We start from the raw sequence: 47,482 nt of genomic DNA, 5'->3' as shown, positions 1-47,482 counted from the left end.
GGGCTTATAGAACTATCCCCTTTTCTAAGTCAACAGCGCTTTTTGAAAAAAATGATATTTCTTTCATCCTATTGTTTTCGCTGAGAAATTTTGAGGGGCGCGAAAATCGGGCCGTTTTCCGGATTCCGAACGGCCCGCTATGGCAGGAAAAATGATCGTCTTTCGACTTTTCGCGGGAAAGAACGCTCTTTCATCTTCCGCGCCCCGACATCATCACAATCTGCTGGTCTTAAGAGACACACGATTCACACAGGCAAAGGCGCGCAAACTGCCCTTCTCTGCGTGATTTGACTTCCATGCCTAAAATATGCACATCTTTCGCCCCAGCCAGGACGGCCAAGAAATGCTCCCAGAGACGTCGAATGTAAGGACGCGGACCCGACTGCCATGATGACGGAGAAAATGATGATCCGCTCGTTGGGCAACGAGCCTCCGCTTCTGGCCGACGGCAGGCGAGCCCCGGACCGTCGCGAGGTTTCCCTGCGGTGGCTCTCGGGCACGTTCCTCACCGGCATCACATCTTCCGTCCTGATGGGTGTCGCGCTTTTTGCCGCCCTCGACGGCCGCCAGCAGCTGGCGATCCCAGCCGAAGCCTATGCGAGTGCGGCCGCGGACGCGCATGTCGATACGACGGTGGTGCGCGGCGGCCGGCTGATCGCGCCTGCCATCGCCGCCAAACCTTCCGACCGCGCCATCATGGAAGTTTCGACCGTCGTCCACGAGGGCGAGAAAGAGGTCGTGCGCCGCCAGCCCTTCGCGCATGTGAAGATGACGCTGGCCGCCAACCACGTGGCGACCGAAGATTATCCGGATTTCGACCCCCTGGCGATTTTTTCCGCCGACGAGCCGCAGCCCGCGCCGCAAAGCCGGACCGGAGCGATTTACGGCTCCGACGTCGAGTCCGAAGTCAGCCTGAAGACCATTCCCTTCCCGACCGGCAAGACCGAAATGAAGATGGCTGCCGGCCTGTCGCTGGAAGAGGTCGAGGAGAACGTGCGCTCCAACGGCTCGGTCCTGACCGACGGCAACACGCAGCTTGCGGCGCTTTATTACGTCGATCCGCGCCGCTTCTCCAACGAGGATGCCGATGTCGATCTGACCGCAGGTCTTTCCGCCCGCGTGCTCGAGCAGAACATGACCGTCTCCGCACCGGAATCGATCACACCGGAGACCGAAGAATTCGCCGACGACGTCCTGCCCGTGCGCGCGGACACGACGATCTCCAAAGCGCTGATGGACTCAGGCTATCCGCAGCAATATGCCGATGGCATTGCCGGCTATATCGCGCAGCAGCTGGGTTCCAACGAACTCGAGAACGGCGACGTGCTGCGTATCGGCATCATTCAGAAGGGCGAGCAGGCCAAGATCATCCGGGCCAGCGTCTACCGCGGCACCCGCCACCTCACAACCGTAGCCCTCGACGACAAGGGCAAATACGTGGAGGGCACCGCGCCGCCGATGCTCGATGCCATCGCCACGGCCTTCGAAGACAATTCCTTCGCGCCGCCGCCCGGCCAGAACCTGCCGCGCGTCTATGACGGCATCTACCGCGCCGCCCTTTCCTACGGCATGACCAAGGATATGACGGCGCTGATCATCAAGCTTCTTGCCAGCAACGTCGATTTCCAGGCGCAGTTGAGGCCGAGCGATACGCTGGAGGCCTTCTTCTCCGTCGCCGACAGCGCCGGCAAGGCGACCGAGGATTCCGAACTGCTCTACGTCAACGCCCGTTTCGGCGACACGCAGACGCGCTTCTACCGCTTCCAGGATCCCGAAGACGGCACGGTCGATTATTTCGACGAGAACGGTAAGAGCATCCGTCAGTTCCTGCTGCGCAACCCCGTTCCGAACGGCATTTTCAAATCGGGCTTCGGCATGCGCCGTCACCCGATCCTGGGTTTTGCCCGCATGCACACCGGCGTCGATTGGGCGGCACCCCGCGGCACGGCGATCATCGCCGCCGGCAACGGCACCGTCGAAAAAGCCGGCTGGGATTCCGGCGGCTATGGCAACCAGACGATCATCCGTCATGCCAACGGCTATGAATCCTCCTACAATCATCAGAGCGCCATCGCCAAGGGCGTCGTCCCCGGCGCCAAGATCCGCCAGGGCCAGGTGATCGGTTGGGTCGGCACGACAGGCGAATCCACCGGCCCGCACCTGCATTACGAGCTGATCGTCAACGGCACCAAGGTCGATCCGCTGCGCATCCGCCTGCCGGGCGGCAAGTCGCTGCAGGGCGAGGCGCTCGCGAAATTCGAAGACGAGCGCAAGCGCATCGATACGCTGCTGAACAACCAGACGCCGGATCAGGTGGCGAGCAAGTAAGCTCCCGCCAGCAAAAATGGCGGCCGAAGCCGCCATCTCTCATTCATCCTGCAAACCGGTTCACGCCGCCTCGCTTACCGTCTGCCGCGTCTTGAACTGCAGCCGGTCCGAACCGCTCGTCACCTTCACCGTCGACCCGTCCGGCACCTGGCCGGAGAGGATCTGCTCGGCCAGCGGATCCTGCACGAACTTCTGGATCACCCGCTTCAGCGGCCTTGCGCCGTAGACCGGATCGTAACCCTTGTTCGCCAGCCAGTGGCGGGCGTCCTCATCGAGATCGATGACGATCTTGCGCTCGGACAAGAGCGCCACCAGCCGCTTCAGCTGGATATCGACGATCGCACCCATCTCTTCGCGCTTCAGGCGATGGAAGAGGATGATCTCATCGATGCGGTTCAGGAATTCCGGCCGGAAATGCCCGCGCACGACCTCCATCACCTGCTCGCGAACCGTATCGCTGTCATCGCCGTCCCTCAGCTGCGTCAGATACTCGGCGCCGAGGTTCGAGGTCATGATGATCATCGTGTTGCGGAAATCCACCGTCCGGCCCTGGCCGTCCGTCAGGCGTCCGTCATCCAGCACCTGCAGCAGGATGTTGAAGACGTCGGGATGCGCCTTTTCGATCTCGTCGAACAGCACGACCTGATAGGGCCTGCGGCGCACGGCTTCCGTCAACGCCCCGCCCTCATCGTAACCGACATAGCCGGGAGGTGCGCCGATCAGCCGGGCAACGGAGTGTTTCTCCATGTATTCCGACATGTCCATGCGCACCATCGCCGTCTCGTCGTCGAAGAGGAAGCGGGCGAGCGCCTTGGTGAGCTCCGTCTTGCCGACGCCGGTCGGGCCGAGGAAGATGAACGAGCCGATCGGCCGGTTCGGATCCTGCAGTCCGGCGCGCGCACGCCGTACCGCCCGCGACACGGCCTGCACCGCGTCGCCCTGGCCGATCACCGATTTCGCCAGCTCGTCTTCCATCCGAAGCAGCTTGTCGCGTTCGCCCTCGAGCATCTTGTCGACGGGAATGCCGGTCCAGCGGGAAACGACATGCGCGATATTGTCGGGAGTGACCACTTCCTGCACCATCGCACCGCGTTCGCCATCCTGCTTCTCGGCTTCGACGAGCTGCTTTTCGAGATCCGGAATGACGCCGTAGGTCAGCTCGCCGGCGCGCTGGAATTCACCCTTGCGCTGGGCGATCGCCAGTTCGTTACGGGCGTCGTCGAGTTGCTTCTTGAGATCGGCGGCAAGGCCGAGCTTCTGCTTTTCCGACTGCCAGCGGGCCGTCAGCGCATCGGCCTCCTCTTCGAAAGCAGCAAGTTCGGTCTCCAGCCGCTTCAGCCGGTCGGCGGAGGCGACGTCGGTCTCTTTCTTCAGCGCCTCGCGCTCGATCTTCAGCTGAATGATGCGGCGGTCGAGCTCGTCCAACTCTTCCGGCTTGGAATCCACCTGCATGCGAAGCCGCGCAGCCGCCTCGTCCATCAGGTCGATCGCCTTGTCGGGCAGGAAGCGGTCGGTGATGTAGCGGTTCGAAAGTGTCGCCGCCGCCACCAGCGCCGCATCGGCGATGCGCACCTTGTGATGCTGCTCGTATTTTTCCTTCAGGCCGCGCAGGATCGAGATCGTGTCCTCGACCGTCGGCTCCTCGACGACCACGGGCTGGAATCGGCGGGCAAGCGCCGGATCCTTCTCCACATGTTTGCGATATTCGTCGAGCGTGGTCGCACCGACGCAATGCAGCTCACCGCGGGCAAGAGCAGGCTTCAGCAGGTTGGAGGCGTCCATCGCCCCATCCGCCTTGCCGGCGCCGACCAGCGTGTGCATTTCGTCGATGAACAGGATGATCTCGCCGTTCTCCGCCTGCACCTCGTTGAGTACGGACTTCAGCCGCTCCTCGAATTCACCGCGGTATTTTGCACCGGCGATCAACGCGCCCATATCGAGCGCCATCAGCTTCTTGTCCTTGAGCGATTCCGGCACGTCGCCGTTGACGATGCGCAGCGCCAGGCCCTCGACGATCGCGGTCTTGCCGACGCCGGGTTCACCGATCAGCACCGGATTGTTCTTGGTACGGCGCGACAGCACCTGGATGGTGCGGCGGATCTCGTCGTCGCGGCCGATCACCGGATCGAGCTTGCCCTCGCGGGCTTCGCCGGTCAGATCGCGCGCGAACTTCTTCAGCGAATCGAAGCCCTGCTCGGCATTGGAGGAATCTGCGGTTCGCCCCTTGCGGATATCGTTGATGACCTGGTTGAGGCCCTGGGCCGTCACGCCGGCATTCTTCAGCGTCGAAAAGGTCGAAGCCGAAGATTCGATCGCCAGCGCCTGCAGCAGGCGTTCGACGGTGACGAAGCTGTCACCGGCCTTCTTCGCCGCTTCTTCGGCGGTCGAAAACACCTTTGCGAGCGGCTGCGCCAGATAGATGTTGCCGTTGCCGCCGGAGATTTTCGGCAATTTCGCAAGGGCCGCGTCATTGGCAAGGCGGGCGGCCTTGGCATCGCCGCCGGCGCGCTCGATCAGCGATGCGGCCATGCCCTGATCGTCGTCGAGCAGGACTTTCAGCACATGCTCGGGCGAAAATTGCTGATGACCCTGCGCCAGCGCATAGGTCTGGGCCGACTGGACGAAGCCGCGCACCCGCTCCGAATATTTCTCGATATTCATATTCCACCTCCATGGATCGCCCTGCCCTCGTGGAGGCGCAGACCGATGATTGAGATCGACCCCCTGAAAAGGCGGGCCGCGCTTGGCCCGTCTGGGATTTGGGCGAAGCAGTCGAGGAGAATATGGTAGCCTGTTCCAGCAGTTTAAAGAGCCCGGAAAATGAAAATCCCCGGCGCCGGGCCGGGGATTTTCCAAGGAAATTCGCGTGGATCACGTGAGCGTCCGGCTCTCGTGACGAGGAGAGGGGAAACCCCTCACTCCGATGTGGCGTCCGCCAAGACAGGCGCCTCGGCGGCAGCACCCTCGCCTTCCGAGCCGGCATCGCCTTCTGCGCCACGGCGCGGGCGACGCGGACGGTTGCCGGCGCTGCGGCGGCGGGGCTGACGTTCGCGCGACTGGCCGGCGGAACCTTCCTCATCCATGGCGACCTCGGCGGGAATGCCTTCGATCTCCGGCTGCGGGCCGGTTCCATCCATGACTTCGGGCTGAGGTGCCGGGGCGGGCGCTGCAACGGGCGCCGGCTTCGGCTGTGCCTGCGGCTGGTGCTGCCTGTTCTGCGGCGGCTGGACAACAACGACATCGTCGCCGTCATTGTCGTTCGTATCGATGTCGTCGCCCTCACGCTCGGCGGCTTCGCGATCATTGTATTCGCCGCGGTCGTCGCGCTGGAAGCGTTCCTGCATCTGCGCCTGGGCGCTTGCGATGATACGATTGTAATGTTCGGCGTGCTGCAGATAGTTCTCGGCGATGACGCGGTCGCCGGAACTCTGGGCGTCGCGGGCGAGCTGCGCGTATTTTTCTGCGATATGCTGGGCAGTGCCGCGGATTTTCACATCGGGGCCGGAGCTGTCATAGGTCCGGGTCAGCGGGTTGCCGCCCTTGCGGTTGAAATTGTTGTTATTGTTATTTCCACCGCCGCCATTGTTATTGTTGTTGTTACCACGCCCGCGACCGCGCTTGTTCTGCTGTCCTGGCCTCATAGATCGTTCACCTGAATTCTCTGTTTGTGATGGATACATGGCACCAACCGCCATGACCGGAAAACCGGGTCAGGACCTTTGTGCCGCGAGCATACTGCGCCTTTGCGCCGACCTGCCGCTTGGTTCTCAAGTCAGTTTGACTGATTCACGCATTGGGTCGTGTTCAACCGTTGAAACTCTCGTTTAAAAGAGCGGACCCCCGAGGCAAACCAAGTACCGAACGAATCTCGTTCATTCCTATCTGCCCAACACGTGTCCGCAACCTATATTGCTTCCCCCGGAAATCCAAGCCTTTTCTTCGCAATAGCAATAATGTTCTGTTCAATGCCGGCAATTATCGCCCGTCACGCGAGCGCGAACACGAGCACCCTGTCGTTCTGACCGTAATCTTTAACGGATTTGAGGCACTTGAAGCCTTCCGCTTCGAAGATTGCCGTCACATCGTTTCGCTGATCGTAGCCGATTTCCAGTCCCACGACCCCATCAGGCCTCATGAACCTTGCCGCATCCTTGGCTATGGCTTTGTAGGCGTCAAGCCCATCCGGGCCGCCATCCAGCGCTGCAACCGGATCAAATTTCGTCACTTCGGGAGCGAGATCGTGAATGACCTTGGAGGCAATATAGGGCGGATTTGAGACAATCGCGTGAAACGAGCCCTGGATGTTCTCGAACCATCTCGACTGCACGGCTTGAAAGCGATCCTGCAACCCGTTTCTTTCTGCGTTTGACTTTGCCGTCCCAAGTGCATCCGACGATATGTCGCTGCCGATACCTGACGCATCGGGACATTCGCTCAAAAGCGCGAGGCATATCGCCCCGGTCCCGGTTCCTATATCAAGGATATGGAGATTGCCCTCAGCCTTTGCAAGGTCCCTGAGATAGGGAAGCACCGTGTCGACGAGGATTTCCGTATCCGGGCGCGGTTCCAGCGTTTCCGCCGAAAGCCGAAGCGCCAGGCCGTAGAATTCCCGTTCGCCGAGGATGCGGTGCACCGGCTCGTGGGCGAGCCGCCGTTCCAGCGCCTTGAAAATCACCTCCGCCTGCTCGGGAGAAAGCCCCTCAGCCGATCGTGTCAGAAGCTCGGTCGACGACAGTTTCAGAAGACCTGCGACCAGCAGCCGCGCATCGGTCGCCGGGTCGGCGATACCGCCCTTGGTAAAGCGGCGCCGCGCCTCGGCCAGCATATCGGCGACCGTCGGGCTCACGGCTGTTCGCCGAGCTGCGCCAGCTGGCTTGCCTGATAGTCGGCCATCAGCGCGTCGACGACTTCCTCGATCTCGCCTTCCATCATCCGATCGAGCTTGTAGAGCGTTAGGTTGATGCGGTGGTCGGTCACCCGCCCCTGCGGGAAATTATAGGTGCGGATGCGCTCGGAGCGGTCGCCGGAACCGACCTGGCTCTTGCGGTCGGCCGAGCGCTCGCTGTCGGCGCGCTGCCGTTCGGCATCGTAAAGCCTGGAGCGCAGCACCTGCATCGCCTTGGCGCGGTTCTGATGCTGCGATTTTTCCGAGCTGGTGACGACGATGCCGGTCGGCAGGTGAGTGATGCGCACCGCCGAGTCGGTCGTATTGACGTGCTGGCCGCCGGCGCCCGAAGAGCGCATCGTGTCGATGCGGATGTCTTCCGGCCGGATCTCGATATCGATCTCCTCGGCTTCCGGCAGCACCGCCACCGTCGCGGCCGACGTGTGAATGCGCCCGCCCGCCTCGGTCTCCGGCACGCGCTGTACGCGGTGCACGCCGGATTCGAATTTCAGCTTGGCGAAGACGCCCCTCCCCGTGATCGTCGCAATGATTTCCTTATAGCCGCCGGCTTCGCCCTCGCTCGCCGAGAGCACCTCGACTTTCCAGCCCTTCTCGGAGGCGAAACGCTCATACATGCGAAAGAGATCGCCGGCGAAAAGCGCCGCTTCCGAGCCGCCGGTGCCGGCGCGGATTTCGAGGATCGCGCTTTTTTCGTCCGCCGCATCCTTCGGCAGCAGCAGGATCTGCATCTCCTGCTCCAGCGCCTCGATCCGCTCCTTCACCTCGGGCAGTTCGAGTTCGGCGAGGTCGCGCATCTCGCGATCGACCGATTTGTCCTCCAGCAGCGCGTCGAGATCGGCAAGCTCGGCGACCGCCTTCTCATAGGCGCGGATCTTCGTGACGACAGGTTGCAGCTCGGAATATTCGGACGCAAGCTTCACATAGACGTCGGCGGCAGGGCCGGCCGACATGCGCGCTTCGATCTCGCCGAAACGGCGTTCCAGCTCGCGCATCTTTTCAACGGGAAGCTTCGCCACCCTTCGCTCCGATTCTTCTTATATATGCCTAAAGGGGAATATTGTGGCTCTCGGCGAAGCGGGCAAGCACCTCGCGCATCGGCACGGTGGCGCTGTTGTCGTCCAGCACCTCATCCATCGCCTTCGTCAGCGCGCCGACATCAAGGCCGAGCAGCATCGCTTTCACCGGCCCGATCGAGGCCGGCGACATCGAAATCGAGCGGAAACCGATGCCGAGCAGCGCCATTGCCGAGAGCGGCTTGCCGGCAAGTTCGCCGCAAAGCGTCACCGGCGTCTTGTTTCGGTCCGCCCCGCGCACGATGTCGCGCAGGATGCGCAAGAACGGCTTGCCGAGCGGATCGAAGCGGTCCGACACCCGTGCATTGCCGCGATCGACGGCCATCGAGAACTGGAAGAGGTCGTTCGAACCGACCGAAACGAAATCAACCGCCTCCATCAGCTCGTCGAGCTGCCAGAGCAGTGCCGGCACCTCAAGCATCGCACCGAATTGCAGCTTGCGCGGCAGCCCATGGCCGAAACGCGAGAGATGCTGCACTTCCTTCTGCAGGAGCTCACGCACCGTCCTCAGCTCGGACACCTCGGTCACCATCGGCACCATCAGCTTCAGCTCGGTGTCCGCCGACGCTTTCAGCAGGGCGCGCAACTGGGTGCGCAGCAATCCCGGCCGGTCGAGCGACAGCCGGATGGCGCGCCAGCCGAGCGCGGGGTTTTCCTCCTCGTGGCCGCGGAAATAGGGCACGACCTTGTCGCCACCGATATCGAGCGTGCGGAAGGTCACGACGCGGCCTGCCGCCTGTTTGATCACATTGCGGTAGAACTGCTCCTGCTCGTCCGCCTTCGGCATGGTGGAGGCGATCATGAATTGCAGCTCGGTACGGAAGAGACCGATGCCCTCTGCACCCGATTCAGAAAGCTGCGGCAGATCGACCAACAGGCCGGCATTCATCATCAGCGAGATCCGCTGGCCGTCCTTGGTGACCGGCTCGATGGCGCGCAGCGCCCGGAACTGTTCCTGCCGCCTGGCGCGGAAGCGAACCTTTTCTTCGTAGGAACGGCGATGATCGGCCATTGGCCTGAGATGCACATGCCCCTCGTCGGCGTCGATGATCACGGCATCGCCGTTTTCGGCCAGCGCCACCACCCCGGCCGCCTGGCCGATGACCGGAATGCCCATGGCGCGGGCGACGATCACCACATGGCTGGTCACCGCCCCTTCTTCCAGCACCAGCCCGCGGACATTGGAGCGCGGATAATCGAGCAGTTCGGCCGCACCCATGGCGCGGGCCAGAATGATCGCATCATTCGGGAAGCCTTCGGCGGTCGTCCGGCCGGTATAGCCGGTCAGCTGCCTGAGCAGCCGGTTCGCCAGATCCTCGAAATCATGCATGCGTTCGCGCAGATACGGGTCGGTCAACCGCATCATCCGCGCCTTGGTGTCGCTCTGCACCTTCTCGACCGCCGCTTCGGCCGTCAGACCGTTGCGGATCGCTTCCTCGAGCTTGCGCACCCAGCCCTGGTCATGGGCGAACATGCGATAGGTTTCAAGCACTTCGCGATGCTCGCCCTCCATCGATACGTCGCGGCGCGACAGCATGTCGTCGATCGAGATCCTCAGCGACCCCATGGCCTCCGCCAGCCGCCGGATCTCCTTCTCCGCATCCTCGTTGAGCAGGTTGGTGACGACGATGCGCGGTTCGTGCAGCACGACGTAGCCGAGGCCGATGCCGTCATTATAGGTATCGCCGTCGATCGTCACCGAGCGCGTCAGGTCGAGTTCGAGGCCCGGCTTGGTGATCTTCTTGAGCTCGCCGGTGGCGATCATCTCGGCAAGCACCATCGCCGTCGTTTCGAGCGCCTCGACCTCTTCGTCGCGATAATTGCGGCTCGCCTTGTTCTGCACGACGAGAACACCGAGCGAGCGTCCGGTTCTCAAGATCGGCACGCCGAGGAAGGAATGATAGATTTCTTCGCCCGTCTCGGGCAGGTAGCGGAAGGCCGGATGCGACTGTGCGTCGGAAAGGTTGAGCGGCTGCGCCGAAGCCGCGATCGTGCCGACGAGGCCCTGGCCCATCTTCAGCTGCGCCAGGTGCACGGCTTCGCGGTTGAGACCTTCGGTCGCATAGAGTTCGAGCACGCCGTCGGCGCGCAGCACATAGACGGAGCAGACTTCCGCCACCATGTTGCCGGCAATCTGTCGGACGATCCGGTCAAGACGATCCTGCGGCTCCAGCGGCTCTGCCATCAACTCGCGCAGCCGCCTGAGCAGCACGCGCGGACCGCCGGAAAGGTCTCTCATGACGTCTCAAGCTCCCGAAACAATGCTCTGTGTCCCGGCGGGCCTGCCTCCGTCTCCTCAACCTGAAGGGGCAGGCCGCCCACTGGGAATCAATTCTTATCCAGACCGTAGCAGGAATGCAAAGTCCTGACAGCGAGTTCTGCATAGGGACCGTCGATCAGGATGGAAATCTTGATCTCGGAGGTCGTGATCGCCTTGATGTTGATGCCTTTTTCGGCAAGTGCACGAAACGCGGTCGCGGCAACGCCGGCATGGCTGCGCATGCCGATACCAATGACGGAGACTTTCACCAGGCCCGATTCGTTCTGCACGACATCGTAGCCGATCTTCTCCTTATGGTCGCCGAGCACCTTGATCGCCTTTTCGACGTCGCCCGACGGCACGGTGAAGGTCATGTCGGTCTTCGATCCGTCCTCGGAAATATTCTGGACGATCATGTCGACATTGATATGGGATTCGGCAAGCGGCCCGAAGATCGCGGCGGAAACGCCCGGCCGGTCGGCAAGACGGCGAAGCGAGATCTGAGCCTCATCCTTGGCATAGGCGATGCCGGTGACTACTTCCTGTTCCACGATTTCATCCTCGTCACAAATCAGCGTTCCGGGCGGGTTCAACAGATCGCCCATGCCCGGAGCATCGGGATCTTCGAAAGACGAGCGCACGAAGGTACGCACCTTGTGCACCATGGCAAGCTCGACCGAGCGCACCTGCAGCACCTTGGCGCCGAGCGAGGCCATCTCGAGCATTTCCTCGAAGGCGATCTTCTTCAGCCTGCGCGCCTGCGGCACGATGCGCGGATCGGTCGTGTAGACGCCGTCGACATCGGTATAGATATCGCAGCGATCCGCTTTGACAGCGGCCGCGATGGCAACGGCCGACGTATCCGATCCGCCGCGCCCGAGCGTTGCGAGGCGATTGTCGGGCCCCAATCCCTGGAAGCCGGCGATGACGGCGACCTGTCCCTCGCCCATCCGCTTGATGATGTCGGAACCGTCGATCTCCAGGATGCGCGCCGCGCCATGGGCGTTGTCGGTGCGGATCGGGATCTGCCACCCCTGCCAGGAGCGCGCATTGATATCCATTGCCTGCAATGCGATCGCCAGCAGACCCGAGGTCACCTGCTCGCCGGAAGCGACCACCGCGTCATATTCGCGCGCATCGTAGAAGGGGGAATTGGCGCCGATCACCTTCGGCATGCCCTGCACCCAGCCGACCAGCTCATTGGTCTTGCCGGACATGGCCGAGACCACCACCGCCACCTCGTGGCCGGCATCGACTTCGCGTTTCACGTGGCGGGCAACGTTCTTGATGCGGTCCAGGTCAGCGACGGACGTGCCGCCGAATTTCATTACGATGCGTGCCATATGCCTCTACCACGACTGGCGCCGGAAAGCGGAAACCCGGACCCGGCATCACGAAAGCTCTGGGGCGGACCGCTTGGCGAAAGAGCCGCATCCCCGTTTCTGGAACCGCTCTAAAGCCCAGGCCCCTGAAGGCCCCAAGTTGCGGCGTCTCTTAGCGAGTTTGGCGGGGGGAGGCAAGCGTACACGACAAAAGCAATTGCCGGCCATTTGCGCACTCACGCCTGCCCTCATGCGCCGCCCCTTGACTTATGCCCCCGATCGTCCGACTTCACATGACACGAACGATGGAGAAAGCCATGACGGAAACCGCCAGAAGCACGATCGACCAGGGCGAAGTGGACCGCTTCTCGGCGATGGCGGCGGAATGGTGGAGCCCGACCGGCAAGTTCAAGCCGTTGCACAAGTTCAATCCCGTCCGGCTCGCCTATATAAGAGACAAGGCCTGCGAGAATTTCGGCCGTGATCCGAAAAGCGCCCGCCCGCTCGAGGGGCTGCGTGTGCTCGATATCGGCTGCGGCGGCGGCCTCCTGTCCGAACCCGTCGCCCGCATGGGCGCCTCGGTCGTCGGCGCCGATCCTTCCGAGAAGAATATCGGCATCGCCTCGACCCACGCCAAGGCGTCCGGCGTTCCGGTGGACTATCGCGCCGTCACTGCCGAGGAGCTCGCAGAGGCCGGCGAGACCTTCGACATCGTCTTGAACATGGAAGTGGTCGAACACGTCGCCGACGTCGAACTCTTCATGACGACCTGCGCGAAAATGGTCCGCCCCGGCGGCCTGATCTTCGTCGCCACCATCAACCGCACAATGAAGGCGGCAGCCCTTGCCATCTTCGCCGCCGAGAACATCTTGCGCTGGCTGCCGCGCGGCACGCATCAATATGAAAAACTGGTGCGCCCGGAGGAGCTGGAAAAGCCACTCAACGCAAGCGGCCTGGAAATCACCGACCGCACCGGCGTCTTTTTCAATCCGCTGTCGAACCAGTGGAACCTGTCCAGGGATATGGACGTGAACTATATGTTGCTGGCCAGGCGCGAAGCGTAATTCGGCAGCCAATTAGCCGACTAAACTTTTAGCGTTTGGACGTAAGCAAGCAGATCCGTCTGGGTTTCGGCATTGCGTGCAGCAAGTTCCTTGACCCGATCGCGATCGATCGAGATCTCGGCGCCCTCAGGCCCGTAGGGCTGTTTGAACGTAAAAGCGTGCGGACTCGACCCGTGGTCGGCGAGATATTCCAGGCGCTCGACCCCTTCTTGCCAGTCCGGCCGATGATGAGCCGCAACCCACCACAAAACCAGCGGCGGCCATGTCGGCTTCACGTTCCAATTGCGGGCATTCTTCAAGGCCTCGGCGTGCACGCCGTTATAGGTGAAGGCCATCAGGGACTCGATGTCTGCCCAGAGCGAAAGGGACGAAGGGGCAGAGTCAAAACCGCTGCCTTTCATGTAACGAGGAAAGACCTGAACGCCCCAGCTCCGAGCGCCGGGATAACCGGCATAGCCGGAGCGTCCGATGAAGCCGCAGGCGCGAGCGGCGGCTTCGAAATTCGCAGGTTCGCGCAGAACGAAGCCTTTGACCGCTTCACTTTCGGCAGGGGCGACATGCAGGCCGAAGTTATAGAAGGCCAGACGCGCGGACCGCATATCAATTCACATCCTCAGGCAAAACCGGAATGGCGGCGATCTCGATGCCCTCCTCCACGAGCGCCTGCGCCTCGTCGATGGTCGCCTGGCCGATGATGCCGCGGGCGTCCGCCTCTCCATAATGGATCTTGCGCGCTTCCTCGGGAAACTTCGTACCGACATCCTCGGAATTGGCCTTCACCGCCGCGACGGCCTCTTTCAGCTTGTCGAGGGCCTCACGGCGCATGGCGTCCATCGCCAGTGTCTGCCTCTCGTCCTTCTTGCGCGCGGTCGACACCGAAGGCGCCATCAGGAGTTTGGAAATAGCGGCGGAATGGCAGACAGGACAGGTCAGGAAACCGGTCGCGACCTGGCGGTCGAAGTCGACGCTTTCGGAAAACCAGCCTTCGAATTCATGGGCGCTGTCACAGGTCAGGGAATAGCGGATCAAGCGGCGACGCCTCCTGCGACTGCCCCCGCAATCTTCTCGACCGAGAATTCCCGGCCGTTCCTCAGGTTCGGGATCTTGTCATGGGCGGCCTTCACCGCGCTGGGATCGATCTCGGCAACGATGACTGCCTCGCCGCTGGCGCCGGCAGAGGCCAATACAGTGCCCCAGGGGTCGATGATCATCGAATGGCCGAAAGTCTCGCGCCCGTCCTCGTGCCGGCCGGCCTGCGCGGCGGCAATCACGAAGACGCCGTTCTCGATGGCGCGCGCCCGGAGCAGGATTTCCCAATGCGCCTCGCCGGTCTGCCTGGTGAAGGCGGCGGGCACCGTCATCACCTCTGCGCCGGCAATGGCCTGGGCGCGAAAGAGCGCCGGGAACCGGACGTCGTAGCAGATGGCAAAGCCCATTTCGGCGAAGGGCAGCGACAGGACGCGCGCTTCCGAGCCGGCCGTATAGGCCGCACTTTCGCGCCAGCTCTCGCCATTATCGAGATCGACGTCGAACATGTGGATCTTGTCGTAGCGATTGAGGATGCGTCCGTCGGGACCGAAGAGGAAGCCGCGATTGGCAATCTTGCCGTCGGCAAGCGCAATCGCCGTCGAGCCGACATGCATGTAGATGCCAAGCTCTGCGGCAAGCGCCGAACCGGTTTTGACGATGATATCGCGTGTCTCATCGGCAAGCACGGCGCGTGCCGCCGCTCGATCCCGCTGCAGCATGCCGGTCATTTCGGGCGTCTGCACATAGGTCGCCCCCTGCGCGGCGGCCTCGCGCACCAGCCGCGCCATGGCGGCGGCGTTCTTTTCCGGATCGACCCCTGAACACATCTGGACGGCGGCGGCCTTGAAGCTCATCGGTTCGTCCTCAGACCGCCAGCATCGGATCGAGCTTGCCGGCCCGATCGAGCGCGAAGAGGTCGTCGCAGCCGCCGACATGTTCGGCGCCGATGAAGATCTGCGGAAATGTCGTGCGCCCGTTGGCCTTGCCGATCATCTCCTGGCGAAGGTCCGGCGAATATGTCGCATCGTGCTCGACATAGTCGACGCCCTTTTGTTCTAGAAGCGACTTGGCGCGGGAGCAGTAGCCGCAGAACTGCCGTGTATAGATGGTGACGGGTACCATGATATCTCCAGACGGATGCCGGGTATTTTCTGTCATATAGGCTCGGAAAGAGCCCTTGCAAAGGTCAAAACCGTGATCTCGGCCGCGCCCGCCTTGCGCAGCGTCCGGCTTGCAGCGGCGACCGTCGCTCCCGTGGTATAGACGTCGTCGACGAGCACGATACGCTTGCCGAAGACGTCATTTTCGCAACCCTTGGCGATCGCGAAAGCGCCTCTGACATTGTCTTCGCGCGCCTTTGCGCCGAGGCCGACCTGCTGGCTCGTGCGCTTGACGCGGATCAGCGTCGCCGCAAGCAGCGGCTTGCCCGAGAGCTTCGCCATATGGCGGGCAAGCTCGGCTGCCTGGTTGAACTTGCGCGACAGCATCCGGGTGCGGTGCAGCGGCACCGGGATCAGCGCATCGCAGCTTTCGACCGTGCCGTCGGAGGCGCGCAGCATCCAGGCGGCCATCATCGGCGCCAGATCGGTGCGATCGCGATATTTGAGCCCATGAACGAGGTCGCGCACCGCATGGTCGTGGGTTGCCGCCGACCGCAGCCGGTCGAAGGGCGGCGGATTGGCGATCGCCTCGGCGCTCAGAATGCCGGCGCCGAGATCGTGCGAGAAGGGAATGCCGAGCACCTCGCAATAGGGCCGCTCGATGAAGCGGATGCCGGACCAGCATTTCGCACAGAGCCCGCGATGATCCCCGGTCGAGATGCCGCAGACGGAACAGGCAGGCGGATAGAGAAAATCGGCCAGCGCCGAAAACGGCCGCAGGAGGCAGGCCCGCAGCAACTCTGCCGATTGTTCGAAGTTAACAGGCTTCATACGACCGAGACTAGCCTGTTCTCTTCCAAAGGAAAATCGCCTTGCCGCGTAGACCCCGCAGGACTAAGGACATCGGCATGGAAACGATCTTCGACAGGGCCCTGATCGCCGCACATCGCCACCGCGCGCTTGTCAACAACGACCCGAAAGCCGCCTTCCTGCTCGATATCGCCGCCGAGGAAATGGCCGAAAGGCTAGCGGTCGTCGAGCGGACATTCGAGACCGCCGTCGAACTGCATGGCGCGACTGGAGCCGCTGCCCGCGCCGCAATGGCGACTGGCAAGATCGGCAGGATGATCCGGATCGAAAGCGAGAAGGCCTATGCGGGCCCGGGTGAGATCTTGATCGAGGCGCCGCTCGAAGACGTGCCGATCGAGCCGCAATCGGCCAATCTCGTGCTCGCGCCGCTCAGCTTGCATCTGACCAATGATACGCCGGGCGTTTTCATCCAGATCCGGCGCGCCTTGAAGCCGGACGGCCTGTTCCTGGCCGCGATCCCCGGCGCCGGCACGCTGCAGGAGCTGCGCGAGGTGCTGCTGGCCGCCGAAGTCGAGATGACAGGCGGCGCAAGCCCGCGCGTCATCCCCTTCGCCGATGTGCGTGATGTCGGCAGCCTCATGCAACGCGCCGGCTTCACCCTGCCGGTAATCGACGCGGAGAACTATACGGTACGATATGACTCGCTCTTTCCGCTGATGCGGGATCTCAGAGCCATGGGCATGAGCAATCCGCTCGCCGCCCGCGGCCGCGGGCCGCTGACGCGCGCCTTCTTCCTGCGCGCAGCGGAAATCTACGCCGAGCGCTATTCCGATCCCGACGGGCGCATCCGCGCCACGTTCTCGATCATCTATGTCTCGGGATGGGCTCCGCACGAGAGCCAGCAGAAGCCGCTCCAGCCTGGTTCTGCCAAGGCACGCCTTGCCGATGCGCTGAAGGTGGACGAGCATAAGCTGAAGCAATAGGGCACTACGCCCCAAACCGTGACCGGTTTTGCGACAATATCGTGCTCCAATTCTTCAATTGGCTCGCCGCCTTTTCAATTCATCGGCAGAGCGTCGGTGATCACGTTGAAGACGTTCTGTAGGCTGCCGGTAAAGACGCCGAAACCGGCGATGAGCGCAGTGGAGATGATGGCGGCGATCAGGCCGTATTCAACCGCCGTCGCGCCTCTCTGATCTGTAAGATATGCTTTCAAAAGGCGCATTGCCCCAACCCTCTGCGCGAACCGACTGCAATCCATTCCACGGCCACCGGACGATGGCCGGCCTTTTCAGCAACCGGCGCCGACGCCGTATCCCTGGACGACACAGACCGAGCCGGGTGTCTCCTGCAGGACGCTGCGGCGGATCGTGTAGCGCTTGCCGCTTTCGTTCTTCGGGATCGATCCAGTGGTGATCGTGTCGAAATCCACCGGCGCGCTGGCAAAGACGCTTTTCTTCGAGGAATCGGCAAGCATCGGCGTCAGGATGAGCGTCAGCGCGACCACGGCGGTACCGAAAAGAAGGGCGATATTGAGCGCACCCGTCCTGCGCGAGGCAGACGAAGCCCGTTCCTTTTCCCGGACAGCTTTCCAGAAATCATCGTCCATGACGTCAAGCCTTTTAATACACGCACGCCAGATGCTTGATTGAGGCCGATCTTTGGCAGAAGGTGTTAAACGATCCATTAATATCCACAGCCGAAAACGGCGTGGCACAATAATAATCAGCTAATGCTAATACATATTCTCGGGAAGTGCGCCGCGTTTCTGAAAAAACGACATGCGCAAGAATAAATCCATAGCGCGAGCAGTTCTCAAAAGAGACAGTCCGAACAAAGGACGGCTTATGATTTGTCGCGTCCGGTGCTGCGTCGCCATTGGCTCGGCGTGGCCGAAAATCTGGCACGGAACATACGGTTGAAATAGGTGAGATCATTAAAGCCCGAGCTGAGCGCGATTTCAGTGATCGATCGCTGAGCAAAGGCCGGAGAACGAAGCTGCGAGGCTATGTTGTCGAGGCGCCTCTGCAGCAGCCAAGCGCGCGGCGTCGTTCCATTCTCATGGAACAAGCGCTGCAGGCTTCTGAGCGACATGCCCTGCTGCCGCGCGTACACCGCGAAATCGAAGCCGTCATCCAACACCTGATTGGAGAGCTTGGCGACGATGCGCTCGAATAGAGACGCAGACCGGGCGCCGCTGCCCTCGCCAAGCAAGGCCAATGCGGTTGCGATCAAATCGGCGCCCGCTATCTCAAAGCTCTCCACGGCATCGGGCGAAAGAGACTGAGCGTGTCCGGCCAGCAAGTTTACAAAGCCGGCCACGAGCGCACCAGGCCCGCTGCCTGAATCATACGCCCGAGCCGTCATGTGGGATAACCGCGGCATCCTGCATTCCATCAGCGCGCGCGGCATGCGGAAGACCATTTGTTCGAACGGGCCATCGGCGTGAAGGCGATATGGGCGGGTTGAATCATAAATCGCAAACTGGCCGGGAAGGAGTTCGGTCCTGCGATCGTCCTGCTCCAGATACCAGTGTCCAACGCGCATGAAAGACAAAAGCAGATATTCGCTGCGGTCGGTTCGAACCAGTGCCGGTGTCCGCTCTGTGAGCTGCGCCGTTGAACGTACAAGCGTGAAGCGTGGCGATCCGGGAACGATCTGTGCCACCGAACCGTAAAATTCCGATGAGTCCGAACGGCTCTCCAGTCGCACGTAGTTCGACCAGAGCTGGTCGCGCCACGTCCCAAGGATTGCTGCGGATCCCGTTCCCACCGTCGTTCTCTAAACTTTGTCGCCCCAGTCTGTACACTATGGCGCGTCAGTCCTAGCGGCGCAACGGCCGCATGGCCATTCTAGCTCCGCGTCCGCCTGAAAGCCTCCTGAAGAAGAAGAGAGGCGCGTCGGAGCGGGGAACATTTGGCTGTCAGCGCATAGGGCTAGGAGATCATGCCTTACAGGACGGCTCCCAGCCTTAGATGTCCCTGAAAGCTTGTGGCCAAGAACCGGCTGAACGGGTCGGCTCGCGGCGTTGACGGATTGACTGAGCACTGTGGAGGTATGACATGAAACCCATCAAAGCAGCGGTGGTGCAGGCCGCACCGATATTTCTCGATATCGAAGCTTCAATCGACAAGGCGGAAAGGCTGATTGCCGAGGCAGCAGCCAATGGCGCCAAGCTGATCGCATTCTCGGAAACCTGGCTGCCGGGTTATCCTTTGTTCGTCTGGCTCGGCGCTCCGATCGAGGCCATGCCATTCATACCTCGTTATCACGAGAACAGCATGGCGGTTGATTCGCCGCAGATGCGCAGGCTGCAGAAGATCGCTCGCAAGCACGAGATCACCGTAGTCATGGGCTTTTCCGAGCGAGACGGCGGAAGCCGTTACATGTCTCAGGCAATCATCGGCGAAGACGGGGATCTTCTGCTCGTTCGCCGCAAGCTCAAGCCCACTCACGTCGAGCGCACTGTATTTGGCGAAGGCGATGGCTCCGATCTCGCGGTTGTCGATGCCGCGTTCGGACGCCTCGGCGCGCTGAATTGCTGGGAACATATCCAGCCGCTCGTCAAAATGGCCATGTATGCGCAGCATGAAGAAGTGCATGTCGCCGCCTGGCCGAGCTTCTGCCTGTACCGCGATGTCGCCTATGCGCTGGGGCCGGAAGTGAATTCCGCGGCCACGCAGCTCTACGCCGTGGAAGGCAGCGCCTATGTGCTCGCCTCATGCGCGGTCATCAGCCAAGAAATGTTCGACGTCTTGGCCGATACGGAACGAAAGGCTTATCTGCTCAATCCGCGCACGTCCAAACCGGGCGGCGGTTACTCAATGATCTATGGTCCGGACGGAAGGGCGCTGTGCGATCCACTGCGGGATGACGAGGAGGGTATTCTCTATGCCGATCTCGATCCGGCGATGATCGCCATCGCGAAGGCCGCCGCCGATCCTTCCGGGCACTATTCCCGAGCGGATGCAGTGCGCCTCGTGGTAAACCGCGAAAGGCGCCGCGTAATGACCGAAGTCAATGTCTCACCGGCCACGCGCTTCACCCCTATCCCGCTCCTCGATAACGCAGAAACGCCTGCCGAACCGGCGTAACGGAGATTTGTGCGCCCGAGGCTCATAGCGTCGGGCGCCGGCACCTTGAATTTCTCAGGCACAAATTCGCGCTACTTGTCCCGTAGCCGCGTGGCCAGGAAATCAATCAGTGCACGAGCAGCCATCGGAAGATGCTTTCGGGAAACGTATAGCGCATGGATGCCGAGCGTGTTTGGCTCCCAATCAGGCAAGACAACTGCGAGCTTGTTCGCCTGCACCTCCGGGTCGGCGGCAAACCGCGGCAGCATTGCGATGCCGAGATCGGAAAGCGCTGCGCGCTTCAGGGCAACAGCGTCGTTGGTTTGGAAGCCTCCGAGCACTGGCACGACAAGCTGCGCCTCATGATTTTTCAGGGTCCATTCTGTTCCTCCAAGGTGCGTATAGGTGAGACACTTGTGGGCGCTCAGATCATCCGGTCTGGCCGGAGCTCCGTATTCCCTGAGATAGCGTGGCGAAGCGTAGAGCCGCGACGGACATTGTCCCAGTCGTCTTGCGATCAATGACGGGTCGAGGTGATTGGCAATCCGGATCGCCACGTCGATGCGGTCTTGCACGAGGTCGACCGTGCGGTCCGAAATCTGAAGATCGATCTTGATACGCGGATAGAGATCCGCAAACTTTGCAAAGAGCGGGATGAGCTGTGCCTCCGCCAGGATGCTTGGGGCTGTCACCCGGAGCAGACCATGAGGCGTGTCGGCATGGCTTGCGACTTCCGTCACGGCGTCGGCGACGCGCACGATTTCCCTGCACAATTCAAGAACGCGTTCTCCGGCAGAGGTCAAGCTGAGCTGCCGCGTCGTTCGGTGCAGCAGCCGCGTGCCGGACCAATCTTCCATGGAGGCGATGTAACGCGACGCCATCGCCCTGGACATGCCCAGCTCTTGAGCTGCGGCGGAGGCGCTGCCCCGTTCAACCGTCTTCAGGAGCACTTGCGCTGCGATTACCCGGTCCATCTATTCGCTCGATCTATGCAACATTTTGTGGCTCACATTGGCCTTTATCTCCGATCTTCGCAACATTACTTTCGCTTCAACAAATGGAGGTCACATGAACACCGACGTCGAGCTTGAGTATTATTTCGACCCCTTCTGCGGCTGGTGCTACGCGAGTGCCCCTGCGCTCGCCGGTCTTGCCGAGAATTTTTCGCACCAGCTCAAGATGCTTTCCTCCGGCCTATTCGTCGGAGGCAGACCGATCTCATCAATCGCCGAGCATGCCTGGCGCAACGACCAGAGGATTCAGGCGCTGACAGGGCAGCCCTTCTCCGAAGCCTACCGCCAGAACGTCCTATTGGCGCCGAACGGCATTTTCGACTCGGGACCGGCGACGCTGGCGCTCACCGCGCTCGGGGAACACGATCCGAGGCTGGAGCCTCGTTTCCTGCATGCGATCCAAATCGCCCGCTATGTCGCCGGGCACGACACGTCCGGCATCCAGGAGGTTGCGACCGTCGCCGTTCAAGTCGCCGCCGAGCATGGCATCGAGCTGACTACCGAGGCGTTCGGCGAGAGGCTCCGGAGCGATACCGACCTCAGAGAGCGCACGCTGGAGCGGATAGAAAATACGCAACGCCGGATGAACATCCTCGGCATTCGCGGCGTCCCGCAACTCGTCGCCCTCGTCAACGGCAAGGCCCACATCCTCAGCGGCGAGACCCTATATCAAGGTCCGGCCGGTCTCGCCGCAGCGCTCGACGCGCTACGCGCAGACGCATGAATCATCCATCCCAACAAGGAGTATCACTATGAAAATTGCTCTTATCGGAGCTTCCGGTCAGGCCGGCTCCCGCATCCTGGCCGAATTGTCAGTGCGCGGCCATACCGTTACCGCGATTGCCCGAGACCCGTCCAAGGTCGCATCTCTTCCGAACGTCACCGCCGCCTCTGGCGATATCGCTGCGCCTGAAGCTCTGGCAGAGATCCTGAAAGGCCATGACGCGGTCATCAGCTCGGTGCATTTCTCCGCCAGCGATCCGGACAAGCTGATTGCTGCGGTGAAGACCTCCGGCGTGCGTCGTTACTATGTGGTGGGTGGAGCGGGCAGTCTCGAAGTCGCTCCGGGCGTCCTCCTCGTGAACACGCCCGATTTCCCGGCGATCTACAAGTCTGAAGCGCAGGGCGGCGTCGACTACCTGAATAAGCTCAAGGCTCAAAACGACCTCGACTGGACCTTCTTGTCGCCTTCGGCCGCATTCGTGCCCGGCGAGCGGACCGGCACCTTTCGACTCGGCAAAGACGAACTCCTGACGAACGAAAACGGCAGCAGCATTTCCTTCGAGGATTTCGCGGTTGCCCTCGTGGGCGAGATCGAAGCGCCGACCCACGTCAGGCAGCGGTTCACCGTCGGCTACTAATTCGATCGACAAATCTCAACGCTTCATGGCAGCGCGGTCGGCACCGGTCAGGTGCCAGCTGCCTGGCCAGTGAGAAAAACGGCAAAATTCGCGGCTATCCAGGCCGCGAATTCCCCGACCCGGCGCTTATCGAAACTCCGTCGACGCCGCTGCCCAGCCTGTTAAAGCAAATCCTGCAGCATCGGGATGAGCGGCTCGTCGGCCGGCGGCATCGGGTAGTCGCGCAATGCCTGCGGCCGCACCCATTTCAGCGCCTGGCCCTCGCGGCCCTGTGGAATGCCCTCGTAGCGCCGGCAGATATAAAGCGGCATCAGAAGGTGGAAGGTCTCGTAGGAATGGCTGGCGAAAGTAAGCGGTGCGAGGCAGGCGATCTTGGTCTTGATGCCGAGTTCTTCCTCGAGTTCGCGCACCAGCGTTTCCTCCGGCGTCTCGCCGGGCTCCACCTTGCCGCCGGGAAATTCCCAGAGCCCGGCAAGCGATTTTCCCTCGGGGCGCTGTGCCAACAGGATACGCCCATCGGCATCGATCAGCGCACAGGCGGCGACCAGCAATATCTTCCGGCCTGCATCGCTCATCGCGGCTCCTGCTGCCAATAGCAATAGTGATAGGCGTCGCGAAAGCCGAGGCGCTCATAGAGCGCGATAGCCGGGCGGTTGGAAAGCTTGACCTGCAGCCAGGCCGAGCGGGCGCTGCGCATGCGCGCCCAACGCAGCGCCGAGGTCAGGATCTCGGTGCCGAGCCCCTCGCGCCGATGCGCCTCCAAGACCGAAAGCGACATGATGCCGGCAAGATCGTTGTCCTGCACGCAAAGCACCGTCGCAAGCGGGCCTTCAACAGCATTCTCGATCATGAACAGGCCCGACGGCGGCTTGATCGCCGAAATGATTTCGGCAAGCGCCGGCTTCAGCGACGGCGGGGCCCCGTCGACCGCAAGGTTGGCGTCGACGAAGCGGCCGACGTCATGGGTCGGCAGGTGATCGAGCGTATCCGGCAGTTCCGCCTCGGCCAGATCGCAGGTCATCACCACCGTCTCGTCGAACTGCGTCCAGTTCTGCGCCCGCAGAAGCTCGATCAGCACTGGCGAGGCGAGCGGCGTCTGGCGAACCACGGCGGGGCGGCCATAGGCTTCGAACTTCCGGCTTGCCTTTTCCAGTCGGATTTCGACATCGCGGTGATCGGAGGGGTCAAGCGGCACGATGGAATTCAGCCGGTTGGAGGGGTGGCCGGCCGTCAGCCGCACCTGCCAGCTGCCGTCATATTGCACGGATGCCGCCGGCCAGGCGCGGAAACCGACGGCCTCCAGCCTGCGGACCAGCGGCAGATTGTGTTGGGAAATGGATATCTGCAGCAATGAACGATCAGCTCCGATAGTCGCCATTGATCGCAACATATTCCTTGGTGAGGTCGCAGGTCCAGACGGTTGCCGTGCCTGCGCCGAGGCCGATATCCACTTTCACGGGGATATCCTGCGCCTTCATGACGTTCGAGGCGGCCTCCTCGGAATAATCGGGATCGCGCTCGCCGTTGACGGCGACCCGGACGTCGCCGAACCAGATGGCGAGCCGGTCGCGATCGGCCATCTCGCCCGATTTGCCGACGGCCATGACGATGCGGCCCCAATTGGCGTCTTCGCCGGCAGCCGCCGTCTTGACCAGCGGCGAATTGGCGATCGACAGCCCGATGCGCTTGGCGGCGGCATCGCTTTCGGCGCCGGTCACGGTGATTTCGAGCATTTTCGTAGCACCCTCGCCGTCACGCACCACCTGCAGCGAAAGATCTTTCAGCACTTCATTGAGCGCGACGCGGAAAGCGGCCAGACGCGGATCGTCGGCGCGTTCGATGAGGGCCTGGCCGTCCTCGGCCGCAGCACCCGTCGCAAACAGCATCAGCGTGTCGGAGGTGGAGGTATCGCTGTCGACGGTCATGGAATTGAAGGTCGGGCCGACGCCGTCGGAGAGTAGCGCCTGCAAGGCGGCGGGCGCGATGTCGGCATCGGTGACGACGAAGGAGAGCATCGTCGCCATATCGGGCGCGATCATGCCGGCGCCCTTGGCAATGCCGTTGATCGTCACGGCAACGCCGCCGATCTCGGCGCTGCGGGTCGAAACCTTCGGATAGGTGTCGGTCGTCATGATCGCCTTGGCGGCCTCGAACCAGAAATCGCCGGTCGCCTCGGCTTGCATCTTGTCCAGGACCCCGGCGAATTTGGTGGCATCGAGCGGTTCGCCGATGACCCCGGTCGAAGCCAGATAGACCTCGTTTTCGCTGCAGCCGACAGCAGCGGCAGCCGACTTCGCCGTCAGCTCGGTCGCCTGGCGGCCCTTCAGGCCGGTAAAGGCATTGGCGTTTCCGGAATTGACGACGACGGCGCGTGCAATGCCGTGCGGCAGGTTTGCGCGGCAGAAATCGACCGGCGCCGAAGGGCACTTGGAGCGGGTGAAGACACCCGCGACGGCGGCCGGCTTGTCGAAGACCATCATCAGCACGTCGGTGCGGTTCTTGTACTTGATGCCGGCGGACGCCGTCGCCATGCGCACGCCGCGCAGCGAAGGCATCGGGACGAAGGATTTCGGTGCGAGCGGAGAAACGGAACCGGACATGATGAAACCTGTCAATGAGCATTTCCCGGCGACTGAAACCGGCTCGCCGTCCGGAAATGCGACAACAACGATAAGGAAGGGCCCGGTAGAACCGGGCCCTGATGCGGATATTACTGCTTCGGCGCCGGCTGGGCAGGCTCGCTGCCCGGCTCAGGCTGCTTGTTGGCCTCGTCGTAGCCCTTGCGCAGCGTCTCGTCCGCGATCTCGATCTTGGAGGACGACTTCGCCTGGGCGAGAAGCGCAAGATACTTGTCGCGCATGACGAGCTGACGAACCTGATCCTGCACCTGCTCGAACGGCGGCGGTGCGGCGTCGCGCTTATCCTCGACCTTGATGACGTGATAGCCGAAGTCGGTCTTCACGGGCGTCTTGGAATAGGTGCCCTTCTCGAGCGCGAAGGCCGCGTCCTCGAATTCCTTGACCATGCGGCCACGCGTGAAATAGCCGAGATCGCCGCCTTCCGACTTGTTCGGATCGGTGGACTTCTCCTTGGCGAGTTCGGCGAAATCCTTGCCGGCATCGAGCTGCTTGATGATGTCCTTGGCTTCATCCTCGGTCTTGACGAGGATGTGGCGAGCGTGGACTTCCTCCTGCTTCGGCAGGGCGGCGACTTCCTTGTCGTAGCGCGCCTTGATTTCTTCCGGCGTCACGGTGTCGACGACATGCTTCTTGAAATAGGCGTTATGCAGCTCGCGATCGGAGAGATACTGCATACGCTTCTTGAATTCGTCCGTCTGGTCGAGCTTCTCGGTGATGGCGTCGGCGGCGAGCAGCTTCACGTCGATGGCGGCGGAGAGAGCCGCGACCTTCTTCTGGTCGTCGGGAAGCTGCGCTAGCTGCGGATCGAGATTGGCGACGGCAAGATCGAGTTCCGACTGGTGGATTTCCAGATTGCCGACCTTGGCGACGACGGCGTCGTCGGCATGGGCCGGAGCCTGGAGCGCAACAAAAGTCGCAAATGCCAAAACGGCGAATTTATTGGTGCTCAACATCAAATAACCCTTCACAGTTCCATCGCCGGTTTCAGCATCCCCTGAATCCAGCCCAAAATAGCCATCAACACCGGATTGTGGCCTTTCTGTATCCGCCAAATCCGTTGACATCATTCGACCCCCCTCTTATCTGTCACGCAACCTCGCGTCCAGAACAGTTTCCGGGCGTTTCAGCGTGCGCCTGATTTTCGGCTGGGCCGCGAAAAAGAAACGCCAGGGATGAATATTGAGAAAGGGCCAGTCACATGGTCAGCTTTGGCGGTATAGCCCGCAAGTTATTTGGATCGTCCAATGATCGCCGCGTGCGATCCTACCAGCCGAACGTCGCCGCGATCAACTCCATCGAAGAGAAGACGAAGGCGCTGACGGACGAGCAGCTCGCGGCAAAGACGGCGGAATTCCGCGCGCTTCTCGCCGAGGGCAAGACGCTCGACGATATCCTGATTCCCGCCTTTGCCGTCGTGCGCGAGGCCTCGCGCCGCGTTCTCGGCCTGCGACCTTTTGACGTACAGCTGATCGGCGGCATGATCCTGCATTCGAATGCGATCGCCGAGATGAAGACCGGCGAAGGCAAGACCCTCGTCGCCACCCTGCCGGTCTATCTGAACGCGCTTTCCGGCAAGGGCGTGCACGTCGTCACCGTCAACGATTACCTCGCCCAGCGCGATGCCGCGACCATGGGCCGCGTCTACGGCTTCCTCGGCATGACCACCGGTGTCATCGTCCACGGCCTGTCCGACGAAGAGCGCCGCGCAGCCTATGCCTGCGACATCACCTACGCCACGAACAACGAGCTCGGCTTCGATTATCTGCGCGATAACATGAAGTACGAGAAGAACCAGATGGTCCAGCGCGGCCACAATTTCGCGATCGTCGACGAAGTGGACTCGATCCTTGTCGACGAAGCGCGCACGCCGCTGATCATCTCCGGCCCGCTCGACGACCGCTCGGAACTCTATAATACGATCGACGCCTTCATTCCGCTGCTCGTCGCCAGCGATTACGAGATCGACGAGAAGCAGCGCTCCGCAAACTTCTCCGAAGAGGGCACCGAGAAGCTGGAAAACCTGCTCCGCCAGGCCGGCCTCTTGAAGGGCAATGCGCTCTACGACATCGAGAACGTCGCGATCGTCCACCACGTCAACAATGCGCTGAAGGCCCACAAGCTCTTCCAGCGTGACAAGGATTATATCGTCCGCAACGACGAAGTCGTCATCATTGATGAGTTCACCGGCCGCATGATGCCGGGCCGGCGTTATTCGGAAGGCCAGCACCAGGCGCTCGAAGCCAAGGAAAAGGTGCAGATCCAGCCGGAAAACCAGACGCTGGCCTCGATCACCTTCCAGAATTATTTCCGCATGTACGCCAAGCTCGCCGGCATGACCGGCACGGCGCAGACGGAAGCGGAAGAATTCGGCAACATCTACAATCTTGATGTCATCGAGGTCCCGACCAACCTGCCGATCAAGCGTATCGACGAGGACGACGAGGTCTACCGGACCTTCGACGAGAAGTTCAAGGCGATCATCGAAGAGATCCTCGACGCCCATAAGCGCGGCCAGCCGGTGCTCGTCGGCACGACCTCGATCGAGAAGTCGGAACTGCTCGCCGAGCGCCTGCGCAAGCAGGGCTTCAACGACTTCCAGGTGCTGAACGCCCGCTACCACGAGCAGGAAGCCTACATCGTCGCCCAGGCGGGTGTACCGGGCGCCGTGACCATCGCCACCAACATGGCCGGCCGCGGTACCGACATTCAGCTCGGCGGAAACCTCGACATGCGCATCGAGCGCGAACTCGGCGATGTCGAGGCGGGTCCGGAGCGCGACGCCAGGATCCAGGCGATCGTCGAGGAAATCAAGAGCCTCAAGGAAAAGGCGCTCGCCGCCGGCGGTCTCTACGTCATCGCCACCGAACGCCACGAAAGCCGCCGCATCGACAACCAGCTGCGCGGCCGCTCCGGCCGTCAGGGCGACCCCGGCCGTTCGAAATTCTACCTTTCGCTTCAGGACGACCTGATGCGCATCTTCGGCTCCGACCGCATGGACAGCATGCTGACCAAGCTCGGCCTGAAGGAAGGCGAGGCGATCGTCCATCCCTGGATCAACAAGGCCCTGGAGCGCGCGCAGAAGAAGGTCGAAGCCCGCAACTTCGACATCCGCAAGAACCTTCTGAAGTATGACGACGTTCTCAACGACCAGCGCAAGGTGATCTTCGAGCAGCGCCTCGAACTGATGGAATCGACCAACATCTCCGAAACCGTCTCCGACATGCGCCGCGAAGTGATCGAGGACCTGGTCGAAAAGCACATCCCCGAGCGCGCCTATGCCGAACAATGGGATGCCGTCGGCCTGAAGACCGGCGTCGCCAACATCCTCAACCTCGACCTGCCGATCGAGGACTGGGTGAAGGAGGAAGGCATCGGCGAGGACGATATCCGCGAGCGCCTGACGGAAGCCACCAATGCCGCCTTCACGGAGAAGGCCGAGCGTTTCGGCGACGACATCATGCATTACGTCGAGCGCTCGATCGTCATGCAGACGCTCGATCACCTCTGGCGCGAGCATATCGTCAATCTCGACCATCTGCGCTCCGTCATCGGCTTCCGCGGCTACGCCCAGCGCGACCCGCTGCAGGAATACAAGTCGGAAGCCTTCGAGCTCTTCACCGCGCTGCTCAACAATCTGCGCGAAGCCGTCACCGCCCAGCTGATGCGCGTCGAGCTGGTGCAGCAGGCGCCCGCCGAGCCCGAACCGCCGGTGATGCAGGCCCATCACCTGGATCCGACGACCGGCGAGGACGATTTCGCGCCGATCTACCAGGCCTCCGAAGTCATCGTCTCGCCTGAGAACCGCAATCCCGACGATCCCGCCACCTGGGGCAAGGTCGGCCGCAACGAGGCCTGCCCGTGCGGCTCCGGCAAGAAATACAAGCATTGCCACGGCGCTTTCGAGCAGGTCTGAGGCACGCCGCAAGAAACTCCGGAATGCCGCCTTCGGGCGGCATTTTCTGTTTCTGCGGCAGCGTCGAAAACCGGCATGTCCGGGCCGGATGACGATCCCGGTCCGGAACCGTTTCTTAACCCTGTTCTGTCAAGACTTCGCGGACGATTTGCCTGACCTCAGAGTTTTGCGTGTTCATCATGGCGGTCATAGAAACAGCGGAGAAGATGCTGCCCGCGGGCCTGCGCCCGATCGGCAGCCGGACGCTGCGCATGTTTGCCGCCGTGCTCACCGAACGCGGCGAGAAGGCGGCTGCCCAGCGCATGGCGCTGACGGCCTTTTCGATCCGCATCTTGAGCGCCGCCCTCGCCTTTCTGTCCCAGATCGTGCTCGCCCGGCTGATGGGCGAATATGAATACGGCATCTTCGTCTTCGTCTGGGTGCTCGTCGTCGTCTTCGGCGATCTTTCCTGCCTCGGCTTCCATACGGCGATCGTCCGCTTCCTGCCGCAATACAGGGCTGCCGGCGCCTTCGAGGAAATCCGCGGCCTCACGGGCACGGCGCGCATCTTCGCGCTGCTATCGGGAACGGCGATGCTCGTCGCCGGCATGCTCGGGCTGCATTTCTTCGGCGATATGATCGAGACCTATTACCTCGTGCCGATCTTCATCGGCCTGCTCGCCATGCCGATGATCGCGCTCGGCGACATCCTCGAAGGCACCTCGCGGGCCAACCACTGGCCGGTCATGGCGCTGAGCCCCGTCTATATCATCCGGCCGATCCTGATCATCGCCTTCATGCTCGCCGCGATTGCGATGGGCGCGGCGCATACGGCGGTCACCGCCATGCAGGCAGCGCTCGCCGCCACCTTCGTCACCGCGCTTGGCCAGTATGGCGCCACGCTCTACCGCCTTCGCCGGCATTATGACGAAGGCCCGCGCAAGGTCGATTTTCTCGCCTGGCTCAGCGTTGCCTTCCCGATCTTCCTGATCGAGGGCGTCAGCTTCCTGCTGACCAATTCCGATGTCGTCGTCGTCGGCATTTTCCTTCAGCCGCACGACGTCGCCATCTATTTCGCCGCCGCCAAGACGATGGCGCTGGTGCATTTCATCAATTTCTCCGTCAAAGCCGCCTCCGGCCCGCGCTTTTCCTCGATCATCGCCGAAGGCGATCACGCCCAGCTGGCGGTCGCCGCCACGGATGCCGCCCGCTGGACCTTCTGGCCGGCGCTCGGCGTCGGCCTCGTGGTGCTCGCGGCCGGCCATCTGCTGCTGTCGCTCTTCGGCGGCGCCTTCACCTCGGGTTACCTCGTCATGGCGATCCTGCTTGCCGGCATCCTCGCCAAGTCGCTGGTCGGCCCGGCCGAAACACTGCTGATGATGGCGGGCAAGCAGAACCTTTGCGTCGCGCTCTATGCCGGCGCATTGGCCGCCAATATCGGCCTCAACCTTGCTTTGATCCCCCATTACGGCATCGAAGGCACTGCCGTCGCCACCGCCTCGGCCATGGCGGTCGAGGCGATCCTGCTGCATGTCGCCGTGCGCCGCACGCTCGGCATCGTCCTCTTCGCCTTCGCCAGCCCCTCCGCCGCAACGCCAGAAATGAGAGTTCGATAGATGGTGCGCCTGCCCCCCGTCACCGAAAGCACCAACAGCATCACCAACCGCATGGTGCATGATCTGGCCTCCCTGCATTTCGAAGCACCGCAGGCTGAAGCCCGCGCCGAGATCGGCCGGCCGGGGCGCGAGCTTTGCCTCTATCCCGGTAAGCTCGGCTACGAACTGCAGGAAGAACTCGACTTCCTCTCCAACCGGGCGATGGAGCCGAACGTCTTCTTTTCCGGCCGCTTCCTCGCGCCCGCCATGCCGCGGCTCGAGGACCGGCAGGTGAATTTCGCTCTGATCCGGGATCACGGCGCCGGCCGCAGCCGCATGCGCTTCCTCATGCCCTTTTCGGTCGACAAGCCAGGCTTTGCCGTCGGCCCCTCGATCATCCGCGGCTGGTCGAACAGCTTCGGCCCGCTCGGCACGCCTCTCGTCGATAGCGAGGATGCCGCCGAAACCCTCGATAATTTCTTCGAGGGATTGACCGCCCCCGATCTCAGCCTCCCGACGACGCTGGTTCTGCCGGATCTGAGGCTGAACGGCATCTTCGTGCGCATGGCCAAAGCCGTGGCGCTCAGCCGCAACCTGCCGCTCACCGTCACCAATCCCTATCTGCGCCCGATGCTGCAGAGCGAGGAGGAGGCACCCGCCTATCTCGCCAAGACCATTTCCTCCTCGCATATGCGCGAGATGCGCCGCCAGTGGCGCCAGCTGGAGGAACTGGGAACGGCGGTCTACGCCGTCGCCCGCCAGCCGCGTGAAGTCCACGTCCGCTTCGAGGAATTCCTGGCGATGGAAGCCGGGGGCTGGAAGGGCAAGCGGCGAAGCGCGCTCGTCACCGACCGCTATCACACCGCCTTCGCCCGCGAAGCCGTATCGAACCTTGCCGCCGTCGATGCCGTGCGCATCCACACGATCGATCTCAACGGCAAGGCGATCGCCGCCATCGTCGTCCTGATGATGGGCGGCGAGGCCTACACCTGGAAGACCGCTTATGACGAGAATTATGCCCGCTATTCGCCGGGCAAGCTTCTGATGAGCGAACTCACCGAATGGCATCTCGACGACGCCAATATCGTGCGCTCCGATTCCTGCGCCGTCTCCGACCATCCGATCATGAGCCGCTTCTGGCAGGAGCGTGAAGAGATGGGAACGCTGGTGATCGGCCTGACGCAGAACGGCGACCGCGACATGCGCCAGGTCGCTGCCCAGCTGCACATGTACCGCAGCACCCGCAACATGGCGAAGATGCTGCGCGAGAAGATCATGTCGCTCGCCGGCCGGAGTTGAGGCGTCAGCCTTCGGCTGCCGCCCTCTCGCGCAACAGCCGGCGGATCACCTTGCCTGTCGTGGTCAGCGGCAGCGACTCGACGAATTCCACCTCGCGCGGATATTCGTGCATCGAAAGCCGCATCTTCACCCATTCCCTGATGTCGGCGGCGAGCGCCTCGCTCGGCGGATGGCCCTGCGCCAGCACGATATAGGCCTTGACGATCTCGGTGCGCACAGCATCGGGCTTGCCGACGGCGGCGGCAAGCTGCACGGCGGGATGGCCGATCAGGCAGTCCTCGATTTCGGCCGGGCCGATGCGGTATCCCGAAGAGGTGATGACGTCGTCGTCGCGGCCTTCGAAGGTGACGTAGCCCTCACCATCCTGCCGGCCGATATCGCCGGTGAGCAGCCAACCCTTGACGAATTTTTTCTCGGTCGCCGCCTCATCGTTCCAATAGCCGAGGAACATGACTGGATCGGGACTGGCGATGGCGATCTGGCCCGGCTCGCCGGCCGGCAATTCATCGCCCGCTTCGCTGACGATCGCGACCCGGTGTCCCGGCACCGCTCTGCCGATGGCGCCGGCCCTGGTCACGCCATGGGCAGCGCTCGACGAGAGCACGAAATTGCACTCCGTCTGCCCGTAGAATTCGTTGACGGTGATGCCGAGCGCACGCCGCGCCCATTCATAGGTCTCGCGGCCGAGCGCTTCTCCGGCCGAGCCGATGGTGCGCAGCACCAGATCATATTTCGAGCGCGGATCGGCAACGGATCGCATCAGCCTTAGCGCCGTCGGCGGGATGAAGGCATTGCGCACCTTCATCTCCGCCATGATCCGGTAGGCCATGTCGGCATCGAATTTCTGCGCCGGCGAGGAGACGACGGGAACGCCGAGCAGAAGGCTCGGCAGCAGCGCGTTGAGCAGGCCCCCGGCCCAGGCCCAGTCGGATGGCGTCCAGACCTTGTCGCCGGCACGCGGAAAACCCTCATGGGCGAACTGCATGCCGGGAATATGCCCGGGCAGAACGCGGTGGCCATGCAGCGCACCCTTCGGCGGCCCTGTGGTGCCTGAGGTAAAGATCATCAGCGCCGGATCGTTCGGACCGGTCTCGGCAACGTCGAAGACCGAGGGGTGAGCATCCACCAGCTCGGCAAATCCCAGCGCGTCGTCATTTGTCCCGTCGACGCTGACCACATGTTTCAGCATCGGCAGGCGCTCACGGATCTGCCGGATGCGATCGAGGCCGAAACCGTTGGTGACGACGGCCGCAGCCCCTGCCGCCTTCAGCCGGTATTCCAGCGCCTCGACGCCGAAGAGCAGCGCCAGCGGCAGCGCGACCGCACCGGCCTTGTAGATCGCCACATGCGCGATCACCGTCTCGAAGGACTGCGGCAGCAGCAGCGCGACGCGATCGCCGCGTTCGATCCCGAGCGAAACCAGCGCATTGGCGAAGGCCGAGGAACGGTCGGCGAGCGCGCGGTAGGTCATCGAGTGATGATCGCCGTCGGGGCTGAAATGCTCGAGGCAGACGCGCTCCGGCGCCCGGGCCGCCCAATCGTCGCTGACGGCGCGGCCGATGTTGAAATCCTCCGGAATCCGCCAGGAGAAATCACGATAGAGATCGTCATAACGATCATGGGAGGGCAGTTGCATAGTCGGATTCCGGTAAAAAATGCTGCAGCAGCTAACACCTTGCGGCGCCGATGTGCAAGCAGGAGCGCGAAATGGCGCGGAAAACGCCGTTTCAGGCGTCACGGATGATTGTGCACATGCAGCACAAATTCTTCGTTGCGCTCCCCTGCGACTTCGCTGGCTCCGCACTAGATGATGGAAAGCCGCCGGGGAGCACCGTCAGATTCATCACGGAGTCGTTTCATGGAATACGCAAAATTTGGAAAGACCGGTCTCGAAGTGTCGAAAATCTGCCTGGGCTGCATGACCTTCGGCGATCCTGGCCGCGGCAACCATGCCTGGAGCCTGCGGGAAGAGGAAAGCCGGGCAATGATCAAGCAGGCGATCGATCTCGGCATCAATTTCCTCGACACGGCCAACACCTATTCCAACGGTTCTTCGGAGGAGATCGTCGGGCGCGCCATCAAAGACTTCGCCAAGCGCGAGGATATCGTGCTGGCGACCAAGGTGTTCAACCGCATGCGGCCCGGCCCGAACGGCGCCGGCCTGTCGCGCAAGGCGATCTTCGATGAGATCGACAACAGCCTGCGCCGCCTGGGCACGGATTACGTCGACCTCTACCAGATCCATCGCTTCGACTATACGACGCCGATCGAGGAAACGCTGGAAGCGCTGCACGACGTCGTCAAGGCAGGCAAGGCGCGCTATATCGGCGCCTCCTCCATGTATGCCTGGCAATTCGCCAAGGCGCTCTACGTCTCAAGGCTGAACGGCTGGACGGAATTCGTCAGCATGCAGGACCACCTGAATCTGCTCTACCGCGAGGAAGAGCGCGAAATGCTGCCGCTCTGCGAGGATCAGAAGATCGCCGTCATTCCCTGGAGCCCGCTTGCCCGCGGCCGCCTGACCCGTGACTGGGACGAGGCGACGGCGCGCAGCGAAACCGATGAATTCGGCAAGACGCTCTACACCCAGTCGGTCGACTCCGACCGCAAGATTGTCGAGGCCGTGGCCGACATCGCCAAGGCCCGCGGCATCTCCCGCGCCCAGGTGGCAACGGCCTGGATCCTGCAGAAAAGCGTGGTGACTTCCCCGATCATCGGCGCGTCCAAACCCCACCATCTGAAGGACGCCGTCGCCTCGCTGTCGGTCAAGCTCACCGCCGAGGAAATCGCGGCGCTGGAAGCGCCTTATATCCCGCATGCCGTGGCCGGTTTCAAATAATCGCCAGCACGCTTTCGGCCTTCAAACCACCAGGACAGCTCCCTCCCCGTTAATACGGAGGGGGCGCTCGGCGGCAGGACGATGGAATTCGAGCAGGCGCTGCGAAGCGAGCTGGCCGCTCTTTCACAGGATAGAAAATTCACCGAGATCGAGAGCAACGCCCTCATCACCTTTCGCGATTGAGCTTATTCCTGATTGCCGTGATTGGGATCGAGCTGCCGGCGCATTGTCACCAGAAACTGCTCGGCAAGCGCCCGGTCCTCGACCGCACGGGCCAGGATGACCGCACCCATCATCGAGGAGAGCGTGGTGGTGGCATTGGCGCGGCGTTCCTCTTCGCTCTCGCCGGGAACGATATCGGCGAGCGTGTCGACCAGCACGGAAAGCCCGTCGCTGAAGACGGCGCGCACCGCACCGCGGCTGCGGCTCACCTCCTGGATCAGTGTCGCGAAGACGCAGCTGCCGCCCGGATCGTCGACCGTGCGCCAGTGGATATAATGGTCGAGAAGCGATTCCAGCGGCCGGTCGGGAGACTGGGCGATATGCTCCTTCCAGCGTGTTTCGACCTTGTCGATCAGCTTGCGGCTGACCTCCAGCGCCAGCTCGTCCTTCGAAGCGAAATGACCGTAAAAACCGCCATGCGTCAGCCCAGCCGCCTTCATGATGTCGGCGACACCCACTCCGTCGAAACCGTTTTCGCGAAAGAGCACGCCGGCAACACTCAGGATTTTCTCTCGGTTTTCGGCGAATTTCTCGCGGCTGACCCGCATTTTTCATCTCCGGAAATAGCTGCTTGACAAAATATATGACGTCCATCATCAATAGGCAAGAAATATGATGACCATCATGTAAATCCCGCATCCATCTCCCCCGAACCTGAATCCGAACGGAATCTACTCATGGTTTCTACAGCGCTTGCCTCCACCCTTGCCCGGCGGAACGTCCACTATGGCTGGGTCGTCGTTGCCGCGACCTTCCTCACCATGCTGGTCACGGCCGGCGCCATGGGCGCCCCCGGCGTGCTCATCAAGCCGCTGCAGGATGAGTTCGGCTGGGAAACGTCGCAGATTTCCTCCGCCCTTGCGATCCGCCTGATCCTCTTCGGCCTGATGGGTCCCTTTGCCGCCGCCTTCATGAATTATTTCGGCGTCCGCAAGGTCATCGTTTTCGCGCTGGCGCTGATCGGCGCAGGCTTCATCGGCTCGCTGTTCATGACCAAGCTCTGGCATCTGCTGGCGCTGTGGGGCATCGTCGTCGGCTTCGGCACCGGCCTGACGGCCATGGTGCTGGCGGCAACGGTTTCCACGCGCTGGTTCGTCAAGCACCGCGGCCTCGTCGTCGGCATGCTCTCGGCAAGCTCTGCAACCGGCCAGCTGGTGTTCCTGCCGCTGATGGCGGAGCTCACGGAGCGCTACGGCTGGCGCGCCACCGTCTTCTTCGTCTGCGCCATGATCATGGTTGCGGCCCTGCTCGTCCTTCTCCTCATGCGCGACCGTCCTTCTGACGTAAGCCTGCCGCTGCTCGGGGAAACCCACGTCGCCCCTGCCCCGGCACGTGGCACGCTTGGGGCAGCGCTTGCGACTCCGATCACCGTGCTGAAGGAAATTTCGACGACCTCGACCTTCTGGATCCTCTTTGCCACCTTCTTCATCTGCGGGCTGAGCACCAACGGCCTGATCCAGACGCATTTCGTCACCCTCTGCGGCGATTTCGGCATCACGCCGGTGGCCGCCGCCAGCGTGCTTGCCGTCATGGGCATCTTCGATTTCTTCGGCACGATCGGCTCCGGCTGGCTCTCCGACCGCTTCGACAATCGCTGGCTGCTGTTCTGGTACTACGGCCTGCGCGGCCTTTCGCTGCTCTATCTGCCCTTCAGCGATTTCAGCTTCTACGGCCTCTCCTTCTTTGCCATCTTCTATGGCCTCGACTGGATCGCCACCGTACCGCCGACCGTCAAGATCGCCGCCGATCGCTTCGGCCGCGAAAAAGCCGGCCTCGTCTTCGGCTGGGTCTTCGCCGGCCATCAACTGGGCGCCGCCACCGCCGCCTATGGCGCCGGCCTCTCGCGAACCGAGCTTTCGAGCTACCTGCCCGCCTTCTTCATCGCCGGCGCCTTCTGCCTGCTGGCCTCGATCCTGGCGATCACGCTGAAGAAGTCCGGCCTGACCAACCCGGTGCCCGCCGCCGCCCATTGAGAGAATAGATATATGCCTCCGGCCTCGAAACGAGGCCGGAACTCTCTACCGGATCAGTCTGATAACTTCACTCGCGCGTCTTGCGCGTGCAGGCGCTCACATGTTAGACAGCCGCCCGTCTGTATCCGTTGCCCCATTGGCGGAATTGGTAGACGCGCTCGACTCAAAATCGAGTTTCGAAAGAAGTGCTGGTTCGACCCCGGCATGGGGCACCAGCCTCCGCTGTCGCGCCGTAGTTCCGTCAGGAACGAAGGCGGACTGGTTTCTACCCCCGCGCCCAGATCCGGATACGGAACGAATTGGCATCCGAATAAAATTACTTATTCTTCAACAGCCATATCTTGCCGGCCATGGTGATGCCGTAGACGTCTTTCGAGACATCGTCGTCCAGGTGCCGCCGCTCGAGGAAGCCCGATTCCGTCAACTCTCCCAGCGTCTTTGCCGTGACCGATTTGACTTTCTGCGGCCGCTCTTTCCACCGGTCGGATTTGGCGTAGGTCACGGTCGCGTTCTGATGCGTCCATTTATTGGCCGGTTGAGGATAAAGATCTCCATCCCTGACGAGTTTGAGTGCAGCGATCTGGGATGGGGTAAGCTCAATCATGCTGAAAAATCCTGCGAGGTGCTTGGCGTGAGATACGCGCTTTGAACGAAGGCGCGCTCATAGCATCGACAAGTGATTTCCACCACCGCATTGCGATAGCGGACCAACAAAAACCCGGCTCGCACAGGAACCGGGCTCCGTCTTCATGTCATATATCCTCAATAGCAGCGCCGGACCGTCCTGGTAACTTCGCCGTCTTCGGTCTGGCGAGTGACGCTCCGGGTTTCGCAGCCGTCGTCGCGATAGCGGCGGCGCTCGCGTTCGCGCACCGCGCCGAAGGTGATGCCGCGCTCACTGATGGTGACGCCCGGTCGTACCCGCTCATGGCGATAGCCGTCGTCATAGGAACGCTCTCTGACATAGATGCTGTCGGCGAGAACGGGCGCGGCAAATGAGCAGACGGCAAGAGCCGTCACAGTACAGTTCAGGATGATCTTTCGCATATCGTTTCTCCTTCTCCTGATGAAAGAGCAACGAGACAGGCTGCAAGTGGTTCCAACATCGGGGACGGCAGGATGATGAGTGGGGCAAAGGAGAAATGCCCGCTTGCGCCAGATCAATTTAGGCGCCGAACAGTCGCCATATCACGCGAATCAACTGTTTAATTTTGCTTGCACTTCGTCCAAAGTGCGGCCCTTGTCATCCGGAAGGGCCAGACGTGCATCAGGAAGTAGGACTCATAGCAACGGTCGCCGTCAGTTTCGTTTTCGCGGCGATCCTCGGTTACGGCGCCGATCGGCTGCGGCTGCCGCCGCTCGTCGGTTACCTGATGGCCGGCATCCTGATGGGGCCGTTCACGCCGGGCTTCGTTGCCGACACCGCCCTTGCCGGCCAGCTCGCCGAAATGGGCGTCATCCTGCTGATGTTCGGCGTCGGCCTGCATTTTTCCGCCTCCGACCTGCTCGCCGTGCGCGGCCTCGCCGTGCCGGGCGCGATCGGGCGCATCATTCTCGCCACCCTGTTGGGCATCGGTCTCTGCAAGCTCTGGGGCTGGAGCCTCGGCGCCGGCCTCGTCTTCGGCCTCAGCCTGTCGGTAGCGAGCACGGTCGTTCTTCTGAAGGCGCTGGAGGAACGCAACCTCGTCAATGCGCCGAGCGGGCGCGTCGCCGTCGGCTGGCTGATCGTCGAGGATCTGGTGATGGTGCTGGCGCTGGTGATGCTGCCGGCGCTCGCCGAACTCCTGGGTGGCCACGCCGTCGATACGACCCACGGTCTCGGCGACTTGCCGCTGGCGCTGACGATCGGCCTCACACTCTTGAAGGTGGCGGCTTTTGCCGCCATGGCGATCTTCCTCGGGCCGCGCATCGTGCCCTGGCTGCTGACGATGATCGCCCGCACCGGCTCGCGCGAACTCTTCACGCTGACGGTGCTGGCGATCGCACTCGGCATCGCCTTCGGCTCGGCGGCGATCTTCGGCGTCTCCTTCGCGCTCGGCGCGTTTTTCGCCGGCGTCGTCATGAGCGAATCCCAGCTCAGCCACAGGGCCGCCGCCGATTCGCTGCCGCTGCAGAATGCCTTCTCCGTGCTGTTCTTCGTCTCCGTCGGCATGCTCTTCGACCCCTCGATCCTGGTGCGTCAGCCGGTGGCCGTGATCGGCGCGCTGGCACTCATCATCCTCGGCAAGGGCATCATCACCTTCGCGATCGTCATGCTGCTGCGTTATCCGATCGGCATGGGGCTGACATTGGCCGGCGGCCTTGCCCAGATCGGCGAATTTTCCTTCATCCTCGCCGGCCTCGGCGTCTCGCTCGGCCTCCTGCCGCAAGAAGGCCGGGATATGATCCTTGCCGCCGCGATCCTGTCGATCACGCTCAACCCGCTGGTGATCTTTGCGACCGACGGCCTGAAGAAATACATGCGTTCGAACTGGCCGTCCCTCTGGGAAAACTATGGCAGAGGCCGCCAGAAGGCGCTCGGCGTCGAACTGGAAAAGATCAGAGCGCTCGGCGAGGAGCGCGAGCGCCAGCACCAGCTGAAGATCCAGCAGCTGATCGAAACCTTCCCGCTGTTCTCCCAGGTCAATGAGGACGCGCAGGAGGAGCTGCTGCTGCTCTTCAAGGCGAAATCCGCCCCGCCCGGCGAACGCGTCATCCGCCGCGGCGACCGTGGCGACGGCATGTACTTCATCTCGTCGGGAGCCGTGGAAGTTCGTCTTGCCAGCGGCGCGATCCGGCTGGAGCCTGGCGCCTTCTTCGGCGAAATGGCGCTTCTGACCGGCGGACGACGCACTGCCGACGTCATCGCCGTCGATTTCTGCCAGTTCGAAGTGCTCGAACGGCGCGACTTCAACATGTTCATGTCGCGCCATCCCAATCTGCGCGCCGTCGTCAGCGAGATGGCCCAGAAGCGCACGGAAATGAACGTCCTGCGCCAGCAGTGGGAAAAGTCGATGGATCTGTCCTGAAGCGCACCTCAAGCTGCTACGGCGCGATCGCTCATATGGTCCCCTCAGGAAGAGACAGGCCAATAGGCGTCGGAACGAAAATCCACCGGGATGGGATCGAGCCGCGAGAGCGCGTCTGCGACGAAATCGATCTGCAGCGAAAGGTATCTCAGTGCCGCCGGCATCTGCGCGCCGGTGGCAAACTCCCGGACGCGGGAAACGTGATAGCCGCTTTCGCTGAGCCGCCGCGCGGCCTCCCGGCGCACATCCTCCCGGCTCGGTCCGGAATTGCCCTCGGCCTGGACCTCCATCTGCACGGCCTGCCCGCGGCCGCCTTCGATCACTTTGAACATTCTCTCGCCATCCTGCGCGTCCATTCGAAACAGCTTGCCGCAGAATGGCCGATTCGCAATCTCATGAAATCTTGGGAGACGCGCCGACGCCACGGTTCACGAAATTTTTAAACGACGGTGGCGCGAAGGACACGGGCGAGCATTTACAGCGCCGCCCATGGCACCTAAAGCTTTTTGCACCGCAACAGGAAGGGAATGGAATGCTCCGTAGACTTTACGACTGGACCATGTCTCTGGCCGCACGCAAATCGGCCGAAGTCTGGCTCGCCGTCATCGCCTTCGTCGAAAGCTCCGTCTTTCTCGTACCCGCCGATGTGCTTTTCCTGCCGATGGCGCTCGCCAAGCCGGAACGCTCCTATCGCTACGCGGTGGTTGCGACTGTCGCCTCCGTGCTCGGCGGCATCGCGGGATGGGCGCTCGGTCACTACGCCTATGAGGCGGTGGCGCGGCCGGTTCTCGAATTCTACGGCAAGCTCGATGCCTTCGAGGAGATGAAGGCCTACGTCACCTACGAGTGGATCCTGCTGCTGCTTGTCACATCAGGTCTTGCGCATTTGCCGCCGATCAAGATCGTGACGATCCTGTCCGGCGTCATCAACGTCAATCTGGGGCTCTTCATTGTTTCGGCGATTATTGCACGCGGCGCACGTTTCCTCTTCCTCGCTTGGCTGCTGCGCCGCTACGGCGAGTCGATCCGTGACTTCATCGAGAAGCGTCTCGGCCAGATCGTTGGCATCGGTGCCGGTGCGGTGATCTTGCTCTATGTCGGCTACCGCTCTTTCGCTCACTAGAGCATTCTCGTTTCTCTTCGAATGACGAAGCTGCTCTATCTCTCTAATTTTACGCAAGTCCGGACGCAAAACCGCTTCACACTTTTGCTGGAATTGCCCTAAGCCAAACTCTCGCGGAGTTCCGCCATGACTGTCACCGCCTCGCCGCTCGCCCGTCCGGGCTTTATCTATTCCTTACTGCTCGCGATCGGCATGGCGGCGGTGGTCGGCGCCGCCCTCGGCTTCCAGTACATCGGCGGCTATATTCCCTGCGCGCTCTGCCTGCTGCAACGCCAGCCCTATTATTACGCGATCCCGATCGCCCTCCTCGGCACCATCTCCGCAATGATCGGCCTGCCGAACTGGATCACCCGCGCCCTCATTCTCGCAGCCGGCATCCTGATGCTGGTGACGGCGGGCATGGGCGTCTATCACGCCGGCGTCGAATGGCATTTCTGGCCGGGGCCGGCCACCTGCTCGACGACGGCAAACAGCATGACGGGCAATGCCGGCGATCTGCTCACCGAGCTCAATACGATCAAGGGCCCCTCCTGCACCGATGCGGCGCTGAGAGTGCTCGGCCTGTCTTTCGCAGGCTGGAATGTGATCGCAGGAATTCTGCTCGCGGCCTTCGCCTTTGTCGGCGTCCGCAAGGCCGCGTGATCAGATCGATCAGGGCTGCAGTTCGGTATCCCAGTAGAGATAATCGAGCCAGCTGTCATGGAGATAGTTCGGCGGAAACAGCCGGCCGTTATTGTGCAGGTCCTGCACCGTCGGCTGGTAGGGCTTCTGCGCCGGGAACATGCCCGCCTGCTTGGGAAGCTTGCTGCCCTTGCGCAGGTTGCAGGGCGAGCAGGCCGCCACGACGTTCTCCCAGGTCGTCTCGCCGCCATGGGCGCGCGGGATGACGTGATCGAAGGTCAGGTCGTCATGGGCGCCGCAATACTGGCATTCGAACCGGTCGCGTAGGAAGACGTTGAACCGGGTGAAGGCGGGATTGCGGGACGGCTGAACATAGGTCTTCAGGCATACGACACTCGGAAGCCGCATCGAAAAACTCGGCGATGAAACCGAATGTTCATATTCTGCGATGATATTCACACGGTCGAGAAATACCGCCTTGATCGCGTCCTGCCAGGACCACAGCGACAAGGGGTAATAACTCAGCGGCCGGTAGTCAGCGTTCAGAACGAGCGCCGGCAGGGCCTGCGGGGAGACTGCAATCGTCAAGGGACTCTCCTGATCGATTCGGCATCTGCACCTGTATATTAGGCCGGTTGTTACAGGATTGTGAAGTCCAATAAATTCAGAGGATAAAGGCAATTTGAAGAGTGTTGCCGATCAGCCGACCGGCACCATGTCGCGGCGCATTTTCGCGGCGTAATAGGCCCAGAAAAGCCGGGCCGCGACCGAACGCCATGGCGACCAGGCTTCCGCCAGGCGAGCCAGCGCCTTTGCCTGCGGCCGGGCCGCAAGGCGCAAGGCCGCGCCGACGGCATTTTGCAGCGCGACGTCGCCTGCCGGAAAGACATCCGCATGGCCGCCGCAAAACATCAGATAGACCTCGGCCGTCCACGGGCCGACGCCTTTCAGCGCGGTAAGCTCGGCAAGCGCCTCCCCAGGCGGCTTCAGGCAGAGCCCGGAAAGATCGAGGCGGCCGGAGGCAACGGCCTTGGCGATCCGCGACAATGTCTCGGCCTTGGCGCGCGACAACCCGAACTCCCGCCACGCATCGGCATGAAGCGTCACATAGCCTTCGGCGGTCAGCGCACCGTCCGCCGGCAGCATACGCCGCCAGATCGCCTCGGCGCTCGCCCGCGACACCATTTGCGAGACGATGATATGGGCAAGGCCGGCAAATCCAGGCTCGCGCAGCCGCAGCGGAATGGGGCCTGCATCCACGGCGATCGGGGCAAGGCGCGGATCGAGACGAAGCAACGCTTCCAAGCCTTGCCTGACATCGTCTTCATTGTGGATGATCTGCACATCGCCTCGCAGTGGTTCCAAACGCGAATCCATGGCAGAAGAAAGCATGACCACGAGTGAGCGTCAAAAGCCCGTCTTTCGTTTTGCCCCGAGTCCCAACGGACCGCTGCATCTCGGCCATGCCCTGTCGGCGCTGTTGAACCGCGATATGGCGGAGGCCGAACACGGCCGCCTCCTGCTGCGCATCGAGGATATCGATCAGGCGCGCTGCACGCCGGAATTCGAGGCCGGAATCTTCAGGGATCTCGATTGGCTCGATATCCGCTGGGAAAGCCCGGTGCGGCGCCAGTCGGAACACTTTCCCGAATATCAGGCGGCGCTGCACGCGCTGATCGAACGCGGACTGGTCTATCCGGCCTTCCTGACGCGCGGCGAGGTGAAGGCGCGCGTCGCTGTCTATGAGGCGGCGGGGCAAGTCTGGCCGCGCGATCCGGACGGCACCCCGCATTATCCCGCGATCGACCGCGAGCGGCCTGAGGCCGAATGGCGGGACATTCTCGCCTCGGGAAAGAAGCATGCCTGGCGGCTCGATATGCGCAAGGCGCTCGACCTCATCGGCGAACTCCTGTTCTGGACGGAGACCGGCGACGGCAGGACCGGCGAAATCGCCGCCGAGCCCGGGGTCTGGGGCGATGTCATCCTGTCGCGCTCCGACGCCCCATCGAGCTATCATCTTTCCGTGGTCATCGACGATGCGCTGCAGGGCGTCACCCATGTCGTGCGCGGGCTCGACCTTTTCCATGCGACATCGGTGCACCGGCTGCTGCAGGTGCTGCTCGACCTGCCGCAGCCCCTCTATCACCATCATCGCCTGATCCTCGACGAAGACGGCCGCAAGCTTTCAAAAAGCGATGGCGACAGCGGGCTTGGCGAATTGCGCGCCCAGGGCCTGTCAGGAGCCGACATTCGCCGCCTTGTCGGGTTCTGACCGCCTTTCGGCGCGCTCTCTGCCGACGATCGAAAGCGTATGCGAGAACATCCGGAAGACGCGGAACTTGATCAGCGCCGCGTTGATCTCCGCGCCGATAATGAAGATGACGCCGACCATATAGAGGAAGATCAGCACGATCATGACGGAGGCGAGACCGGCATAGGTCGCCGTATAATTGGCGAAGGTCGCGAGATAATAGGCAAAGATCAGCGCGCCGGCGAGCCACAGAAGCAGCGTCAGCAGCACGCCGGGGATGACGTCGAAGACCCGCCGCTTGCCGGACGGCAGCCAGAGATGCACCACGAGCAGCCCGACGGTCAGCACGACGAGCGTGCCGTAGACGCGCCAGCTGAAAACGATGTCGAGCGTGTCGGCAAACAGCGGAAACCAGCCGCGCGCATAATCGAGAGCGAGCGGCAGGGCGACGAGCAGAATGCTGATCGCCGCGAAGATGATGACGGCGATCAGCACATAGCCGAGGCTGGCGAGCCGGGTGAAATACCATGGCCGCGTCTCCTGCACCCGGTAGGCGCGGTTGAGCGAGATGCGCAGCGCCTCGACGCCGTTCGAGGCGAAATAGGCAGCCGCCAGCACCGAGATCGTCAGCAGCCCGCCGCGCGGAATGGTCAGCACCTGCAGCACCTGATCGGCGAGCGGCTTGGCGATCGCTTCGGGCCAGGTGTCGAAGATCAGATGGATGGCGGTCGAGGAAAACTGATCGGCGCCGAGGAAGCTTGCGAGCGCGGTGCCGAAGATCAGGAAGGGGAAAACCGCAAGCAGGCTCGAGAGCGCCACATGGCTCGCCATGGCAAAGCCGTCATCCTCGACCATGTGACAGATCGCGTCATAGACCACGTCATAAGTCGTGCGCAGCACCTTCCGCATTCCGTCCCCGGCTTTCCAGATTGTATCATCTGGCCGAATATGGGAAACGAGTCCCATTTTGTACAGGAATCATTCCATGGCGGCAGAGCGCACCATCGTCGTGACCGGATGTTCGTCCGGCATCGGCGCTTACTGCGCGCGGGCGTTGAAATCCGATGGCTGGCGCGTCTTCGCGACGGTGCGCAAGGCGGAGGATCTCTCGAGGCTGGAAGCCGACGGCATCGAAGCCTTTCTGATGGATTATGCCAGGACCGAGACGATCTCCGAACTGGTCGGCGCGGTGCTCGAACGCAGCGGCGGCCGCATCGACGCGCTCTTCAACAATGGCGCCTACGGTCAGCCGGGCGCCGTCGAGGATCTTTCGACGGCAGCGCTGCGCGCCCAGTTCGAGGCGAACTTCTTCGGCTGGCATGAGCTGACGCGCCAGGTCATCCCGGCGATGCGCAGGCGCGGCGAGGGGCGGATCGTGCAATGCTCGTCCATCCTCGGCATCGTTCCCTATCGCTACCGCGGCGCCTACACCGCCTCCAAATTTGCGCTCGAAGGCCTCAGCGTCACGCTGCGCATGGAACTGCAGGGCAGCGGCATCCATGTGAGCCTGATCGAGCCGGGACCGATCGCGACGCGCTTCACCGCCAATGCGCTCGCCAAGATCAAGGAGCATATCGACCTCGTAAACTCGCCGCACGCGGCCGATTATGCCAGGCAATTGGCGAGGCTCGAGGGAGCGGGGCCGCCCAACCGCCATAAACATGGCCCGGATGCGGTCTATTCGGTATTGAAACACGCATTGAACTCGAAAAACCCAAGGCCACATTATCCTGTAACGACTCCGGCTAAACAGGGCATGGTCCTGAAGAGGCTGCTTCTGGCAGACCTCTTCTACCGCCTGATGCGATGGACGGACTGAGAAAGCTGAATGCCATGTCCACGGTCACCTATATCCTCGCGATCATCGTCATGGGCGTCGTCGCCCTCGTCCTGATCCGCGGTCTCTTCAACATGATGAAGGGCGGCGATGCCAATCTTTCCAACAAGCTGATGCAGCTTCGCGTCCTGTTGCAGGCGATTGCCGTCATCCTGATCATGCTGACGCTCTGGCTGACCGGCGGCGGCCGCCCGACCTGACAGGGCTTCGAAGGGGGAACCGTGGTCAAGCTCAACAAGATCTACACGAAGACCGGCGATGACGGCACGACCGGCCTGGTTTCCGGCCCCCGCCGCACCAAGGACGACCTGCGCGTCGAGGCCTACGGCACGATCGACGAGGCCAATTCGGCGATCGGGCTCGCGCGGTTGCATACGGCCGGCCTGCCCGATCTCGACGCCATGCTGATGCTGATCCAGAACGATCTCTTCGATCTCGGCGCCGATCTCGCCACGCCGGATACGGGTGAACCGCCGGCCTATGAGCCGCTGCGGATCGTCGAGACGCAGGTCGATCGCATCGAGCGGGATATCGACCGGCTGAATGCCGGTCTGGAGCCGTTGAAATCCTTCATACTGCCAGGCGGCAGCCCGGCCGCCGCGCATCTGCACCTTGCCCGCACGATTGCTCGCCGGGCCGAGCGTCTGATGGTGGCGCTTGCCCGCAGCGAGGGCGAAATCGTCGGTGCGGCTGCGATGAAATACGTCAATCGCCTGTCCGACTTCCTCTTCGTCGCCGCGCGTCATGCAAACGACCGTGGCCGCGCGGATGTGCTTTGGGTTCCGGGAAAAAACAGATAGGCTCGCCCCCGATCACGATCGCCGGGGGGCGCCTGCATGTTCATACCACTTCACGATGCCAATACGCTCAAATACATCAAGGTTCAGTGGGTGACGCTCTCATTGATCGCGCTGAATGTCGCGGTCTGGCTTCTGACTGTCCTGGAAAGCGAACAGGCAGCCCAGGCGACGACGGTCGGGCTTGGTTATATCCCGGCGATCGCCTTCGGACACGCGGTGCTGGCGCAGGGCCTCGAAATCGTGCCGGAGCCTCTGACCTATCTCACCTATGCCTTCGTCCATTCCGGCTTCTGGCATCTGGCTTCCAACATGATCTTCCTCTGGGTCTTCGGCGACAATGTCGAGGACGCGATGGGGCATCTGCGCTTCCTGATCTTCTACCTCGCCTGCGCCGCCGCCGGCGCGCTCTGCCACGGCCTGCTGGGCACCACGTCGGAAGCACCGCTGGTCGGCGCATCGGGGGCGATCTCCGGGGTCGTTGCCGCCTATGTCATGCTGCATCCACGCGTCAGGGTCTGGGTGCTGGTATTCTTCCGCGTGCCCTTGCCGCTGCCGGCCTTCATCCCGCTGCTTTTATGGATCGGCCAGCAATTCCTCATGCTGGTCATCGCCTCCGGCGGCGATGTTTCCTGGGGCGCTCATGTCGGCGGCATCCTTGCCGGCGCTCTTCTGATCCTCGTCTTGCGCCGGCCCGGCGTACCGCTCTTCGACCGGCAGATCGTGACGCCCCGCGCCGTCAAAAACGAACCCGCCACCGGCCCGACCATCGCTGCCGGCGCGGATGGGCGGACGGTACAGCGCTTTCCCTGGGGCCGGCGCTGGCAGCGATATTGACGTGAACGTAAACGTCCATATATTGCCGGCAAATTGCCTGCCGGCGTCATGGAAGCGTTGTATTTGGAGGAAAAACGCGTATCCATGTCGCCATTCGACAATCGGAGCGGCGCCCGAGCGCGCATTTTCCTAACAGCCTCGCTGAAGCCAGTTCTCTCTTGAAGGAAGGACCCCATGAAGATTCTCGTCCCAGTCAAACGGGTTGTCGAT

Annotated in this window: 46 protein-coding genes and 1 tRNA gene; 20 read left to right on the top strand and 27 right to left on the bottom strand. The window is 62.3% G+C overall.

Annotated features, from left to right (window positions below; all coding sequences use genetic code 11):
* The first annotated feature begins 387 nt into the window (after positions 1–387).
* Positions 388–2,328, top strand: a complete 1,941-nt coding sequence (locus CO670_RS26585; RefSeq protein ID WP_088677699.1) for a M23 family metallopeptidase — start codon at positions 388–390, stop codon at positions 2,326–2,328.
* Positions 2,329–2,388: 60 nt separating this feature from the next.
* On the opposite strand, the gene clpB is transcribed toward CO670_RS26585, so the two are convergent.
* The 6 genes from clpB to CO670_RS26555 form a co-directional block, all read right to left on the bottom strand.
* Positions 2,389–4,989 carry an ATP-dependent chaperone ClpB gene (gene clpB, locus CO670_RS26580; RefSeq protein WP_097592972.1) on the bottom strand — a complete coding sequence of 867 codons (2,601 nt, stop codon included), beginning with the start codon at positions 4,987–4,989 and terminating at the stop codon, positions 2,389–2,391.
* Between the two features lie 254 nt (positions 4,990–5,243).
* A complete protein-coding gene (locus CO670_RS26575; protein ID WP_097592971.1) occupies positions 5,244–5,969 on the bottom strand; it encodes a DUF4167 domain-containing protein in 726 nt (241 codons plus the stop codon).
* Between the two features lie 344 nt (positions 5,970–6,313).
* Positions 6,314–7,174: a peptide chain release factor N(5)-glutamine methyltransferase gene (gene prmC / locus CO670_RS26570; protein WP_097592970.1), complete on the bottom strand. Its 861-nt coding sequence runs from the start codon at positions 7,172–7,174 to the stop codon at positions 6,314–6,316.
* Complete coding sequence (gene prfA / locus CO670_RS26565) at positions 7,171–8,250, bottom strand: peptide chain release factor 1 (RefSeq protein WP_088689307.1); 1,080 nt, start codon at positions 8,248–8,250, stop codon at positions 7,171–7,173. Before prfA ends, prmC begins: the two co-directional genes overlap by 4 nt.
* A gap of 28 nt (positions 8,251–8,278) precedes the next feature.
* On the bottom strand, positions 8,279–10,546 hold the full coding sequence (gene ptsP / locus CO670_RS26560; RefSeq protein ID WP_088689306.1) for a phosphoenolpyruvate--protein phosphotransferase: 2,268 nt from the start codon (positions 10,544–10,546) through the stop codon (positions 8,279–8,281).
* 89 nt (positions 10,547–10,635) lie between these two features.
* Positions 10,636–11,910 (bottom strand): aspartate kinase, encoded by a 1,275-nt coding sequence (locus CO670_RS26555; protein ID WP_064686444.1) that lies wholly within the window; start codon positions 11,908–11,910, stop codon positions 10,636–10,638.
* 296 nt (positions 11,911–12,206) lie between these two features.
* Here CO670_RS26555 and ubiG point away from each other — a divergent pair, with 296 nt between their 5' ends.
* Positions 12,207–12,953, top strand: coding sequence for a bifunctional 2-polyprenyl-6-hydroxyphenol methylase/3-demethylubiquinol 3-O-methyltransferase UbiG (ubiG, locus tag CO670_RS26550; RefSeq protein WP_097592969.1), 747 nt, complete (start codon positions 12,207–12,209; stop codon positions 12,951–12,953).
* Between the two features lie 20 nt (positions 12,954–12,973).
* On the opposite strand, the gene CO670_RS26545 is transcribed toward ubiG, so the two are convergent.
* The 5 genes from CO670_RS26545 to CO670_RS26525 are packed head-to-tail and all read right to left on the bottom strand — an operon-like array spanning position 12,974 to position 15,913.
* On the bottom strand, positions 12,974–13,552 hold the full coding sequence (locus tag CO670_RS26545) for a DUF3291 domain-containing protein (RefSeq protein ID WP_097592968.1): 579 nt from the start codon (positions 13,550–13,552) through the stop codon (positions 12,974–12,976).
* Position 13,553: 1 nt separating this feature from the next.
* Positions 13,554–13,982, bottom strand: coding sequence for a DUF1178 family protein (locus CO670_RS26540; protein ID WP_097592967.1), 429 nt, complete (start codon positions 13,980–13,982; stop codon positions 13,554–13,556).
* Positions 13,979–14,836 (bottom strand): carbon-nitrogen hydrolase family protein, encoded by an 858-nt coding sequence (locus CO670_RS26535; protein WP_088689302.1) that lies wholly within the window; start codon positions 14,834–14,836, stop codon positions 13,979–13,981. Before CO670_RS26535 ends, CO670_RS26540 begins: the two co-directional genes overlap by 4 nt.
* A gap of 10 nt (positions 14,837–14,846) precedes the next feature.
* Complete coding sequence (grxC, locus tag CO670_RS26530) at positions 14,847–15,104, bottom strand: glutaredoxin 3 (RefSeq protein WP_088689301.1); 258 nt, start codon at positions 15,102–15,104, stop codon at positions 14,847–14,849.
* Positions 15,105–15,136: 32 nt separating this feature from the next.
* Positions 15,137–15,913: a ComF family protein gene (locus CO670_RS26525; RefSeq protein ID WP_097592966.1), complete on the bottom strand. Its 777-nt coding sequence runs from the start codon at positions 15,911–15,913 to the stop codon at positions 15,137–15,139.
* A 77-nt stretch (positions 15,914–15,990) separates the two neighbouring features.
* On the opposite strand from CO670_RS26525, the gene CO670_RS26520 reads away from it, so the two are divergent.
* Positions 15,991–16,875, top strand: a complete 885-nt coding sequence (locus CO670_RS26520; protein WP_097592965.1) for a methyltransferase domain-containing protein — start codon at positions 15,991–15,993, stop codon at positions 16,873–16,875.
* Positions 16,876–16,949: 74 nt separating this feature from the next.
* On the opposite strand, the gene CO670_RS26515 is transcribed toward CO670_RS26520, so the two are convergent.
* The 3 genes from CO670_RS26515 to CO670_RS26505 form a co-directional block, all read right to left on the bottom strand.
* Complete coding sequence (locus CO670_RS26515; RefSeq protein ID WP_097592964.1) at positions 16,950–17,117, bottom strand: Flp family type IVb pilin; 168 nt, start codon at positions 17,115–17,117, stop codon at positions 16,950–16,952.
* 66 nt (positions 17,118–17,183) lie between these two features.
* On the bottom strand, positions 17,184–17,501 hold the full coding sequence (locus tag CO670_RS26510) for a hypothetical protein (RefSeq protein ID WP_088677686.1): 318 nt from the start codon (positions 17,499–17,501) through the stop codon (positions 17,184–17,186).
* A gap of 236 nt (positions 17,502–17,737) precedes the next feature.
* On the bottom strand, positions 17,738–18,664 hold the full coding sequence (locus CO670_RS26505; protein ID WP_097592963.1) for a helix-turn-helix domain-containing protein: 927 nt from the start codon (positions 18,662–18,664) through the stop codon (positions 17,738–17,740).
* Between the two features lie 290 nt (positions 18,665–18,954).
* On the opposite strand from CO670_RS26505, the gene CO670_RS26500 reads away from it, so the two are divergent.
* Entirely contained in the window at positions 18,955–19,986 is a 1,032-nt protein-coding gene (locus CO670_RS26500; RefSeq protein WP_097592962.1) for a carbon-nitrogen hydrolase family protein, read from the top strand.
* 71 nt (positions 19,987–20,057) lie between these two features.
* Here the strand turns inward: CO670_RS26500 and CO670_RS26495 are convergent, their stop codons facing one another.
* Positions 20,058–20,939 carry a LysR family transcriptional regulator gene (locus CO670_RS26495; RefSeq protein WP_088689294.1) on the bottom strand — a complete coding sequence of 294 codons (882 nt, stop codon included), beginning with the start codon at positions 20,937–20,939 and terminating at the stop codon, positions 20,058–20,060.
* Between the two features lie 94 nt (positions 20,940–21,033).
* On the opposite strand from CO670_RS26495, the gene CO670_RS26490 reads away from it, so the two are divergent.
* Both CO670_RS26490 and CO670_RS26485 read left to right on the top strand, forming a co-directional pair.
* The gene (locus CO670_RS26490; protein WP_097592961.1) at positions 21,034–21,702 is read left to right on the top strand and encodes a protein-disulfide isomerase; all 669 of its coding nucleotides are present in this window, start codon (positions 21,034–21,036) and stop codon (positions 21,700–21,702) included.
* Between the two features lie 28 nt (positions 21,703–21,730).
* A complete protein-coding gene (locus CO670_RS26485) occupies positions 21,731–22,339 on the top strand; it encodes an NAD(P)-dependent oxidoreductase (protein WP_097592960.1) in 609 nt (202 codons plus the stop codon).
* Between the two features lie 161 nt (positions 22,340–22,500).
* Here CO670_RS26485 and mutT read toward each other — a convergent pair whose 3' ends face one another.
* From mutT to CO670_RS26465, 4 genes are all read right to left on the bottom strand, one after another.
* The gene (mutT, locus tag CO670_RS26480; protein ID WP_088689291.1) at positions 22,501–22,914 is read right to left on the bottom strand and encodes an 8-oxo-dGTP diphosphatase MutT; all 414 of its coding nucleotides are present in this window, start codon (positions 22,912–22,914) and stop codon (positions 22,501–22,503) included.
* Positions 22,911–23,717: a GNAT family N-acetyltransferase gene (locus CO670_RS26475; RefSeq protein ID WP_097592959.1), complete on the bottom strand. Its 807-nt coding sequence runs from the start codon at positions 23,715–23,717 to the stop codon at positions 22,911–22,913. Before CO670_RS26475 ends, mutT begins: the two co-directional genes overlap by 4 nt.
* Entirely contained in the window at positions 23,698–24,939 is a 1,242-nt protein-coding gene (argJ, locus tag CO670_RS26470) for a bifunctional glutamate N-acetyltransferase/amino-acid acetyltransferase ArgJ (RefSeq protein WP_088689338.1), read from the bottom strand. Before argJ ends, CO670_RS26475 begins: the two co-directional genes overlap by 20 nt.
* Positions 24,940–25,049: 110 nt before the next feature.
* Positions 25,050–25,931: a peptidylprolyl isomerase gene (locus tag CO670_RS26465; RefSeq protein WP_088689289.1), complete on the bottom strand. Its 882-nt coding sequence runs from the start codon at positions 25,929–25,931 to the stop codon at positions 25,050–25,052.
* A 245-nt stretch (positions 25,932–26,176) separates the two neighbouring features.
* Between CO670_RS26465 and secA the strand changes: the two genes are divergently transcribed.
* From secA to CO670_RS26450, 3 genes are all read left to right on the top strand, one after another.
* Positions 26,177–28,891 carry a preprotein translocase subunit SecA gene (secA, locus tag CO670_RS26460; protein WP_097592958.1) on the top strand — a complete coding sequence of 905 codons (2,715 nt, stop codon included), beginning with the start codon at positions 26,177–26,179 and terminating at the stop codon, positions 28,889–28,891.
* Between the two features lie 179 nt (positions 28,892–29,070).
* On the top strand, positions 29,071–30,486 hold the full coding sequence (locus CO670_RS26455; RefSeq protein WP_097592974.1) for a lipopolysaccharide biosynthesis protein: 1,416 nt from the start codon (positions 29,071–29,073) through the stop codon (positions 30,484–30,486).
* Positions 30,487–31,764: a GNAT family N-acetyltransferase gene (locus CO670_RS26450; RefSeq protein WP_097592957.1), complete on the top strand. Its 1,278-nt coding sequence runs from the start codon at positions 30,487–30,489 to the stop codon at positions 31,762–31,764.
* A 4-nt stretch (positions 31,765–31,768) separates the two neighbouring features.
* Here CO670_RS26450 and CO670_RS26445 read toward each other — a convergent pair whose 3' ends face one another.
* Positions 31,769–33,400, bottom strand: coding sequence for an AMP-binding protein (locus CO670_RS26445; RefSeq protein ID WP_097592956.1), 1,632 nt, complete (start codon positions 33,398–33,400; stop codon positions 31,769–31,771).
* 222 nt (positions 33,401–33,622) lie between these two features.
* Here CO670_RS26445 and CO670_RS26440 point away from each other — a divergent pair, with 222 nt between their 5' ends.
* Complete coding sequence (locus CO670_RS26440; protein ID WP_097592955.1) at positions 33,623–34,603, top strand: aldo/keto reductase; 981 nt, start codon at positions 33,623–33,625, stop codon at positions 34,601–34,603.
* A gap of 185 nt (positions 34,604–34,788) precedes the next feature.
* Here CO670_RS26440 and CO670_RS26430 read toward each other — a convergent pair whose 3' ends face one another.
* Entirely contained in the window at positions 34,789–35,373 is a 585-nt protein-coding gene (locus CO670_RS26430; protein WP_097592954.1) for a TetR/AcrR family transcriptional regulator, read from the bottom strand.
* 129 nt (positions 35,374–35,502) lie between these two features.
* On the opposite strand from CO670_RS26430, the gene CO670_RS26425 reads away from it, so the two are divergent.
* A complete protein-coding gene (locus CO670_RS26425) occupies positions 35,503–36,798 on the top strand; it encodes an MFS transporter (RefSeq protein WP_097592953.1) in 1,296 nt (431 codons plus the stop codon).
* Between the two features lie 130 nt (positions 36,799–36,928).
* Positions 36,929–37,013 (top strand) — tRNA-Leu (locus CO670_RS26420).
* Between the two features lie 101 nt (positions 37,014–37,114).
* Here CO670_RS26420 and CO670_RS26415 read toward each other — a convergent pair.
* Complete coding sequence (locus CO670_RS26415) at positions 37,115–37,402, bottom strand: hypothetical protein (protein WP_088689336.1); 288 nt, start codon at positions 37,400–37,402, stop codon at positions 37,115–37,117.
* A gap of 158 nt (positions 37,403–37,560) precedes the next feature.
* Positions 37,561–37,845 (bottom strand): hypothetical protein, encoded by a 285-nt coding sequence (locus tag CO670_RS26410; protein ID WP_097592952.1) that lies wholly within the window; start codon positions 37,843–37,845, stop codon positions 37,561–37,563.
* A 215-nt stretch (positions 37,846–38,060) separates the two neighbouring features.
* On the opposite strand from CO670_RS26410, the gene CO670_RS26405 reads away from it, so the two are divergent.
* Positions 38,061–39,806 (top strand): cation:proton antiporter, encoded by a 1,746-nt coding sequence (locus tag CO670_RS26405; RefSeq protein WP_097592951.1) that lies wholly within the window; start codon positions 38,061–38,063, stop codon positions 39,804–39,806.
* A 44-nt stretch (positions 39,807–39,850) separates the two neighbouring features.
* Here CO670_RS26405 and CO670_RS26400 read toward each other — a convergent pair whose 3' ends face one another.
* Positions 39,851–40,138, bottom strand: a complete 288-nt coding sequence (locus tag CO670_RS26400) for a hypothetical protein (RefSeq protein ID WP_097592973.1) — start codon at positions 40,136–40,138, stop codon at positions 39,851–39,853.
* Between the two features lie 200 nt (positions 40,139–40,338).
* On the opposite strand from CO670_RS26400, the gene CO670_RS26395 reads away from it, so the two are divergent.
* Positions 40,339–40,929: a YqaA family protein gene (locus tag CO670_RS26395; RefSeq protein ID WP_097592950.1), complete on the top strand. Its 591-nt coding sequence runs from the start codon at positions 40,339–40,341 to the stop codon at positions 40,927–40,929.
* A gap of 126 nt (positions 40,930–41,055) precedes the next feature.
* Positions 41,056–41,571, top strand: coding sequence for a disulfide bond formation protein B (locus CO670_RS26390; protein WP_097592949.1), 516 nt, complete (start codon positions 41,056–41,058; stop codon positions 41,569–41,571).
* A gap of 9 nt (positions 41,572–41,580) precedes the next feature.
* Here CO670_RS26390 and CO670_RS26385 read toward each other — a convergent pair whose 3' ends face one another.
* The gene (locus CO670_RS26385) at positions 41,581–42,138 is read right to left on the bottom strand and encodes an HNH endonuclease (RefSeq protein WP_004671754.1); all 558 of its coding nucleotides are present in this window, start codon (positions 42,136–42,138) and stop codon (positions 41,581–41,583) included.
* Positions 42,139–42,249: 111 nt separating this feature from the next.
* The gene (locus CO670_RS26380) at positions 42,250–42,942 is read right to left on the bottom strand and encodes a DNA-3-methyladenine glycosylase (RefSeq protein WP_097592948.1); all 693 of its coding nucleotides are present in this window, start codon (positions 42,940–42,942) and stop codon (positions 42,250–42,252) included.
* Between CO670_RS26380 and gluQRS the strand changes: the two genes are divergently transcribed.
* On the top strand, positions 42,941–43,822 hold the full coding sequence (gene gluQRS, locus CO670_RS26375; protein ID WP_097592947.1) for a tRNA glutamyl-Q(34) synthetase GluQRS: 882 nt from the start codon (positions 42,941–42,943) through the stop codon (positions 43,820–43,822). The two genes, CO670_RS26380 and gluQRS, sit on opposite strands and share 2 nt — an antisense overlap.
* Here gluQRS and CO670_RS26370 read toward each other — a convergent pair.
* Positions 43,787–44,710 carry a YihY/virulence factor BrkB family protein gene (locus CO670_RS26370; protein WP_097592946.1) on the bottom strand — a complete coding sequence of 308 codons (924 nt, stop codon included), beginning with the start codon at positions 44,708–44,710 and terminating at the stop codon, positions 43,787–43,789. The two genes, gluQRS and CO670_RS26370, sit on opposite strands and share 36 nt — an antisense overlap.
* Before the next feature lie 76 nt (positions 44,711–44,786).
* Between CO670_RS26370 and CO670_RS26365 the strand changes: the two genes are divergently transcribed.
* Genes CO670_RS26365 through CO670_RS26350 form a run of 4 tightly spaced genes read left to right on the top strand, consistent with a single transcriptional unit; the run spans position 44,787 to position 47,272 of the window.
* A complete protein-coding gene (locus CO670_RS26365; protein WP_097592945.1) occupies positions 44,787–45,620 on the top strand; it encodes an SDR family oxidoreductase in 834 nt (277 codons plus the stop codon).
* 14 nt (positions 45,621–45,634) lie between these two features.
* Positions 45,635–45,838 carry a twin transmembrane helix small protein gene (locus CO670_RS26360; RefSeq protein ID WP_088677727.1) on the top strand — a complete coding sequence of 68 codons (204 nt, stop codon included), beginning with the start codon at positions 45,635–45,637 and terminating at the stop codon, positions 45,836–45,838.
* Between the two features lie 21 nt (positions 45,839–45,859).
* Positions 45,860–46,438: a cob(I)yrinic acid a,c-diamide adenosyltransferase gene (locus tag CO670_RS26355; RefSeq protein WP_097592944.1), complete on the top strand. Its 579-nt coding sequence runs from the start codon at positions 45,860–45,862 to the stop codon at positions 46,436–46,438.
* Between the two features lie 36 nt (positions 46,439–46,474).
* Positions 46,475–47,272, top strand: a complete 798-nt coding sequence (locus CO670_RS26350) for a rhomboid family intramembrane serine protease (protein WP_097592943.1) — start codon at positions 46,475–46,477, stop codon at positions 47,270–47,272.
* The last annotated feature ends 210 nt before the right edge of the window (positions 47,273–47,482 follow it).

The sequence above is a fragment of the Rhizobium sp. J15 genome, assembly GCF_002531825.1.
GTDB lineage: Bacteria > Pseudomonadota > Alphaproteobacteria > Rhizobiales > Rhizobiaceae > Rhizobium.
This window is presented reverse-complemented; position numbering and strand designations above follow the sequence as displayed.

Coding starts and splice junctions, on each gene's coding strand:
- CO670_RS26585 (WP_088677699.1), top strand. CDS start 388: ATGATGACGGAGAAAATGATGATCCGCTCGTTGGGCAACGAGCCTCCG.
- clpB (WP_097592972.1), bottom strand. CDS start 4,989: ATGAATATCGAGAAATATTCGGAGCGGGTGCGCGGCTTCGTCCAGTCG.
- CO670_RS26575 (WP_097592971.1), bottom strand. CDS start 5,969: ATGAGGCCAGGACAGCAGAACAAGCGCGGTCGCGGGCGTGGTAACAAC.
- ptsP (WP_088689306.1), bottom strand. CDS start 10,546: ATGAGAGACCTTTCCGGCGGTCCGCGCGTGCTGCTCAGGCGGCTGCGC.
- CO670_RS26555 (WP_064686444.1), bottom strand. CDS start 11,910: ATGGCACGCATCGTAATGAAATTCGGCGGCACGTCCGTCGCTGACCTG.
- ubiG (WP_097592969.1), top strand. CDS start 12,207: ATGACGGAAACCGCCAGAAGCACGATCGACCAGGGCGAAGTGGACCGC.
- CO670_RS26545 (WP_097592968.1), bottom strand. CDS start 13,552: ATGCGGTCCGCGCGTCTGGCCTTCTATAACTTCGGCCTGCATGTCGCC.
- CO670_RS26535 (WP_088689302.1), bottom strand. CDS start 14,836: ATGAGCTTCAAGGCCGCCGCCGTCCAGATGTGTTCAGGGGTCGATCCG.
- grxC (WP_088689301.1), bottom strand. CDS start 15,104: ATGGTACCCGTCACCATCTATACACGGCAGTTCTGCGGCTACTGCTCC.
- CO670_RS26525 (WP_097592966.1), bottom strand. CDS start 15,913: ATGAAGCCTGTTAACTTCGAACAATCGGCAGAGTTGCTGCGGGCCTGC.
- CO670_RS26520 (WP_097592965.1), top strand. CDS start 15,991: ATGGAAACGATCTTCGACAGGGCCCTGATCGCCGCACATCGCCACCGC.
- CO670_RS26515 (WP_097592964.1), bottom strand. CDS start 17,117: ATGCGCCTTTTGAAAGCATATCTTACAGATCAGAGAGGCGCGACGGCG.
- CO670_RS26510 (WP_088677686.1), bottom strand. CDS start 17,501: ATGGACGATGATTTCTGGAAAGCTGTCCGGGAAAAGGAACGGGCTTCG.
- CO670_RS26500 (WP_097592962.1), top strand. CDS start 18,955: ATGAAACCCATCAAAGCAGCGGTGGTGCAGGCCGCACCGATATTTCTC.
- CO670_RS26495 (WP_088689294.1), bottom strand. CDS start 20,939: ATGGACCGGGTAATCGCAGCGCAAGTGCTCCTGAAGACGGTTGAACGG.
- CO670_RS26490 (WP_097592961.1), top strand. CDS start 21,034: ATGAACACCGACGTCGAGCTTGAGTATTATTTCGACCCCTTCTGCGGC.
- CO670_RS26485 (WP_097592960.1), top strand. CDS start 21,731: ATGAAAATTGCTCTTATCGGAGCTTCCGGTCAGGCCGGCTCCCGCATC.
- mutT (WP_088689291.1), bottom strand. CDS start 22,914: ATGAGCGATGCAGGCCGGAAGATATTGCTGGTCGCCGCCTGTGCGCTG.
- CO670_RS26475 (WP_097592959.1), bottom strand. CDS start 23,717: ATGGCGACTATCGGAGCTGATCGTTCATTGCTGCAGATATCCATTTCC.
- argJ (WP_088689338.1), bottom strand. CDS start 24,939: ATGTCCGGTTCCGTTTCTCCGCTCGCACCGAAATCCTTCGTCCCGATG.
- CO670_RS26465 (WP_088689289.1), bottom strand. CDS start 25,931: ATGTTGAGCACCAATAAATTCGCCGTTTTGGCATTTGCGACTTTTGTT.
- secA (WP_097592958.1), top strand. CDS start 26,177: ATGGTCAGCTTTGGCGGTATAGCCCGCAAGTTATTTGGATCGTCCAAT.
- CO670_RS26455 (WP_097592974.1), top strand. CDS start 29,071: ATGGCGGTCATAGAAACAGCGGAGAAGATGCTGCCCGCGGGCCTGCGC.
- CO670_RS26450 (WP_097592957.1), top strand. CDS start 30,487: ATGGTGCGCCTGCCCCCCGTCACCGAAAGCACCAACAGCATCACCAAC.
- CO670_RS26445 (WP_097592956.1), bottom strand. CDS start 33,400: ATGCAACTGCCCTCCCATGATCGTTATGACGATCTCTATCGTGATTTC.
- CO670_RS26440 (WP_097592955.1), top strand. CDS start 33,623: ATGGAATACGCAAAATTTGGAAAGACCGGTCTCGAAGTGTCGAAAATC.
- CO670_RS26430 (WP_097592954.1), bottom strand. CDS start 35,373: ATGCGGGTCAGCCGCGAGAAATTCGCCGAAAACCGAGAGAAAATCCTG.
- CO670_RS26425 (WP_097592953.1), top strand. CDS start 35,503: ATGGTTTCTACAGCGCTTGCCTCCACCCTTGCCCGGCGGAACGTCCAC.
- CO670_RS26415 (WP_088689336.1), bottom strand. CDS start 37,402: ATGATTGAGCTTACCCCATCCCAGATCGCTGCACTCAAACTCGTCAGG.
- CO670_RS26410 (WP_097592952.1), bottom strand. CDS start 37,845: ATGCGAAAGATCATCCTGAACTGTACTGTGACGGCTCTTGCCGTCTGC.
- CO670_RS26400 (WP_097592973.1), bottom strand. CDS start 40,138: ATGTTCAAAGTGATCGAAGGCGGCCGCGGGCAGGCCGTGCAGATGGAG.
- CO670_RS26395 (WP_097592950.1), top strand. CDS start 40,339: ATGCTCCGTAGACTTTACGACTGGACCATGTCTCTGGCCGCACGCAAA.
- CO670_RS26390 (WP_097592949.1), top strand. CDS start 41,056: ATGACTGTCACCGCCTCGCCGCTCGCCCGTCCGGGCTTTATCTATTCC.
- gluQRS (WP_097592947.1), top strand. CDS start 42,941: ATGACCACGAGTGAGCGTCAAAAGCCCGTCTTTCGTTTTGCCCCGAGT.
- CO670_RS26380 (WP_097592948.1), bottom strand. CDS start 42,942: ATGCTTTCTTCTGCCATGGATTCGCGTTTGGAACCACTGCGAGGCGAT.
- CO670_RS26370 (WP_097592946.1), bottom strand. CDS start 44,710: ATGCGGAAGGTGCTGCGCACGACTTATGACGTGGTCTATGACGCGATC.
- CO670_RS26365 (WP_097592945.1), top strand. CDS start 44,787: ATGGCGGCAGAGCGCACCATCGTCGTGACCGGATGTTCGTCCGGCATC.
- CO670_RS26360 (WP_088677727.1), top strand. CDS start 45,635: ATGTCCACGGTCACCTATATCCTCGCGATCATCGTCATGGGCGTCGTC.
- CO670_RS26350 (WP_097592943.1), top strand. CDS start 46,475: ATGTTCATACCACTTCACGATGCCAATACGCTCAAATACATCAAGGTT.